This window comes from Geodermatophilus sp. SYSU D00867, assembly GCF_054050315.1.
In genome coordinates this window covers 1-53,923 of sequence record NZ_JBJGZC010000019.1, presented here as the reverse complement: position 1 = coordinate 53,923, position 53,923 = coordinate 1, and the positions used below count along the sequence as shown (strand labels likewise).

The window sequence follows — 53,923 nt, the reverse complement described above, 5'->3', positions numbered from 1 at the left end:
TCAACGCGGGGCACATGGGCCTGGTCGTGGGCCGGACGGCGGCGAAGACGACCGTGCCGGAGATCATCGGCTTCCTGAGGAAGCGCAGCGACGAGGTCGGGGAGGACTGACCGTGGAGGTCGTCGAGCTGGAGTCGGCGCACTGCGACGCGCTGCTGCGCTTCTTCGCGGGCCTGCCCGAGGGGGACCTGACCTTCATCGAGGAGGAGGTCACCGACCCCGACGTCGTCCGGTCCTGGGCGTCGGGCGGCGCGGGCGGACGGCGGTTCGTGGCGCTGGACGGGGACGAGGTCGCCGGCTACGTCGCGGTGCGCCCGCTGCCCGGCTGGTCCTCGCACGTCGGGGAGGTGCGGCTGGTCGTCTCCCCCACCCGGCGCGGCGCGGGCCTGGGCCGCCAGCTCGCCCGGCAGGCGCTGGTGACGGCGGTCGGCGACGGGCTGGCGAAGCTGGTCGTCGAGGTGGTCGCCGAGCAGGGCGCGGCGCTGGCGCTGTTCACCGACCTGGGCTTCACCGGGGAGGCGCTGCTGCGCGACCACATCCGGGACCGCGAGGGCAACCTGCGCGACCTCATGGTCCTGGCCCACCACGTCGACGAGACGTGGGCCGGCATGGCCACCGTCGGCCTGGACGAGGCGCTGGGCCAGGACCTCAGCTAGCAGCCGGCGCGCAGCACCTGCCGCTGTTCCGGCCTCCCTGCAGGGCCCCGCCACGAGCCTGCGAGTGGTGGGGGGCAGGGAGGTCCTTCATTCCCTGACCCGGCCGCCGTCGACGGTGATCCGCCGGGTGGTGGCCACCGCCTCGAGCATCCGGCGGTCGTGGGTGACCAGCAGCAGCGTGCCCGGGTAGGCCGCCAGCGCCGACTCCAGCTGCTCGATCGCCGGCAGGTCGAGGTGGTTGGTCGGCTCGTCGAGGACGAGCACGTTCACCCCGCGGGCCTGCAGCAGCGCCAGCGCCGCGCGGGTGCGCTCCCCCGGCGAGAGGGTCGCCGCGGTCCGCAGCACGTGCTCGGCGGTGAGGCCGAACTTGGCCAGCAGGGTGCGCACCTCGGCGGTCGGCCAGTCCGGCACCTCGGCGGCGAAGGCGTCGAGCAGCCGCCGGTCGCCGGTGAACAGCCCGCGGGCCTGGTCGACCTCGCCGAGCCGCACCGCCGGGCCGAGCGACGCGGCGCCGGAGTCCAGCGGCACCCGGCCCAGCAGCGCGCCGAGCAGCGTCGTCTTGCCCGCGCCGTTGGGCCCGGTGATCGCCAGCCGGTCGCCCCAGTCGACCTGCAGGCTCACCGGCCCGAGGGTGAAGTCCCCGCGGCGCACCACGGCGTCGCGCAGGGTGGCGACGACGGCCCCGGCCCGCGGGGCGGCGGCGATGGTCATCCGCAGCTCCCACTCCTTGCGGGGCTCCTCGACCACCTCCAGCCGCTCGAGCCGGCGCTCGGTCTGCTTGGCCTTGGCCCCCTGCTTCTCCGCCGTCGCCCGGTTGTGCGCCTTGATGTGCTTGTCGGGGTCCTTCGACTTCTTGACCGCGTCGCGGACCCCCTTGGCCAGCCAGTTGCGCTGCATGCGCGCCCGGGCCTCCAGCTCGGCCCGGGTCTCCGCGTACTCCTCGTACTCCTCGCGCGCGTGCCGGCGGGCCACCTCCCGCTCGGCCAGGTAGGCCTCGTAGCCGCCGTCGACCACCCGGACCAGCTGCTGGGCGAGGTCGAGCTCGACCACGCGGGTCACCGTGCGGGCGAGGAACTCCCGGTCGTGGCTGACCACGACGACGCCGGCGCGGTTGCCGGCGACGAAGCGCTCGAGCCGGTCGAGGCCGGCCAGGTCGAGGTCGTTGGTCGGCTCGTCGAGCAGCAGCACGTCGTAGCGGGACAGCAGCAGCGCGGCCAGCCCCACCCGCGCCGCCTGGCCCCCGGACAGCGCGGGCACCGCGGCGTCCGGGCCGACGCCGGGGGCGACCTCGGCGAGGACCTGCTCGAGCCGCTCGTCGAGGTCGGCGCCGCCCAGGGCCAGCCAGCGCTCCAGCGCCTCGGCGTAGGCGTCGTCGGCGCCGGGGCGGCCCTCGGCGAGGTCGGCGGTGGCGGCGTCGAGGGCGGCCTGCGCGGCGGCGACGCCGGTGCGGCGGGCCAGCGCGGCGGCGACGGTCTCGCCCTCGCGGCGGTCGCGCTCCTGCGGCAGGTGCCCGACGGTCGCCGTCGGCGGGCTCAGCGTGATCGAGCCGGAGCCGGCGGGCAGCTCGCCGGCCAGCGTGCGCAGCAGCGTGGACTTGCCGGCGCCGTTGACGCCGACCAGGCCGACGACGTCACCGGGCGCGACGACGAGGTCGAGGCCGGAGAAGAGGACGCGCGCGCCGTGGCCGGCGGCCAGGCCGCGCGCGACGAGGGTGGCGCTCATGGGGGTGCTCCCGGGAGGACGGATCGGTCGGGTCGACGTCGTTCCGGGGCTCACAGCACGCGCCCACGGTAGCGCGCGGGCCGGTCAGGCGTCGCGCGCGTTCCCGTCGCCCGCCTCGTCGTCGCGGTCCCCGTCGAGGTCCCCGTCGAGGTCCCCGTCGAGGTCCCCGTCGAGGTCCCCGTCGAGGTCCCCGTCGAGGTCCCCGTCGAGGTCCTCGTCGTGGTCCCTGCCGAGCACCTCGTCGGCCATCTCGTCGAGCATCGCCTCGAGCACGTTGTCCTCCTCCCCCGCCGGGCGGCGGCGGACGAGCCAGGGCCGGAGGTGGTCGTAGCCGCGCACCGACACCCGGCGCAGCGGCCGCACCCGGTAGCGGGGGTGCCCCCGCAGGCGGCGGGCGAGCTCGCGGTCGACCAGCACCGTCCCGGCGCGGGCCACCGAGGTCAGCCGGCTGGCCAGGTTGACCACCGGCGAGTAGACGTCGCCGAGCCGGGTGAGCACCGTGCCGTAGGCGGCGCCGACCCGCAGCGGCGGCCGGTCGGGGGCGTCCCACGCCTCGGGCAGGGTCAGCCCGATCTCGACGGCGTCGTCGGCGGAGGCGGCGGTGTAGAGGACGCCGTCGCCGACGGTCTTCACCACCCGGCCGTGCGAGCGGGCGATGACCTCGGTCGCGGTCGCCTCGAACGCCTCGACCATCGCGCCGAGCTCGCGGGCGGCCATGCCGCGGGAGCGGGAGGTGTAGCCGACCAGGTCGGCGAACCCGACGGCGAGCTCGCGGCGGTCGCCGGGCTCGCCGGTCGCCAGCACCCGGTCGATGTTGGCCGCGAGGTGCCGGCGCCACACGTAGTCCTGGGTGCGGGCCAGCAGCGGGAGCAGCACGTCGGCCGCGGCGACCGGGTCGACGGCCTCGGGGCCGAGCTCGCGGGCCTGCCGGGTGAGGACGTCGGCGAGCAGGTCGGTCTGCCAGTCGGCCAGCCGCGACAGCGCCTGTCCGGTGGCCCGGGCGATCGAGGCCTCGGTGTCGAGGTCGACGAAGCCGGAGTCGATGAGCGCCGACAGGGTCCCCAGCGCCCCGACGTCGGCGAGGGTGAAGGCCGGGTCGTCGTCGGCGACGTCGGGGAAGCCCAGCGCGCGCCACAGCCGCTGGGTCCGCTCGGGCGGCATGCCCGCGGCCGCGGCCACCTCCAGCCGGGTCAGCCGGCGCGGGCCGCCGAGCAGCAGCCGCTCCAGGGCCTCCCGGACGGCGTCGCGGTCCGGGCCGGACAGGGGGTCCACGTCCGCCCCGGGTCAGCCCGTCGTGTGGACGACGAGCACGTCGCAGGCCGAGCGGCGCGTGGCGTCGGCCGGCACCGAGCCCAGCAGCCGGCCCCGGATGCCGTTGAGCCCGCGGTTGCCGACCACCAGCAGGTCGGCGTCCTCGCGCCGGACGACGTCGAGCAGCGCCTCCACCGGCGACCCGAGGACGGCGACGGTGCGCACGTCGCCGGCGCCCGCCTCCGACGCCACCTCACCGGCGTGACGCACGGTCTCCTCGGCGGGGGTCGAGCCGACCACCTGGTAGGCCTCGTCCCCCAGCACGTCCCGGGCCCGGGACAGCTCCCGGTCGTCCTCCTCGGTGGGCAGGTGGGCGCAGGCCACGACGAGGGTCGCCCCGCAGGCGCCGGCGAGGGCACCGGCCCGCGCGACCGCGCGCAGCGAGGACTCCGAGCCGTCCGTCCCGACCACGACCGTCCGATACGCGCTCACGGCGCGCACTGTAGTGATCGCGCCGCGCCGCTGTGCCGCCGGTCACGGCCGGGCACCCGATCGGGCTGCCGGGAAACGGCTGGTGGACGGAGGGTTGCCGGGCCGTGACCGGCGGCGCGCCGCTCCCCCCGGGACCTCGGCGGCGTCCCCGGCGTGGGCCAGGATGGCGACCGCACGGGGACCCGACGGCCGAGGAGGACCATGACCAGCGCGACCCCCGGACGCCCGGGACCGGTGCGGGTCGAGGTGGCCGGCCTGAGCAAGACCTTCGGCACGGTGCGGGCCGTCTCCGACCTCGGCTTCACCGTGGAGCCGGGCTCGGTGACCGGCTTCCTCGGCCCCAACGGCGCGGGCAAGACGACGACGCTGCGGATGGTCCTCGAGCTGGTCACACCCGACGCCGGCACCGCGACCTTCGACGGCGTCCCCTACGCGGCCCTGCGCGAGCCGGTGCGCACCGTCGGCGCCGTCCTCGAGACCGCGTTCCACCCCGCCCGCTCCGGCCGCGACCACCTGCGCGTGTACTGCCGCGCCGCCGGACTGCCCGTCTCCCGCGCCGACGAGGTGCTCGAGCGGGTCGGGCTCACCACCGCCGGGCGCCGCCGTGCCGGCGGCTACTCCCTGGGCATGCGGCAGCGGCTGGCGCTGGCCACCGCCCTGCTGGGCGACCCGCCGGTGCTCGTGCTCGACGAGCCGGCCAACGGCCTGGACCCCGAGGGCATCCTCTGGCTGCGCGGGTTCCTGCGGCACCTCGCCCACGACGAGGGCCGCACGATCCTCGTGTCCAGCCACCTGCTGGCCGAGGTCGAGCAGACCGCCGACCGCGTGGTCATCGTCGGCGCCGGCCGGCTGGTGCGGCAGGGCTCGATCGCCGAGCTGCGCGCCGGGACGTCCGGGGGCAGCGTGCTCGCCCGCAGCCCCGAGGCCGACCGGCTGGCCGCCGTCCTCGCGGGGGCGGGCATCCCCGCCACCCGCGGCGACGACGGCCTGGTCACCGTCACCGGGACGACGACGGCCGACGTCGGCGCCCGCGCCTTCGCCGCCGGGGTCGAGCTGCACGAGCTGCGCGCCGAGACCACCGGCCTCGAGGACCTCTACTTCCGGCTCACCGCCGGCCAGGAGCAGTTCGCCGCCGGCCCGGCCGCCGCGACCACCGAGGGAGCCGCCCGATGACCGCGCTGGTGCGCGCCGAGTGGACCAAGCTGTTCACCACCCGCGTGTGGATCGGCCTGCTGGCCGGCGCCTGCCTCATGGCCGGCGGCTTCGCCGCGCTGTTCACCGGCCTGGCCGGCGCCGAGCAGGACGGCCAGCCGGGGCTGCCCGCGGTGGGGACGCCGGAGTACGAGGAGGTCGTCTTCTCCGTCGCGGCCAACGCCAGCGTCTTCTTCCTGATCCTCGGCATCATCGGGATGACCGCCGAGTACCGGCACCGCACCGCGACGCCGACCTTCCTCACCACCCCGCGCCGCGGGCGGGTGGTCACCGGCAAGCTGCTCGCCTACGCCGCCGCGGCCGTCCCGTTCGCGCTGCTCGTGCTGGTCGTCGACGCCGTCGTCGTGCTGGTCTACGCCGGTGCCCGCGGGGCGGCGCCGTCGCTGGACGCGGACAACCTGCGGACGCTGGGCGCGGCCGGGCTGGTGCTCGTCGTCTTCGCCGTCATCGGCGTGGGCGTCGGCGCGCTGCTGCGCAACCAGGTCGGCGCGATCGTCGGCGCGCTGGTCTACCTGTACGTGGCGGAGCCGATCATCTCCTCGATCGGCGCGATCCAGGGCGCCTACAAGTGGCTGCCCGGCGGTGCGGTGCAGGCGATCACCTCCGACTTCCAGGCCCCGGACCTGCTGGAGCCGTGGCAGGGCGGCCTGCTGCTGCTCGGCTACGGTCTGCTGGCGGCCCTGCTCGGCACCTTCCTCGCCGTCCGCCGCGACGTCGGCTAGCCGTCGCCGGCCTCCCCGAACCCGCACCGAGAGGTCCTCCCGCATGACCACCCGCATGACCGTGCAGCGCCTGGGCCGGTTGGTGGCCGACGGCGACGCCGAGGCCGTCCGCAGCGCCGTCGCCGAGACGCCGCGGCTGCTGACCGGCGCGGTCGACCACGACGGCGACGGCGGCTGGACCCCGCTGCACCTGGCCGTCGCGCAGGGCCGCGAGGACGTGGTCGAGGTGCTGGTCGAGGCCGGTGCCGACCTCGCCGCGCGCACCGAGTCCGGCCGCACGCCGCTGCACGTCGCCGTCGAGCACGCCCCGCAGCTGGTGCCCGTCCTCACCGGGCTGGGCGCGGCCGTCGACGCCGCGGCCGCCGCCTACCTCGACGACACCGGCCGGCTCGCCGCCGAGCTCGACGCCGGGGCGCCGCTGACCGACGCCGCGGGCGGCTGGGACCTGCTGACGCTCGCCGCCGCCGGCGGGGCGGCGGGCGCGCTCCGCCTGCTGCTCGACCGCGGCGCCGACCCCGACGGCGGCGCGCTGGCCGCGGCGGCCGCCGCCGGCCGCCCGGACCTGGTCCGCGTGCTGCTCGACGCCGGCGCCACCGTCGGCCGCCGGGACCCCGACACCGGCCGCACGGCGCTGCACGAGGCGGTCGCGGCCGGCCCGGGCGACGACGCGCCCGAGGTCGTGCGGCTGCTGCTGGCCGCCGGGGCCGACGTCAACGCCACCACCAGCGACGGCGCCAGCGCCCTGGACATCGGCCGGGTCGCGGCGGCCCGCCACCGGCGCGACGCTGGTCAGGCGGGCGCCCGGGACGCGCTCGTCGACCTGCTCGTCGCGTCCGGCGCGACCGACTGACCGGCCCCCGACCAGCGGCGTCCGGAACGCGGACGGCCTGCTCCGTCCGGTTCCGGAGAACCGGACGGGCGTAGACTCCAACCCCGGTCCAGCGACGTCCACCGACGACGAAGAAGGCACTCGCCCCGTGTCACGCGACAACTCATCCCGGCCGTCCACCACCTCGTCCTCCTCCGCGGTGGCGGGCTTCGGCACCAACGAGTGGCTGGTCGAGGAGATGTACCAGCAGTACCTCGCCGACCCGTCCAGCGTGGACCAGGCCTGGCACGACTTCTTCGCCGACTACCGGCCGGGCAGCCCGGTCGCCGCGAGCGACGACCGTGAGCAGGCCCCCGCCGGCAACGGCGCCGCCGCGCAGCCGGCCCCCGCGGCCGCCCCCGAGCGCCCCGCGGCCGCCGACGCCGCCGCCTCGGCTCCGCCGGCCACCGCCCCCGCGGCGCCGTCCCCGGCCCCGGCGCGCGCCACCCCGGTCCCCGAGCGCACGGAGGCCACCGTGGTCGACCAGGCCGCCGACCGCGCCGACCAGAAGGCGAAGGCCGCGCCCGCCCCGGCGAAGCCCGCCCCGGCCGCCAAGCCCGCCCCGGCCGCCGCCGACGGCCCGAAGCGGATCCCGCTGCGGGGTGCGGCGGCCAGCGTCGTCAAGAACATGAACGCCTCGCTCACCGTGCCGACGGCGACGAGCGTGCGGGCGGTGCCGGCCAAGCTGCTGGCCGACAACCGCATCGTCATCAACAACCACCTGAAGCGCTCGCGCGGCGGGAAGGTCTCGTTCACCCACCTGATCGGCTACGCGCTGGTCCGGGCGCTGGACGACTTCCCGAACATGAACGCGGCCTTCGCCGAGGTCGACGGCAAGCCGACCCTGGTGCAGCCCGAGCACGTCAACTTCGGCCTCGCCATCGACCTGCCCAAGGCCGACGGCTCCCGCTCGCTCGTCGTCGCCTCGATCAAGGCCGCCGAGCAGATGGACTTCGCCCAGTTCTGGGGCGCCTACGAGGACGTCATCCGCCGCGCCCGCGCCGGCAAGCTGACCCTCGAGGACTTCTCCGGCACCACGATCAGCCTGACCAACCCCGGCACGATCGGCACCGTCCACTCGGTGCCGCGGCTGACCGCCGGCCAGGGCGCGATCATCGGCGTCGGCGCGATGGAGTACCCGGCCGAGTTCCAGGGGATGAGCCCCGAGGCGCTGACCGAGCTCGGCGTCTCGAAGATCATCACGCTGACCTCGACCTACGACCACCGGATCATCCAGGGCGCCGAGTCCGGCGACTTCCTGCGCCGGCTGCACCAGCTGCTGCTCGGCGAGGACGGCTTCTACGACGAGGTCTTCCGGTCGCTGCGCCTCCCCTACGAGCCGGTGCGCTGGATGCCGGACGTGCGGGTGAGCCGCGAGGGGCAGATCGACAAGGAAGCCCGGGTCATCGAGGTCATCGAGTCCTACCGGCGCAACGGCCACCTCATGGCCGACACCGACCCGCTCGAGTTCAAGGTCCGCAGTCACCCCGACCTGGACATCCTCCAGCACGGCCTCACGCTGTGGGACCTCGACCGGCCCTTCCCCGTCGGCGGGTTCGTCGGCGAGAAGGTCATGCCGCTGCGCGACATCCTCGGCGTGCTGCGCAACTCCTACTGCCGGACCGTCGGCGTGGAGTACATGCACATCACCGACCCCGAGGAGCGCGAGTGGCTGCAGAAGCGCATCGAGCTCAAGGCCGAGCAGCCCGACCGGGAGAAGCAGAAGCACATCCTCGGCCGGCTCAACGCCGCTGAGGCGTTCGAGACCTTCCTGCAGACCAAGTACGTCGGCCAGAAGCGGTTCAGCCTCGAGGGCGGCGAGTCGGTCATCCCGATCCTCGACGAGGTCCTCATCGCCGGCACCGACCACGGCCTCGACGAGGTCGCGATCGGCATGGCCCACCGCGGCCGGCTCAACGTGCTCGCCAACGTCCTCGGCAAGAGCTACTCGAAGATCTTCGGCGAGTTCGAGGGCAACATCGACCCCGGCACGGTCCAGGGCTCGGGCGACGTCAAGTACCACCTCGGCGCCGAGGGCACCTTCGAGAACCCGTTCAAGCCGGGTGCCCAGATCGCCGTCTCGCTGGCCAGCAACCCCTCGCACCTGGAGACGGTCAACCCCGTCCTCGAGGGCATCACCCGCGCCAAGCAGGACATGATCGACAAGGGCGAGCAGGGCTTCACCGTCCTGCCGGTCCTGCTGCACGGCGACTCCGCCTTCGCCGGCCAGGGCGTCGTCCAGGAGACGCTGAACCTGTCCCAGCTGCGCGGCTACCGCACCGGCGGCACCGTGCACGTGGTCATCAACAACCAGGTCGGCTTCACCACCAGCCCGGCCGCGGCCCGCTCGAGCCTGTACTCGACCGACGTCGCGCGGATGGTCAACGCGCCGGTCTTCCATGTCAACGGCGACGACCCCGAGGCGTGCGTGCGCGTGGCCCGGCTGGCGGTCGAGTACCGGCAGGCGTTCAAGAAGGACGTCGTCATCGACCTGGTCTGCTACCGCCGCCGCGGGCACAACGAGGGCGACGACCCGTCGATGACCCAGCCGCTGATGTACGACATCATCGACCGCAAGCGCTCGGTCCGGAAGCTGTACACCGAGGCGCTGGTCGGCCGCGGCGACATCACGCTGGCCGAGGCCGAGGAGGCCCTGAAGGACTACCGCGACCAGCTGGAGCGGGCCTTCGCCGAGACCCACGACGCGACCGAGACCCCGAAGCCGCAGCCGGTCATGGACCAGCCGGCCCAGCAGGTCTCGGCCGTCGCCACCGCCATCACCCCCGAGGTGATGAAGGCGATCGGCGACGCGCACGTCTCGCTGCCGCCGGACTTCACCCCGCACCCCAAGCTCAAGCGGCTGCTCGAGCGGCGCGCGGCGATGGTCAGCGAGGGCGGCATCGACTGGGCGATGGGCGAGCTGCTGGCCTTCGGGTCGCTGCTCATGCAGGGCGTGCCGGTGCGGCTGGCCGGTCAGGACTCCCGCCGCGGCACGTTCGTGCAGCGCCACTCGGTGCTCATCGACCGGGAGACCGCCGCCGAGTACACGCCGCTGGCGCACCTGGCCGAGGACCAGGCGAAGTTCTTCGTCTACGACTCGCTGCTGTCCGAGTACGCGGCGCTGGGCTTCGAGTACGGCTACTCGGTGGCCAACCCCAAGGCGCTGGTCCTCTGGGAGGCCCAGTTCGGTGACTTCGTCGACGGCGCGCAGATGGTCATCGACGAGTTCATCTCCTCCGGCGAGGCCAAGTGGGGCCAGCGCTCCGGCGTGACCATGCTGCTGCCGCACGGCCTCGAGGGGCAGGGCCCGGACCACTCCAGCGGCCGCATCGAGCGGTTCCTGCAGCTGTGCGCCGAGAACAACATGACCGTCGCCAACTGCTCGACGCCGGGCAACTACTTCCACCTGCTGCGCCGGCAGGCGCTCTCCGACGTGCACCGGCCGCTGGTCGTGTTCACGCCGAAGTCGCTGCTGCGGGCCAAGGCGGCGGTCAGCCCGGTCGCGGACTTCACCGACGAGGGCTTCCGCCCGGTGCTCGGCGACCCGGGTGTCGGCGGCGAGCCGCTCGACGACGCCGCGGTGCGCCGGGTGCTGCTGTGCAGCGGCAAGGTCGCCTACGACCTGTTCGCGCAGCGGGAGAGCGAGGGCCGCGCGGACACCGCGATCCTGCGGGTCGAGCAGCTCTACCCGCTGCCGGCCGAGCAGATCGCCGAGGCGGTCGGCCGCTACCCGAACGCGCAGGACCTGGTCTGGGTGCAGGAGGAGCCGGCGAACATGGGCGCCTGGTCGTTCATGGCGCTCAACCTCCCCGAGCACCTCGGCGGCCGGACGCTGCGGCGGGTCAGCCGGAAGGCCTCGGCCAGCCCGGCGGTCGGCTCGGCGAAGGTCCACGAGGTGGAGCAGAAGGAGCTCATCGCGAGCGCCTTCGCGGACTGAGCCCGGCGTGTACTTCACCGACCGCGGGCTGGAGGAGCTGGCCGACCGGCGCGGCGAGGAGCAGGTGACCCTCGCCTGGCTGGCCGACCAGCTGCGGGCCTTCGTCGACCAGCACCCCGACTTCGAGGTGCCGGTCGAGCGGCTGGCCACGTGGCTGGCGCGCGGCGGCACCGACGACGTCGACGACCTCGACTAGACGAAGGACCCTCACGAGATCGGCGGTCCCGCCCGCTCCGGCCACCCGGAGGCGGCGGGACCGCCGATCTCGTCGTCTCCGGAGCGCGCCTGCGCCGGCCGGGCCGCGGACGACGGCACGCTGTGTCCGTGCTCGGTCACTCGCACGCCCTGTCCGGACTCGCGGCCGGGGCGGCGACCCTGCCCTGGGCGCCCGTCGAGGGCACCGTCGCCCAGGTCGCGTGGGTCGCCGCCGTCGGCGGGTTCGCCATGCTGCCCGACCTCGACCACACCGGCTCCACGGTCTCGGACATGTGGGGGCCGGTGACCGACGTGCCCTCCGGCGCGATCGGCCGGCTGGCCGGCGGGCACCGCTGGGGCACCCACGACGCCGTCCTGGCGCCGCTGGCCTTCGGCGCGCTCGCGCTGGCCGCGGCGAACCTGTTCTGGGCCAGCCTCGTGGTCATGGCGCTCGGGATCGGGCTGGCGCTGCGGGCGCTGCACTTCGTCATCCCCGGCCGGGCGGAGAACACCGTCGTCGGCAACCTGCTGCTCTCCTTCGGCGGCGCCTGGCTGCTGCTGGCGCACAGCCCGCAACCGACGTGGCTGCCCTACGCGGTGGGGCTCGGCGTCCTGACCCACATCGCGGGCGACCTGATCACCAGGCAGGGCGTGCCGCTGCCGGTGCTGTGGCTGGCCAAGCGGCGGCGGCTCGCACTCACCCCGATGCGCACCGGGACGACGCTGGAGAAGGCGGTGCTGGCGCCGCTGTTCCTCGGCGTCGCGGTGTGGTTCGTATACGCCAACACCGGCGTCCGCGAGACCGTGGACCCCTACCTGACCGACCTGCTCAGCCTCGGCTGAGCTCGGCAGCAGGGTGTGATCCTCTGTGCGTGAGCGCGGCTACCCCGATGTGAGCGGTGTGGTGCGCGTTGGCGCTCTCGCGCCCGGCGGCTACAGGCGCGCTCGCACGTCTGCCACGCCCGCACCGGCGAGCTCGGGCAGGGCGGCGGTTCGGCCGGAGAGGGTGGTGAGGAGCGCGGTGGCCGGTCCGGAGACCTGGGCGCCCTCGCCGTAGTGCCAGTCGGTGTCGGTGGCCGAGAACGCCAGCCCGTCGAGGATGCCCGGCGGCAGCGAGCGACGGGCGCGGGGGCTGGTCAGCTGCTCGAGGGCGACCCGGGCGTTCTCCGGGTCGGTCGGGGATGGCACCCCGAGCGGCCGGTAGACGTCCTGGGCGTGGATGACCAGGTGACTCAGCGGCGCCTCGACGGGTGCGCCGGGCACGGAGAAGCTGCGGTGCTCGGTCTTCCGCAGGCCGGCGACCACCTCGGCCGGTGTCCGTGTGTCCGTGGTCGCCCAGCGGTCGGCGGCGCGGTCGAAGTCGAACCTGGCGCGCAGCATCATCAGCAGGAACCGGGGTGCCGAGAGCTCGTACGGCATGAGCAGGTGCACGGCGAGGTCTCGCACCGCCCAGCCGGCGCACAGGCTGGGGGTGTCCCACTGCTCCTCGTCGAGCCCGTCGAGCACGTGGAGCAGTCGGGTGCGCTCGGTCTGGACGCGCGCGTCCACGTCCTGCTTGATCTCGGTCACCTGGATCCCTCTCGTTGCCCTTGCCGGCCCGCCGACGCCGGGGCCTCGCCGTCCAGGGGAAGGACGGCCGTCGGTGCCAGGAGTCATCGCTGGCGCGAGTCTCACCCGTACAGGGGATCCGTACCGGCCGCGCCACGCACGGACTCACGCACATCTGGCACACCTTGCTGCCGAACTCGGCCTCGGCTGACTCCCGGCTGCCGTCGCGGGGTCCTGGCATCCGGCGGCGATGGCCGACGTCCGCACCGCACCCCGCTGGTGGCAGCCGCTGCTCGCCCGCGCGCTGCGGGCGGTCGCCGCGGCGCTGTGGACGGGCGTCGACACGGGCCGGCTCCCATGGCGGCCCCGGCGACGGCGGTGGGACCGGGCGCTGCTGTTGGTCGTCGCGTCCCACGGCTGCGTCGCCTGGCTCGCCGCCTCCGGTGCCCGGTGCTGCTGGCTGCCGCGTGGGCCCCGGCCCGCCGCGCCGCGGTCGGCGTGGGTGACCAGCCCGTGGCCGGTGGACCCCGTGTGGGCGCCGATCGCGGCGGTCGGCGTGCTCGCGCCCCCGGTGGGGCGAGCCTCGGTGCCCGGTGGGACGCCCAGCGCGCGCCGGCGGCCGGGCAGGCGCGGACGGCGGAGGCGCAGGCCGCCCGGGGCGCGCTGGCTCCGCGGGTGGCCGGACGGCGCTGACGTCCGACCGTGGCCCGGCCGCCCGCGACCTCCCCGGAGCAGCCCGGGGCCCGCGCGGGGGCCGTGCCGGGCCGAGGTCAGCCGGCGCGCGTCATCGTGGACTCGTAGCCGCCGCCGGGCCAGCGCCAGGCGCCCTCGTTGACCGTGCCGTCGGGGCTCCAGCGCCCCTCGTAGCGGGCCGGGGAGTCGGTGCCGCCGAACCAGATCCGGAGGACGTCGTACCCGACCCGGTAGGTGTACTCGAGCAGCTCCCCGCCGGCTCCGAAGTAGTGCGAGCGCAGCTCGCCGGCGGCCTCGTCCCAGCCGATGTACTCCACCCCGCGGGTGGGGTCGTCGCCGCGCAGGTCCACGTGCTGGACCAGCCAGTTGCCGCCGTCCATCCACTCGTAGCGGACCTCCCCGCGCGGGCCGCCGGGGCCCGAGACGGTCCAGGTGCCGACGAGCCGGTCGAGGCTGCGCAGCGCCGCCGTGCGGGCCTCGGGGGCGGTGGGGGTGCTCGGGTCGGGGTCCATGGTCGCCTCCTGGGTGGGCGGGGCCGGGCGCCGTCGCCGGGCCACACGGGGAGGACCGCCCGGCGGCCCGTCCCTCATCGGTGGAACCCGGGGAGGGTTCCGAGACCGTGCCGCGCCGGCGGCGGCTACGGTCCCCCGCTGTGACCGCCGTCGCACCGCGCCTGTCCCGGGGCACCCACCTCGGCTACGCCTTGGGCTCGATCGGGACGGCGGCCTTCGGCACGGTGCCCGGCCTGCTGCTGCTCCACTACCTGACCGACGAGCTGGGCGTCGCCGCCGGGCTGGCCGGGCTGGTGGTGTTCGCCCCCAAGGCCTGGGACGTGCTGCTCAACCCGTGGGTCGGCAGCCGCTCGGACCGGACGGCGGGCCGCTGGGGGCCGCGCCGGCCGTGGATGCTGGCCGGCGGGCTCGCCCTGCCGCCGCTGTTCGTCCTCGTGTTCGCCGGCCCCGGCGCCCCGCCCGCGGCGGCCGCGGCGTGGGTGGCGGTCACCTTCCTGCTCGCCGCGACCGCCTACGGCTGCTTCCAGGTGCCCTACGTGGCCCAGCCGGCCGAGATCACCGACGACCCCGGCGAGCGGTCGACGCTCATGTCCTGGCGGGTGGCCGCGCTGGCGCTGGGCATCCTGCTCGCCGGCGCCGGCGCGCCCGCGGTGGTCGACCTGGCCGGCGGCGGGCGAGCCGGGCACCTGGCCATGGCGGTCTTCGTGGCGGTGCTGCTGGCCGCCGGGATGCTCGGCGCCGTGGCCGGCACGCGGCGGGCGCCCACCCTCACCCGCGTCGAGAGCGAGGGGCGCCTGGGCGCCACGCTCGTCGTCGCCTGGCGGTCCCGGCCGTTCCGGGTGCTGCTCACCGGCTTCGTCGTCCAGGCGCTGGGGATCGGGGTGATGCTCGCCGGCGTCCCCTACTACTCCGAGCACGTGCTCGGCGACGCCGCGGCCGGCTCGGTGCTGTTCGCCGCGCTGGTGGGCCCGGCGATCCTCGTCATGCCGCTGTGGCTGCGGGTGAGCCGGCGGCTGGGCAAGCGCACCGGGCTGCTGGCGTCCTCGGCGCTGTTCGCGGCCGGGGCCGGGGCGCTCGCGCTGGTCGGCACCGGCGGCACCGGGCCGGCCGTCGCGCTGGTCGTGCTGGTCGGGGTCGGCTACGCGGGCATGCAGATGTTCCCGCTGGCGATGCTCCCCGACGTCGTCGCCGCCGACGAGGCCGCCTCCGGCCGCCGGCGGGCCGGCGTCTTCACCGGCGTGTGGACGGCGACCGAGACGCTCGGCCTCGCCGTCGGGCCGGGCCTGCTCGGGCTGCTGCTCGCCGCGGCCGGCTACGTCTCCTCCACCGGCGGCGACGCCGTCCAGTCCGGCGGCGCGGTGCTCGCCGTCCGGCTGGGCTTCACCGTCGTCCCGGCGCTGTTCGTGCTGGCCAGCCTCCCGGTGCTGGCCCGCTACCGGCTCCACCCCGTCCCCGCCCGGCCCCAGGAGGTCCCCGCGTGACGCCGCAGGAGGTGCTGGCCGAGCTCACCGCGCTGCAGGCCGGCGACGTGCCCACCCACGGGGGCTCGACGATGGCCTACGTCTACGACTCCGGGCTGGCCGGCGTCGAGGACCTCGCCGCCGCCGCGCAGGCCGCGTTCCAGTGGACCAACGCGCTCGACCCGACCGCCTTCCCCAGCGTCGCCCGCATCGAGGACGACCTGGTGGGCGCGGCGGCCGACCTGCTCGGCGGCGGGCCGGCGACGGTCGGCACGGTCACCAGCGGCGGCACCGAGAGCTGCCTGCTGGCGGTGCTGGCCGCCCGCGAGCGGTGGCGGGCGCGCGGCGGCACCGGGCGGCCGCGGCTGGTCCTGCCGGTCACCGCGCACGCCGCGTTCCGCAAGGCCGCGCACCTGTTCGACCTCGAGGTGGCCGACGTCGCCGTCGACCCCGTCACCTGCCGGGCGCTCCCCTCCGCGGTGGCGGACGCTCTCGACGCCCGCACCGCGCTGGTCGTCGTCAGCGCGCCGTCCTACCCGCACGGCGTGCTCGACCCCGTCGGCGAGGTGGCCGCCCTGGCCGCCGCCGCGGGCGTCCCCTGCCACGTCGACGCCTGCATCGGCGGCTGGGTGCTGCCCTTCCTCGACGACGTCCCGGAGCCCTTCGACCTGTCGGTGCCCGGCGTGACCTCGCTGTCGGTGGACCTGCACAAGTACGGCTACGCGCCCAAGGGCGTCTCGGTGCTGCTCACCGCCGAGCCCGAACTGCGGCAGGGGCACTGGTTCAGCACCGCCGGCTGGCCCGGCTACCCGGTGGTCAACCCGACGCTGGCCGGCACCCGCCCGGCCGGGCCGATGGCCGCCGCGTGGGCGGTGCACCGGTGGCTGGGCCGCGACGGCTACGCCGACCTGGCGCGGGCCACCCGGGCGGCCACGGTGGCGCTCGCCGAGGGCGCGGCGGCGATCCCCGGCCTGCGGGTGGTCGGGACGCCGGTGGCCACGCTGGTCGCGCTGGCGCAGGACGGCCCGGACGGCGTCGACGTGCTCAACCTCGCCGACGAGGCCACCGCCCGCGGCTGGCTGCTGCAGCCGCAGCCGCCGTACGCCCAGCCCGGCGGCGCGGACCTGCCGGCCACGCTGCACCTCACCGTCACCGGCGCCACGGCCGGCCGGGTGGACACCCTGCTCGCCGACCTCGCCGACGCCGCCCGGGCGGCCGCGGCGCTGCCCCCGCCGGTGGCCGACCCGGACCTGGTGGCGGCGGCCGCCACCATCGACCCCGCGGCGCTCACCGTCGCCGAGGTCGACGCGCTGCTGGAGGTCGCCGGTGTCGGAGGCGGCCGGCTGCCCGAGCGGATGGCGCCGGTGCACGCCCTGGTGGCCGCCCTCCCCCGCCCGGTGGCCGAGCGGCTGCTCGCCGGCGTCCTCGACCTGGTCTACCGGCCCCGCCGGGCGGCGCTCAGCGGGTGACGCCCTGCTCCCGGGCGCAGGCGGCCACGGCCTCGGCGACCGCGGTGGCCACCCGCCGGTCCAGCGGGCTGGGCACCACGTGGCCGGGCGCGAGGTCGTCGCCGACGACGCCGGCGATCGCCTCGGCGGCGGCCAGCTTCATCTCCTCGGTGATGGCCGTCGCGCCGGCGTCGATGGCGCCGCGGAACACCCCGGGGAAGGCCAGCACGTTGTTGATCTGGTTGGGCAGGTCGCTGCGCCCGGTGGCGACGACGGCGGCGTGGCGCGCGGCCATCTCCGGGTCGACCTCCGGCGTCGGGTTGGCCAGGGAGAACACGATGCAGCCGGGCGCCATCGAGGCGATAGCGGCCTCGGGCACCGAGCCGCCGGACAGGCCGAGGTAGACGTCGGCACCCTCGAGCGCGCCGGTCATCGTGCCCGCGTACCCCGAGCGGTTGGTGTTCTCGGCGACCCAGCGCTTCACCGGCGTCAGGTCCTCGCGGCCGGTGTGCAGCACGCCGCGGGAGTCGGCGACGCAGATGTCACCGACCCCGGCGCCGAGCAGGATCTTCGTGCAGGCGATGCCCGCCGCGCCGGCGCCGGCCACGACCACCCGCAGGTCGGCCAGGGTGCGGCCGGTGACCCGGGCGGCGTTGCGCAGCGCGGCGAGCACGACGATCGCCGTCCCGTGCTGGTCGTCGTGCATGACCGGCAGGTCGAGCCGCTCGCGCAGCCGGTCCTCGACCTCGAAGCAGCGCGGGGCGCTGATGTCCTCGAGGTTGATCCCGCCGAACGACGGCGCGATCGCGGCGACGGTCTCGACGATCTCGTCGACGTCGGTGGTCGACAGCACGATCGGCACCGCCGACAGCCCGGCGAACTCGCTGAACAGGCAGGCCTTGCCCTCCATCACCGGCAGCGCCGCGGCCGGGCCGATGTCGCCCAGGCCCAGGACGGCGGTGCCGTCGGAGACCACCGCGACCACCCGCGGGGCCCAGGTGAACCGGCGGGCCAGCGCGGGCTCCGCGGCGATCGCGCTCGAGACGCGGGCGACGCCCGGGGTGTAGGTGAGCGCGAGGTCCTCGCGGGTCTCGATCGGCCGGGTCGGGCGCACCGCGAGCTTGCCGCCCTCGTGCACGGCGAACGCCGCGTCCCCGCTGAAGCGGTCGGCACTGTCCCCGGCGGAGCCCGTCGCTGCGCTCATGGCCTCGACAGGGTAGTGCTGTGACCTCCGTCGCCCGGCCGCCGACCCGCGCGCGGGGCAGGGGGCTCGCTACCGTGCGCCCGTGGAGATCCGAGAACTCGCCGTCCCGGACAGCTACGTCCTCGACCTGGTGCCGCACGGGGACGACCGGGGGCGGTTCACCGAGTGGTACCGCGCGGACGTGCTCGCCGCCGCCACCGGGTGGGCGCTGCCGCTGGCCCAGGCCAACCACAGCGTCTCGGCGCGCGGCGTGCTGCGCGGCGTGCACTTCGCGCTCGTGCCGCCGGGGCAGGCCAAGTACGTGTACTGCCCGGCGGGACGGGTGCTCGACGTCGTCGTCGACGTCCGGGTCGGCTCGCCCACCTTCGGCGTCTCCGACGCCGTCCTGCTCGAGGCGGAGCAGCCGCGCGCGGTCTTCCTCGCCGAGGGCCTCGGCCACGCCTTCCTCTCCCTCGAGGACGGCTCGTCGGTCACCTACCTGGTCTCCTCGGGCTACTCCCCGGGCCGCGAGTTCGGCGTCTCGCCGACGGACCCCGAGCTCGGCCTGCCGTGGCCGGACGACGTCGAGGTCCGGCTCTCCGACAAGGACCGGGCCGCGCCCACCCTGGCGCAGGCCCGCGAGCAGGGCATCCTGCCGACGATGGAGGAGTGCCGCGCCTGGTACGCGCAGCGGCGCGCCGGGGCCTAGCCGGCGGGGGCCGCGGCCAGCCGGCCGGGGCGCGGGTGCAGCCGGAGGACGACCCGGCCCACGGCGACCGCGGGCCCGTAGGCCCGGCTGTCGTCGGTCACCAGCGGGTTGTCCCCGCGGACGTCGACGGCGCCGCCGTCGAGCAGCCGGTGCACCCGCTTGACCACCAGCAGGTCCGGGCGGGCCGGGAAACGGGCCAGCACGACGTCGCCCACCCGGGCCCGGCCGCGCCGCAGCCGGCGGACCAGCAGCCGGTCACCGTGCCGGACCGTCGGCGTCATCGAGGGGCCGGTGACCCGCGCGAGGACCCACACCGCGGGCAGCGGCGGGACGGGACGCTCGCCCGTGTGAGGGGTGATCACCGCGAGTAGGGTCGCAGACGACCAGATCCCGCGACATCGGAGGTAGGCACATGCTGCTCAGCCGCGTGTTCGCCGCCATGGAGGCCACCGCGCACTGCGACCTCCCGTGCGGCGTGTACGACCCGGCCCAGGCCCGCATCGAGGCGGAGTCCGTCAAGGCCATCCAGGAGAAGTACCAGGCCAGCGACGACGAGGTCTTCAAGCAGCGCTGCGTGCTCATCAAGGAGCAGCGCTCGGACCTGGTGAAGCACCACCTGTGGGTCCTGTGGACCGACTACTTCAAGCCGCCGCACTTCGAGAAGTACCCGCAGCTGCACGAGCTGTTCAACAAGGCCACCAAGCAGGCCGGCGCCGCGGGCGGCAAGGGCAGCATGGACCCGGCCGAGGGCCAGAAGCTCCTCGACTACATCGCCGAGATCGACCGGATCTTCTGGGAGACCAAGGCCGCGGCCTGAGTCGCGCAGCACGACCCGACGGCCGGTGGGCACCCCGCCCACCGGCCGTCGCCGTCCCCGGGACGCGACGGGTCCCGTCGCGCCCGCCGGTCCGCACGCCGCCACCCCCGGACCGGACGAGGGGCCGGTCCCGACGGCCGGTCGACGTCGCCACTCCCGCGAGCCGACGCCGCGACCCGCCCACCGGCCTCCCCGGCGGGTGGACGGGCCGCCCGGCCGCCCCCGGTACCGTCGGACCTCGATGCGCATCGACCGGGCCGGGTGGCCCTTCATCACCGGACCCCTGGCCCCGGCCGCGCTGCTGGCCGCTGCCGGCGCGGCCCGCGGGCGCCGCTCGGCGCGGCTCGCCGCGTGGCCGTTCCTCGCCCTGTCGGCCTACATGGTCCTGTTCTTCCGCGACCCCGAGCGCGCCTGCGACCGCGAGGAGCCGCCGGCCGACGTCGTCCTCTCCCCCGCCGACGGCGTGGTGATGGTCGCCGGCGAGCCGCAGGAGGGGGTCGCGCCCCAGCCCGAGCCCGAGGGCGGGTGGCAGCAGGTCAGCGTCTTCCTCTCGGTGGTCGACGTGCACGTCAACCGCTCGCCCTACCGCGGCGAGGTCGTCGAGAGCTCCTACCGCAAGGGCAGCTTCCTGGCCGCCTACCGCGCCGAGTCGGCGCACCGCAACGAGCGCAGCGAGCTGTGGCTGCGCGAGGACCACCCGGAGGGCGAGCGCACCGTCGTCTTCCGGCAGCTGGTCGGCGTGCTGGCCCGCCGCATCGTCACGCGCACCGGCGTCGGCCGGCGGCTGGCCACCGGCGAGCGCTTCGGCCTGATGAAGTTCGGCTCGCGGATGGACGTCTTCGTCCCGGCCGGCTGCACGCTCACCGTGCGGAAGGGGCAGCGGGTGCGCGGCGGGGAGACCGTCATCGCCCGCTGGCCCGCCGCGCGCTGAGGGGCCCGCGGTGCCCAGTACCGCCTCGGGAGAGGGGCGGCCGACCCCCACGCGGCGCACGGCCACGGTCGAGTTCGTCCGCGGGTCGGTGCGCGGCAGCCGCCGACGCGCGCTGGCGACCCTGCCCAGCCTGTTCACCCTGGGCAACATGATGTGCGGCTTCGCCGCCATCCTCGTGTCCATCCGCGGCCAGTACACGCTCGCCGCGGTGCTCATCGGCCTGTCGGTGCTGTTCGACATCACCGACGGCGCCGTCGCCCGGCTGGTCGGCGCGGTGAGCGCCTTCGGCCTGCAGTTCGACTCGCTGGCCGACCTGGTGTCCTTCGGCCTGGCCCCCGCGCTGCTGGCGTTCACGCTGTTCTCCGAGGGCCGCGACGAGTGGGATCCGCTGGGCTGGGTCGTGTGCTTCCTCTGGGTGGCGTGCGCCGCGATCCGGCTGGCCCGCTTCAACACCACCATCGACCCGACGGCGGACAAGCGGTACTTCACCGGCATGCCCAGCCCCGGCGCGGCCGGCGTCGTGCTGGCCTCGGTGTTCGCCTTCGGCGACCAGATGCAGGGCCGCGACCGGCTGTGGGTGCTGCTCATCGTGGCCGTCCCGGCGCTGCTCATGGTCAGCACCGTCCGGTTCCGCTCGTTCCGCTCGCTGGTCAGCCCGAAGAGCGGCCGGCCCTACGGCCTGGTCGCCGCGGCGGTCGCGCTGGTGATCGGCTTCGCCACCGTCCCCGTCGTCACCGGCTGCGTGCTCGCCTACGGCTACCTGCTGGCGCCGGTCCTGGTCCCCCTGCTGTCCCCCCTCGCCCGGCTGGTGCCGGCCCGCCTCCGTGAGGTGCTGACGTGACGGTCCGCCCGATCCGTCCCGACGACGTCCCCGCCGTGGTCGGCCTGGTGCGCGAGCTCGCCGAGTACGAGAAGGCGGCGCACGAGGTGCGGCTCACCGAGGAGCAGCTGCACACCGCGCTGTTCGGCGACTCCCCCGCGCTGTTCGGGCACGTCGCCGAGCGCGACGGCGCCGTCGTCGGGACCGCGCTGTGGTTCCTCAACTTCTCCACCTGGCGCGGCACGCACGGGATCTACCTCGAGGACCTCTACGTGCAGCCGCGGCACCGCGGCAGCGGCCTCGGCCGGGAGCTGCTGCGCACCCTGGCCGCCACCTGCGTCGAGCGCGGCTACGACCGGCTGGAGTGGTCGGTGCTCGACTGGAACGAGCCCTCGATCACGTTCTACCGGGCCGCCGGCGCGGTCCCCATGGACGAGTGGACGGTGTTCCGGCTCACCGACCGGGCACTGGCCGGTTTCGCGGCCGACCGGCGCGATGCGGCAGGCTGACGCGGTGACCATCGAGCGCGGCCCCGCGGAGTGCTGGCTGACCGACATGGACGGCGTCCTCGTGCACGAGGGCCAGGCCCTCCCGGGCGCCGCCGAGTTCCTCGCCCGGCTGGTGGACCAGGACCGCCGCTTCCTCGTCCTGACCAACAACTCGATCTTCACCCCGCGCGACCTGTCCGCCCGGCTGTCGCGCTCGGGCCTGCAGGTGCCCGAGACCTCCATCTGGACCTCGGCCCTGGCGACGGCGGACTTCCTGTCCACCCAGCTGCCCGGCGGCTCGGCCTACGTCATCGGCGAGGCGGGGCTGACCACCGCCCTGTACGAGGCCGGCTACACCCTCACCGACACCGACCCGGACTTCGTCGTCCTCGGCGAGACCCGCACCTACTCGTTCGAGGCGATCACCCGGGCGATCCGGCTGATCGGCACCGGCGCGCGGTTCATCGCCACCAACCCCGACGTCACCGGGCCCTCGCCGGAGGGGCCGCTGCCGGCCACCGGGTCGGTCGCCGCGATGATCACCGAGGCGACCGGCGCCAAGCCCTACTTCGTCGGCAAGCCCAACCCGATGATGTTCCGCAGCGCGATGAACCGGATCGACGCGCACTCGGAGAGCACGGTGATGATCGGCGACCGGATGGACACCGACGTCGTCGCCGGCATCGAGGCGGGCCTGGAGACGATCCTCGTGCTCACCGGCTCGACCACCGCCGCCGACGTCGGCCGCTTCCCGTTCCGGCCCAGCCGGGTCCTCGACTCGATCGCCGACGTCGTCGACCTCGTGGTCTAGCGCCCGGTCGTCTAGCGGTCCAGGAAGGCCAGCCGCGCCTCGGGCGTGAACAGCAGGTACAGCTCGGCGACCGCCAGCACGATCAGCGGGATGCCCAGCAGCGGCTGGCCGCCGGGGAACGCGGTGCTGTAGCCGAACAGACCGAGCAGGATCTGCAGGACGACGACCGGTCCCCGCGCCCACCCCGACAGCCGCCGCAGGCCCACGGCGGCCGCGGCCAGGACGGCGCCGAAGATGCCGACGTAGACCACCTCGGCCAGCGCGCGGGCCACGCTGTCGGGGTCGCTGGTGAGGGTCAGCCACAGGATGACCAGCGCCCCGCCGATCAGCAGGGCCGCCTCGATCGCGGCCACCAGCGCCGCCCGGACGACCGCGGGCGGGGCCTCCGGCCGACCCGGCCGCGGCGGTCGGGCGGAGGGCTGCGCGGCGCCGCCGAGGAGCCGCTCGGCCCGGCTGGGGCGGCGGCTCGCGTCCTCGTCCGTCACAGGAGCGAGGCTACGCGTCACCGGTCACGCGAGGCCCCGTCCGTGCCCGTCGGGCGGCCGGGTGCTGGCTAGCCTGACCCCATGCGTGCGCTCGTGGTGGCCAACCCCGCGGCGACGACGACCACCGGGCGGGTCCGGGACGTGCTGGTCGGCGCGCTGGCCAGCGAGCTCAAGGTGGACCTCGCCGAGACGACCCACCGCGGGCACGCCCGGGAGCTGGGCCGGCAGGCGCTGGCCGACGGGATCGACGTCGTCGTCGCGCTCGGCGGGGACGGCACCGTCAACGAGGTGGTCAACGGCCTGCTGGCCGACGGGCCGGGTGAGCACGTGCCGACGCTGGCCGTCGTCCCCGGCGGCTCGACCAACGTCTTCTCCCGGGCCCTGGGCCGCTCCCGCGACCCGGTCGAGGCCACCGGCGAGATCCTCGACTCGCTGCGCGCCGGGCGCACCCGCCGCGTCTCCCTCGGCACCGCCAGCGCCACCGGCACCAGCACCGCGCCCGCGCGCGGGGTCGACCCGGGCGTCGCGACCGCCGTCGCCGAGGTCGACGCCGCGGCCGACCCCGGCTGGACCGACCCGCGCTGGTTCGTCTTCGCCGCCGGCCTGGGCTTCGACGCCGACGTCATCGCCCGGGTGGAGGCGCAGCGGGCGCGCGGCCGCCGCTCCACCGGGGCGCTCTACGTCCGGGAGGCCACCCGCGCGTTCGTCCTCGGCCGCGAGCGCCGCCGTCCCGCCGTGACGCTGTGCGTCCCGGGCTCGCCCGACCTCGACGGGCTGTTCCTCTGCCTGGTGTCGAACGTCAGCCCGTGGACCTACCTGGGCTCCCGGCCGGTCAACCCGAGCCCCGAGGCCTCCTTCGAGGCGGGCCTCGACGTGTTCGCCCTGGGCCGGATGGGCGTGCTGCGGATGCTGCACACCACCCGGCAGGTGCTGGCCCGCCGCCCCGACGCGCGCGGCCGCGGCGTGCACCGCCTGCACGACCTGGCCGGCTTCGAGCTGCGGGCGTCGCGCCCGCAGGGCTGGCAGCTCGACGGCGACCACCTCGGGACGGCGACCGGGCTGCGCGTGCGGTCGGTGCCGTCGGCGCTCTCCGTCATCGCCTAGCGCGCGGAACCCCCACGGCGCCCGGAGGACACGCCTCGGGACCTGTGTCGTGCACCACCGCGCCACCGAGTGGCGCCCCTAGCACGCCCGTGGTGAGCTTGCTCACGAGGGGTCGACCCAGGGCCCCGGTGCGCTTGACACGAGTTCCTCAGGTGAAAACATCGCGAGAGGAACGCAACCTGCCGGTAACAAGCGGTGGGCGGTCGCTGGAACGAGGCGCTGGGCAACCGGTGTCGCGCCCGCGCATGCGGCCCGATGTCAGCGATCTGCGAGCAATGTAGTCGACACCGAGGAGTGCACAGACATGGACTGGCGCCACCGCGCGCTCTGCCGGGACGAGGACCCGGAGCTGTTCTTCCCCATCGGGACGACCGGCCCCGCCCTCGTGCAGATCGAGCAGGCGAAGGCGGTCTGCCGTCGCTGCTCGGTCGTCGAGTCCTGCCTCGACTGGGCTCTGCGCTCGGGTCAGGACTCCGGCGTGTGGGGCGGGCTGTCCGAGGACGAGCGGCGTGCTCTCAAGCGCCGTCAGTCCCGCACCCGCGTCCGCGCCTGACACAGCAGTTGCCGGCACCCGCCGGCCGAGCAACGGCGCGAGGCCGGTCCCCCGGGCGGGGACCGGCCTCGCGCCGTTCCGGCGACGACGTCTGCCTGCCGGCCGACACCGCGACGGGCACTCCCTGACGGCGGGGTGCCCCGCCTAACGGCGGGGGTGCCCCGCCCCGGGCAGCTCGAGGACCACCTCGGTGCCCGGCCGGCCGGGACCCGGCGGCTCCTCCGGCGTCCGCATGAGCAGCGACCCGCCGAGCTCGCTGCTCACCAGCGTCCGCACGATCTGCAGGCCCAGGCCGTCGCTCCCCGCCGGGTCGAACCCCTCCGGCAGCCCCTGGCCGTCGTCGCGGACGCGCACCACCAGGTCGTCGCCGTCGCGCTCGGCCACCAGCTCGATCGAGCCGGGCTGACCGTCGGCCGGGAAGGCGTGCTCGGCGGCGTTGTGCAGCAGCTCGGTGACCGCCATGACCAGCGGCGTCGCGGTGGCCGCGGGCAGCTCGCCGAAGGCGCCCACCCGCCGGGTGCGCGCCGCCGGGCCGATCGAGGTGAGGTCGCCGAGCATCGGCAGCACCTGGTCGAGCACGTCGTCGACGTCGACCACGTCCTCCCGGCTGCCCGCGAGCGTCTCGTGGACGACGGCGATCGAGGCCACCCGCCGCACCGACTCCTCCAGCGCCGCCCGCGCGGCCGGCTCGGTCATCCGCCGGGCCTGCAGCCGCAGCAGCGCGGCGACCGTCTGCAGGTTGTTCTTCACGCGGTGGTGGATCTCGCGGATCGTCGCGTCCTTGGTCAGCAGCGCCCGGTCGCGGTCGCGCAGGTCGGTGACGTCCCGGACCAGCACCAGCGCGCCCTCCTCGGCGCCCGGCGCCTGCAGCGGCAGCGCGCGCACCAGCAGCGTCGCCGACCGCCCCACGACGTCGGTCGGGTCGGGGAACCGCCCGGCCACGGCGGCGGCGATGGTGGCCGCCACCGCCTCCCCCGCCACCCGGTCCGACGACGCCGCCCGCGTCACCTTCGCCAGGTCCGTGCCGAACAGGTCGCCGGTCACCCCGAGCCGCCGGTAGGCCGACAGGGCGTTGGGGCTGGCGTAGACGGCGCGGCCGGCCGCGTCCAGGCGGACCAGCCCGTCCCCCACCCGCGGGCTCATCTCGGCGTCGAGCAGCTTCTCCGGCGGGAAGGTGCCGGCCGAGACCATGAGGCAGAGGTCGGCGGCGATGTCGAGGTAGGTCAGCTCCAGCGTCGACGGCGACCGGGTCACCGCGAGGTTGGTGTCCTTGGCCAGCACCGCGACGACGACGCCGTCGTGCCGCACCGGGATGACCTCGCGCCGCCGCGGGCTGGCGCCGGACCAGTCCGGCTCCCCCTCGGTCACCGGCCGGCCCTCGCGGTGCGCCAGCCGGAACGGGTCGGCGTCGGGGCCGTCGGCCTCGCTGCCGACCAGGTCCTCGGGCTGGCTGGTCGGCGCGGTGAGCGGGCGCACCTGGGCCACGCACCACCACGCGCCGGTGCGCAGCGGCACCCACAGGGTGAGGTCGGCGAAGGCCAGGTCGGCCAGCAGCTGCCAGTCGGCCACCAGGCGGCGGGCGTGGTCGACCTGCGACGGGGCGGTCGCCGCGCCGCGGTGCAGGCGCTCGGAGAGGGTGCTCATCGGTCCCGAGGGTAGGTCGGGCGCCCGCCTAGGCTGGGCACCCGTGGCCGCACCGTCCCTCGTCCCCCCGCCCGTGACCGTCGACGACGCCGTCCCCGCCGACTGGCCGGCCATCGCGGCGCTGACCGTCGGCGTCTACCGGGACGAGCGGCTGGCCTCCGACGAGTACCTGCCGCAGCTGGCCGACGTCGCGGGCCGCGCCTCCCGGTCGCAGCTGGTGGTCGCCCGTGACGGGGACCGGGTCGTCGGCGCGGTGGCGCTGGTCCTCGACGGCGACTTCGGGGAGATCACCGAGTCGCCGCAGGAGGCGGCGTTCCGGATGCTCGTCGTCGCCCCGGAGGCGCGCGGCCGCGGCGTCGGGGAGCTGCTGGTCACCGAGTGCCTGCGCCGGGCCCGCGCGGCCGGCAAGCGGCGGATGCTGCTCTCGACCGACCCGGTGATGGCCGCCGCGCACCGGCTCTACGCCCGGCTCGGCTTCACCCGGCTGCCCGAGCGGGACTGGGCGCCGCGACCCGGCATCGACCTGCTGGTCTACGCCCGCGACCTCTGACCGGCTTCAGCGCCGGGCGCGGGCCGGGCCGCTGCGGGACCGGGCGGGACGGCGCGGTGCGGGCGCGGCCGCCTCCGGCGCGGGCACCTGCACGCCGGCCGCGGCGGCGAGGGCGTCCAGGTCGTCGAGGATGTCGCGGAGCAGCACGTCGACGTCCGGGAGCAGCTCGGCGCACGACACCAGGCCCCAGTCCAGGCGGTCGAGGTAGCTCTGCACCGTGATGTTGAGGCCCTGCCCCTCGACGATCGTCGAGACCGGGAAGTAGTGCTCCAGCCGCGCGCCCGCGGCGTAGAGCGGCGTGCGCGGACCCGGCACGTTGGAGATGACGAGGTTGCCCGGGCTCAGGCGGGAGCCCAGCCGCAGCCGGGCGCTGAGCCGCATCGCCCGCGCGAAGACCGCCGGCGGCGGGAACTCGGCGAAGTCGGTGAGCCGCTCGGCGGGCAGCGCGGAGAAGATCTCCTTGCTGCTGCTCATCGCCTCGTGCACGCGCCGGACCCGGCGGACGGGGTCGGGCTCGTCGGTCGGCAGGACGGCCGAGAGCATCGACACCCGGTTGGTCCAGCGGTCGGTCTCCTCCCCCGTCCGCACGGAGACGGGCACCAGCGCCACCAGCGGGTCCGACGGCAGCGCCCCGCGCCGGTCCAGCCAGGTGCGCAGGCCACCGGCGCAGGCGGCCATGACGACGTCGTTGACGGTGGCGCCCAGCGCGGTCTTGACCTGCTTGACGACGTCGAGCGACGTCGACCGGATGGCGAGCTTCCGGTGCGGGGTGATGGGCCCGTTGAACGGCGTGCGCGGCGGCCGGACGCTGGGCACCGGCGGCGGCTGGTCGGGTTCCTCGGGGCGGTGCCGGCCGAGGTTGAGCACGGTGCCCAGCGGCCCGCGCAGGCTGCGGCGGACGTCGTTCGCCGCGCGGACCAGCACCGGGTTGCGCGTGGCCCGGCCGATCTCGCGGGCGCTCCACGCGGCGAGCAGCACCCCGCGCGCCGGCTTGCGGGCGAGGCCGAGCGCCCCGCGCGCGAGCATCTCGAGGTCCCCGGGCGGCCGCTCCGGCGTCCACGGTCCGGCCTCGGGCGGCGTCCGGCTGCCCTCGGGGGTGTCGTCGAGCATCAGCGTCATCAGCTCCACGCCCGAGGCCCCGTCGATGGTGGCGTGGTGGACGATCGTCAGGACGGCGAAGCGGCGGTCGGCCAGGCCCTCGATGACGTAGGACAGCCACAGCGGCTTGCGCCGGTCCAGGGGCCGGGAGACCAGGCGCGCGGCCAGCGCGGCGAGCTGGTCGTCGCTGCCGGGCGGCGGGACGGCCGTGTGCCGGACGTGGAAGTCCAGGTCGAAGGCCGGGTCGGCGATCCAGTACGGGTGGTCCAGGCCCAGGGGCACCTCGACCAGGCGCCGGCGCAGCGGCTCGAGCAGGTGCAGCCGCTGCTCCAACTGCGCCCGCCACGCGTCGTAGGGCCGGTAGTCGGGGTCGTCCGGGCGGGAGTAGATGGACAGGCTCGAGACGTGCCCGAACTGCGCGGACGTCTCGAGGTGCAGGAACGTCGCGTCCAGGCCCGACAGCTGCTTCACGTCCGCTGGCCTCCTCGGGGGGACGGCGGGGTGCCGCGCCCCGGCCGTGTGGATCAGTGTGTCAGGGGTCACACTCTCCTGCACCGGACCGTCGAGGAGCGAGGACCCGACATGCAGACGACGGCGCACCCCTCCCGGACACCGGACCGGGAGGCTCCCCCGTGGATCGGGGCGTCCCCGGTGGCGGCGCTGCTCGCCGCGCAGCGGCCGTGGCGCGAGGCGGCGGCACTGGCCCGCTCCCCGGTGTGGCGGGGGCACGGCGTCCCGCCCGGCGGCGGCCTGCCGGTCCTGCTGGTGCCCGGCTTCCTCGCCGGGGACCCGTCGCTGTCGGTGCTGGAGCGCTGGCTGCGCGCCCGGGGCTACCGGACGTGCACCTCGCAGATCCGGGTCAACGTGGACTGCACCCGCCTGGCGGTGGAGCGCCTGGAGCGCCGCCTGGTCGAGTTCACCGACCGGACGGGCCGGCCGGCGGCGGTCGTCGGCCAGAGCCGGGGCGGGCTGTTCGCCAAGCTCGTGGCGATGCGCCGGCCCGACCGGGTCGCCGGGATCGCCACGCTCGGCAGCCCGAACGTCGACCACATGGCGATCAACCCGTTGGTGGCCGCGCAGGTGCGGCTGGTCGCCGCGCTGGGCAGCGCGGGGATGCCCGGGCTCTTCCGCGACGACTGCCTGGACGGCGGGTGCGCCGGGGAGCTGGCCGAGGACCTGGCCCGCCCCTTCCCCGCCGGGGTGCCGTACCTCTCGGTCTACTCGCGCAGCGACTGGGTCGTCGACTGGCACGCCTGCCTGGACCCCGACGCCGAGAACGTCGAGGTCGACTCCAGCCACGTCGGCATGAGCGTGCACCCGGGGGTGTACCGGCTGCTCGGGGACCGCCTGGGCGAGCTGGCCCACCGGGCGACCTGAGCCCGCCGGACGGCGGTCAGGCGTCGGCGACGGTGGCGATGAGGTCGCCCTCCTGCAGCACCTCGCCCTCGACGACGTGCAGCTCCTGCACGACGCCGGCGCGCTCGGTGAGCACGGGGATCTCCATCTTCATCGACTCGAGGATCACCAGGGTGTCCCCCGCGGAGACCTCGCTGCCCGGGCTCACCAGCACCTTCCAGACGCTGGAGACCATCTCGGCGTGGATCTCCTCGACTGCCACGCGGCACCTCCTCGCTGAGCGGAGCCCCCATCCAAGCACGGGCCCCCGGGACCCGGCCGTCGCTCACGAGCCGGGCGCGAGGTCCCCCTCGGCCAGCCGGTGCAGCACCGCGCAGACCTCCTCGCCGTCGTGCGGGACGCCGGTCTCGGGCAGCCCGGACAGCGCGGCGGCGGCCGCCCGCGCGGCGGTGGCGGTGTCGGGCGCCCCGGCGCTCACGGTGGCCAGCAGAGCGTCGTACCAGCCGTCGAGCCGGTCGCCCGGGTCGTAGCCGCTGACCGCGACCACCTCCGTCCGCCCGGCCGTGCCACGCAGCCGGCCCGCCGAGGGCAGGGTGCCGGTCACCCGGCCGGCCCGACCCGGCGGCAGCGTCGAGCGCAGCTGGACGGCGACCGCGGCCCGCGGTGGGTGCTCGTCGGGGCTGCGGCGGCGCGGCGCGCGGCGGCCCACCGCCGCGGCCAGCGCGAGGTCGACCGCGTCCACCCGGTGCGCCCGCTCGAGCACGGCCATGTCGAGCGAGAAGCCGGCCGCGACCTCCCCCAGCTCGCCGTCCTCGGCGACGCCGACGGTGACCAGCCCGCGCCAGCCGACCTCGGCCAGCCGCTTGGCGCCGGGCGGCACGTCGCCGGTGGGGTCGGGCGTCCAGGACACCCGGGCGATGCCCGCCGCCCGGTCGCGGGCGACCGCCGTCGGGAAGCGCAGCCCGTCCTCGGTGACGACGGCGAGCAGGCCGTGCTCGCTGGCCGGCTCCACGCCGTCGCCGCCGAGCCGCTCGAGCACCTCGGCGGGCGGGCCGACCCAGGTGAGCCCCGCGGCGGCGACCTCCCCGGCCAGCGCGGCGTTGCCGGCCAGCGCCGGCGGCACGGGCAGCACGGCGCGGGCGCCGCTGCGGCGGGCGGCCTCCACGATCCGGTCGACGGCGAGGTAGGACTCCGCCGCGGGCGCCGGGCCGAGCAGCACCGCGTCGTCGGCCAGGCGCACGTGCCGGGCCGAGCGCTCGGCCTCGGAGTAGACGGCCACCGACTTCACGTCGAGCCGGGAGCAGGCCGCGATGACCGCGCACGCCGCGGGTCCCCGCCCCGCCACGAGCACGCTCTCGATCCCGTGCTGGGCCACGCTCTCCGGCCTCCCGTCCCCGCGCCGGGCCGTCCGCCCGGTCTCCCTGCCATCGTGCCCCGCACCGCCGACACCCACGCCACCGGGCGGGGGCCTCCTCACCCGCTGTGGGACCCTGGGTACGACCTCGGACACTCCGGACCACGACGACGAGAGGAGGGCAGCGATGTCCAAGCGTGGACGCAAGCGGCGCTCCCGCAAGGGGAACAAGGCCAACCACGGCAAGCGCCCCAACGCCTGAGGACGGCCCTGACGGGCCGGACACGACGACGCCCCGCACCCGGAGGACCGGGGCGGGGCGTCGTCGTCGGTACGGGGTCGTCGGTACGGGGTCGTCGGTACGGGGTCGTCGGTACGGGGTCGTCGGTACGGGTGTCAGTCCTGCTCGGACCAGTCGGTCCGGACGACCTCGGTGCGGACCCTCTCCACGCTGATCTGCGTGCCGCCCTCCTCGAAGGAGACGGTGGTCAGCTGCATCTTGATCCGATCACGCAGGCCCGACGGCGTCGGGTCACCGCCGCAGCGGCGGCGGACCAGCGCCTTGAACTCCTGCTCGATGCCGAACTGCCGCAGACACGGGGAGCAGTCCTCGAGGTGCTCGGCGATGACGGCGCGGCGGGCGTCGTCGGTCTCGCGGTCGAGGAACTCGAAGACGTGCGACAGGACGTCGTCGCACGAGGTGATCTCGGCCGGACGCTCCTGCTCGGTGCTCACGACCGCCCCTCCTCACCGGCTCCGGCGCGGACGAACCCGCGCTCACGGGCGTAGTCGGCCAGCAGCTTCTGCAGGCCCCGCCGGCCACGGTGCAGCCGGGACATCACCGTGCCGATGGGCGTGCCCATGATCTCGGCGATCTCCTTGTAGGCGAAGCCCTCGACGTCGGCGAGGTACACCGCCAGCCGGAAGTCCTCGGGCAGCTGCTGCAGGGCCTCCTTGATGTCGGAGTCCGGCAGGTGGTCCAGCGCCTCGATCTCGGCCGAGCGCAGCCCGCTGGAGCTGTGCTCCTCGGCCGCGTACAGCTGCCAGTCCTGCACCTGGTCGGTGGGGTACTGCTGCGGCTGCCGCTGCTTCTTGCGGTAGCTGTTGATGTAGGTGTTGGTCAGGATCCGGTACAGCCAGGCCTTGAGGTTCGTGCCCTCGGCGAACTGGTGGAACGCGGAGTAGGCCTTGACGAACGTCTCCTGGACCAGGTCCTCGGCGTCGGCGGGGTTGCGGGTCATCCGCAGCGCCGCCGGGTAGAGCTGGTCGAGGTAGGGCAGCGCGTCCCGCTCGAAGCGGGCGTCGCGCTCCGCGCGGGTCTCGGCGACCTCGGTGCGGCTGCCCCCCTCGCGGGCCTCGGGCACCTCCACCGGAGCCCCGACCACCTGCTCGCGCGGGGTCTCGACCGGCTCGACGGCGGGGTTCCCGCCCGGGGTCTCCTCAGGCACCGACCGTCCTCTCTGCGGCGCCCGGAGGCGGGCTGCCACGTCGGTCGATCCTAGTCGCGCGGCGTCGGGCCGGCCCGGGGGCCGCCGGCGCGGGGCCCGCGTGCGGGCGCTGGAGACGGTGCTGCTCACGATCCCTGCAACGGCGCCCGCCGGGAGGCTCATTCCCCGGCCGCGGGAAGTCGGCGGCGGTCCGCGCGACCGCTGGATACAGTCCCCCGCCGTGGCGGCGACCCCCGCGGTGCGGGCCCTGGAGAAGGCCGGGGTGGCGCACACCCTGCACCCCTACGACCCCGAGCACCCCGGCGACCAGGGCCACGGCGAGGCCGCGGTGGCCGCCCTCGGCGCCGACCCGCGCCAGGTGTTCAAGACGCTGGTCACCCGCGTCGACGGCACGCTCACCGTCGCCGTCGTCCCGGTGAGCGGCACCCTCGACCTCAAGGCACTGGCCGCCGCGGCGGGCGGGCGCAAGGCGGCGATGGCCGACCCGGCCGACGCCGAGCGCACCACCGGCTACGTCCTCGGCGGGATCAGCCCGCTCGGCCAGCGCAAGGCGCTGCCCACCGTGGTCGACGACTCGGCGCTGGGCTTCGCGACGGTGATGGTCAGCGCCGGCCGGCGCGGGCTGCAGGTGGAGCTGCCGCCGGCCGACCTGGTCCGCCTGACCCGCGCCCGCACCGCCCCGATCGGCCGCTGAGGTCCCGCGATCACGGCGCCGTGACCACGATCCGGCCCCGCGGAGTGGTCGCGGCGCCGTGATCGCGGAGAACTCACCGACTACGAGCCGGGGGCGCCGTAGGGGGTGAGCAGCTGGTCGACCGGCGCGGCGTCGTCGGTGAGCACCTGCGCGTCGCCCGCGAGGGCGGCCACCTCCCCGTCCGAGGCGACCTGCCAGGCGGAGTCCTGCGCCAGCAGCGCCCCCGCCAGCGCGGCCTCGTCCAGCGGCCGGTGCGAGGCGACCGCGACGACGTTGCCGCCGTCCTCTCCGGCCAGCACCGGGGCGCGGGCGAGCAGCAGCACGTGCGGCCACACCGCGCGCATCGTGGCCAGCTCCGCGCGGACGAAGCCCAGCGGCGGGTGGTCGATGAGGTTGGCGACGTACACGCCGTCGTCGGTGAGCGCCCGCTCGACCAGCTCCAGCGCCTCCACGGTGGTCAGCTGCCACGGCACCGACAGGCCGCCGAAGGCGTCGCCGACGACGAGGTCGCGGGTGCCGGCGGGCTCGGCGGCCAGCCCCACGCGGGCGTCGCCGACCCGCACCCGCAGCTGCTGCGAGGTCTCCAGGCCCAGCTGCTCACGGTCGATCGCGACGACGCCGGGGTCGACCTCGAGCACCAGGCTCTCGGTGCCGGGACGCACCTCGGCGAGGTAGCGCGGCACCGTCGCGCCGCCGCCGCCGAGGTGCAGCGCCGACAGCGGCTGCCCCGCGGGGGCCAGGACGTCGGTGACCGCGGCGATCGCCCGGACGTACTGGAACTCCAGGTACGTCGGGTCGGCGAGGTCGACGTAGCTGTGCCGCAGCGTGTCCAGCACCAGCACCCGGCCGGTCTCCCGCTCGGGGTCGGCCACCACGCGGGCGCAGTGGTAGGAGGTCTCCTCCTCGCACGGCGTCGGCGCGACCGCCGCCAGCAGCGACCCGGCGACGGCGAGCAGCAGCAGCGCCGTCGGCACGCGCCCCGCCCCACCCGGCGACCGGCGCCGGAGCAGCAAGAACACGGCGACGCCGGCGACGACGGTCACGAGCCCGGTGCCGACGAGGATGCCGCTGCTGGGGAAGACCGCGACGAGCACGAAGCCGGTGGCGAAGGTGGCCGCGATCCCGCCGAGCGTGCCGATGCCCGACAGCTTCCCGACCACCGACCCGGTCTCGGCCAGGCTGGCCAGCTGCAGCTTCACCACCATCGGCGGCACCGCCGACAACAGCGTCGCGGGCACCACGATGGCGACGGCGGCCAGCAGCAGCACGGCCCCGGCGTCGGGACCGGTGAGGAACGACCCGGTGAAGCGCACCAGCGGCAGGACGGCGATCACCAGCGCCCCGCCGGCGACCAGCAGCGGCGCGATCAGCCCGCGCGGGTCGCGGCGGTCGGCGGTGGCGCCCCCGGCCCAGGCGCCGACCGCGATCGCGGCCAGCGCGAAGCCGATGACCGCGGTGTTGGTCTGCAGCGTGATGCCCACGTAGGGGGCGATCAGCCGCAGCCCGACGATCTCCAGCACCAGCACCGCGCCGGAGGCGAGGAAGGTGACCCCGGCGGCCACCCAGCCGGGCAGCACGGGCCCGGTGGGCGTCTCGGCGGGCGGGTCGGACGGGACGACGGCGGACGCGCGCTCGCTCAGGGGACGGCTCCTCAGAAGAGCGCGGGCTGGTCGGCCGGGGCGCTGGTGCCCTCGACGCGGGCGACCAGTTCGGCGCCGTTGTTGCGGACGTTGTTCACCGCGGGGCTCACCGGGCGCAGCTCCAGCCCCTCGACCAGCGACGGCGGGGTCGGCTCCACCAGCGCCTCGACGTCGTCGCGGGCCGGGTCGAGCCAGTCGGCCCAGCGCTCGCGCGGCAGCACCAGCGGCATCCGGTCGTGGATCTCGGCGAGCGCGCCGACGGCGGGCGCGGTGACCACCGTGCAGGTGTAGAGCCGGTCCTCGCCCTTGCCCCACACCTCGTAGAGCCCGGCCATGGCCAGCACCGACCCGTCGGCGGGGGTGATGAAGAACGGCTGCTTGCCGGGCGAGTCGAGCTTCCTCTGCCACTCGTACCAGCCGTCGGCCGGGACCAGGCACCGGCGGGAGCGGGCGGCCGAGCGGAAGGCCGGCTTCTCGGTGAGCGACTCGACGCGGGCGTTGAGCAGCCGGTTGCCGACCGAGACGTCCTTGGCCCAGGAGGGCACCAGGCCCCAGCGGACGGAGCGCAGCTCGCGGTGCCCGGCGCCGGTGGGGCTGCCCTCCGGGTCGCGCTCGCGCTTGGTGCGGACCACGTAGACGTCCTTGGTCGGCGCGACGTTGTAGTCGGCCCGCAGCGGCTCCTGCCCCTCCGCGGGGACTGCCTCGAACTCGACGACGAGGTCCTCGGGACGGCGGGTGGCGGCGTAGCGACCGCACATGGCTGGTCCTCCCCGGCTGTCGGGCCGGCCCGGGACGGGCCCGCGGGACCGACTCTAGGCGGGACCGGGGACAGCGGGAGTGCCCCGCCGGACCCCGGGTAGGCCCGGGGTGCAGACCCCGGCGAGCAGAGACGAGGATCACGCGCGTGACCGCGACCCAGAACCCCCCGCAGCAGCAGCCGAAGACCGCGAGCGAGTCCGCCGAGCGGCGCTACGCGACGGTCGACCCCTTCACCGGGGAGACCGAGAAGGAGTTCGACTTCACGCCCACCGAGGCCATCGACGGGATCATCGGGACCGCGCACGCCGCCTACCAGGAGTGGCGGCAGCGCACGGTCGAGGAGCGCGCCGGTGTCGTCCGCCGCGCGGCGGAGCTGATGGACGAGCGCCGCGACGAGCTGGCCGCGCTCGCCACGAAGGAGATGGGCAAGCGCCGCGAGGAGGCCGCCGGCGAGCTGTTCCTGTGCTCGATGATCCTCAACTACTACGCCGACAACGGCCCGGCCTTCCTGCAGCCCACCCCGATCCAGCCGCTGCTGGGCAAGGGCGAGGCCGTCGTCGAGACGCAGCCGGTGGGCGCGCTGCTGGCCATCGAGCCGTGGAACTACCCCTACTACCAGGTCGTCCGCGTGGCCGGCCCGAACCTCGTGCTCGGGAACACCGTGATCCTCAAGCACGCCGAGATCGTCCCGCAGTGCGCGCAGGCCATCGAGCAGCTGTTCACCGACGCCGGCGCCCCCGAGGGCGTCTTCACCAACACCTTCCTGCGCATCGCCGACGTCGAGCAGGTCATCGCCGACCCGCGCATCGCGGGCGTGACCCTGACCGGCAGCGAGCGCGCCGGCAGCGCGGTGGGCGCCCTGGCCGGCAAGCACCTGAAGAAGTCGGTGCTCGAGCTCGGCGGGAGCGACCCGTTCATCGTCCTGGACGCCGAGAACGTCGGCGCCACGGTCAAGGCCGCGACCACCGGCCGGATGCAGAACACCGGCCAGGCGTGCATCGCCGCCAAGCGGCTGATCGTCACCGAGGACGCCTACGAGCCGTTCGTCGCCGGCCTGCGGCAGGCGTTCTCCACCTTCTCCCCCGGCGACCCGGCGGACCCGGACACGACGCTGGCGCCGCTGTCGTCGGAGCAGGCCGCGAAGGACCTGCACGCCCAGATCCAGGACGCCGTCGACAAGGGCGCCACCGTGCTCGCCGGTGGTGGCCGCCCCGACCTGCCGGGCGCGTTCGTCGAGCCGACCCTGCTGACCGACGTGACGCCCGAGATGCGCGCGTACCACGAGGAGCTCTTCGGGCCAGCCGCCGTCGTCTACAGGGTCAAGGACGCCGACGAGGCCGTCGCCCTCGCCAACGACAGCGTCTACGGGCTCGGCGCGACCGTGATGAGCAGCGACCTCGACCGCGCGCGGGCGGTGGCCGAGCGGATCGAGGCCGGGATGGTCTGGATCAACCAGCCCACCGGCTCCTCCCCCGAGCTGCCCTTCGGCGGGATCAAGCGGTCGGGCTACGGCCGCGAGCTCTCCGAGCTGGCGATGTTCGAGTTCGCCAACCGGCGGCTCCTGCGCACCGTGCCGGCCAAGAAGGCCGAGAAGCCGCAGGCCGGCTAGGGCGGGCCGAGCGTGAGCGGCGTCGTCCGGACCGGGCAGGATGGTCCCCCGTGAGCCAGGTCTGGACGACGCCGCACCGCCCGACCCCCGTGGACGCGGTCGTCCCGCTGCCCGGGTCCAAGTCGATCACCGCGCGGGCGCTGGTCCTCGCGGCGCTCGCCGACGGCCCGAGCCGCGTCGTGCGCCCGCTGCGGGCCCGCGACACCGACCTCATGGCCGCCGGCCTGCGCGCGCTCGGCGTCGGGATCGCCGAGGACGGCGCCGACTGGCTGGTCACCCCCGCGCGGCTGCGCGGCCCGACGGAGGTCGACGCCGGGCTGGCCGGCACCGTGCTGCGCTTCCTGCCGCCGGTGGCCGCCCTCGCCGACGGCCCGGTCCGGCTCGACGGCGACCCGCGGCTGCGCGAGCGCCCGAACGCCGGGCTGATCGCCGCGCTCCGCGACCTCGGCGTCGAGGTCGACGACGGCGGCCGCGGCCGGGCGCCGTTCACCGTGCACGGCACCGGCGCGGTCCGCGGCGGGGCGGTGACCGTCGACGCGAGCGAGTCCTCGCAGATCGTCTCGGGGCTGCTGCTGGCCGCCGCCCGGTTCACCGACGGGATCGACCTCGCCCTGGCCGGCGGGGTGCCGTCGATGCCGCACGTGGAGATGACCGTCGCCGCGCTGCGCGAGCACGGCGCCGACGTCGTCGCCACCGACCGGGGCTGGCGGGTCGCCCCCGGCCCGCTCGCGGCGCTGGACCGCGTCGTCGAGCCCGACCTGTCCAACGCCGCGCCCTTCCTCGCCGCGGCGCTGGTCACCGGCGGGCGGGTCACCGTGCCCGACTGGCCGGCGGCCACCACCCAGCCCGGCGCGCAGCTGGACGCGCTGCTGGGCGCGATGGGCGCCGAGGTCGAGCGGACGCCGGACGGCCTGCGGGTCACCGGCACCGGCCGCATCGCCCCGCTGGTCGCCGACCTGGGCGACGTCGGCGAGCTGACCCCGGTGCTCGCCGCGCTGTGCGCGCTGGCCGACGGGCCCTCCCGCCTGACCGGCATCGCCCACCTGCGCGGCCACGAGACCGACCGCATCCAGGCCCTCGACGAGGTGCTCACCGCCGTCGGCGCCCGCGTGCGCCAGCTGCCCGACGGCCTGGAGGTCGAGCCGGGCCCGCTCCGGGCGGCGCTGCTGGACTCCTACGCCGACCACCGCATGGTGCACGCCGCCGCCGTCCTCGGCCTGGCCGTCGACGGCGTGCGGGTCTCCGGGCCCGAGGCGGTCACCAAGACGCTGCCGGACTTCCGCGAGCGCTGGACGGGCATGCTCGCCGCGACCGCGGGGGTGGCCTCCTGAGCCGCCGCCACGACAGCCGCTCGGACGAGGACGACGTCCGGGTCCGGCCCAACCGGCGCGGCTCCCGCCCGCGCACCCGCACCCGGCCGGCGCACGCCGACGCCGTCCCCGGCCTGGTGATCGCGGTCGACCGCGGCCGGATGACCGTCCGGATCCCCGGTCCCGACGGCGCCCCGCTCGAGGTGACCGCGATGCGCGCCCGGGAGCTGGGGCGGCACGGCGTCGTCGTCGGGGACCGGGTGCGGCTGGTCGGCGACACCAGCGGCCGGCCCGACGCCCTCGCCCGGATCGTCGTCATCGAGGAGCGGACGACGTCGCTGCGGCGCACCGCCGACGACACCGACCCCACCGAGCGGGTCGTGGTGGCCAACGCCGAGCAGCTCGTCGTCGTCACGTCGGTGACCGACCCCGACCCGGCGCTGGGGTTCCTCGACCGCTGCCTGGTGGCCGCCTACGCCGGCGGGCTGGAGCCGCTGTTCTGCCTGACCAAGACCGACCTGGCCAGCCCGCAGGCGCTGCTGGACCGGTACGCCGGGCTGGACGTCGGCGCGGTGGCGGTGTCCCGGGAGACGCCGCTGGACCCGCTGCTCGAGCGGCTGGAGGGGCGCACCAGCGTGTTCGTGGGCCAGTCGGGCGTGGGCAAGTCGACCCTGGTGAACCGGCTGGTGCCCGAGGCCGGCCGGGCCACCGGCGAGGTGACGAAGATCGGCAAGGGGCGGCACACGTCGTCGTCGGCGGTGCTGTTCGACCTGCCCGGCGGCGGCACGATCGTCGACACCCCCGGCATCCGCTCCCTGGGCCTGGCGCACGTCACCGCCGACGACGTCGTCGCGGCCTTCGACGACCTCGCCGAGGCCGCCGTCGACTGCCCGCCCGGGTGCGGGCACTCCGCCGACGACCCCGACTGCGCGCTGGACGCCTGGGCGGCCGACGGCCCGCCCGGCCGCGCCGAGCGGCTGGCCAGCGTGCGGCGGCTGCTGGACGCCGTGGGCCAGCTCGGCCCCGGTCACTGAGGAGAGGAGCCTCCGTGGAGCAGCAGGTCCACTTCCTCACGCTGGCCACCGCCGACCTCGACGCCGCGCGACGGTTCTACGTCGAGGGACTCGGCTGGACGCCGCTGCTCGACGTGCCCGGCGAGATCGTCTTCTTCCAGGTCGCGCCGGGCACGGTGCTGGCCTTCTTCGAGACGGCGCAGTTCGCCCGGGACCTCGGCACCGGGCCCGCCCGGCCGGAGGTGTCCGGGCTGACACTGGCGCACAACGTCGGCGACCGCGACGCCGTCGCCGCGCTGTGCGAGCGGATGGCCGCCGCGGGCGGCACCGTGCTCACCCCGCCCGAGGAGGGTGCCTTCGGCGGCGTCTTCCACGCGCTGGTGCGCGACCCCAACGGTGTCGTCTGGGAGATCGGGCACAACCCCGGCTGGTCGGTCGACGCCGACGGGACCGTCCGGCTCGGCTAGCCCCGTCCGGGACGCGCGAACAGCCCGTCGGGCACCGGCTCGTCGACCGCCTCGATGCGCAGGTCGTGCGTCTCGCCCGCGTGGGTGCCGTCCAGCGCCTCCGCCCACACGCACACGCCGGTCCGCAGGTCGAGCCGGACGAGGTGCGCGCTCGGGTACTCCACGCCCTCCGGGACGCTCCCCCACTCGAGCTCGTCGACCCGGCGGCTGCGCAGCAGCGGGCAGCAGCCGCAGCGCGGCTCGTACCGGTCGGTGGGCACGACCAGCGCCTCCCAGGCCGGGCGGCCGGCGTGCTCGACCTCGCGCAGGCCGTCGACGGTCAGCGCCGGGCCGGCGGGCGCCCCGGTGTCCGGGTCGACGCCGTCGGCGAGCTCCCGCGGCCGCAGCTCGGCCACCCAGCGGTAGTCCTGCCACATCGGGTCCTCGCCCGCGCCGGCCTCCCGGACGACGCCGAGCAGCCGGCCGGCGGCGTCCTCGACCCGGAGCCGGTCCGGCCGGCGCAGCCAGGCGCGGACCGGCTCGGACCACGTCCACCCGCGGCGCCGGCGCTCGGTGAACCGCAGCGTCGTCCACCGGTCCGGGGAGGACCGGGCGAGCGCGCGGAAGGCGTCGGCGTCGGGCACGCGCGGCAGTGTGGTCCCCGGCCGGGGCACCTGTCCCGCGGACGGTCGTGCTCTGCCCACAGGGGTGTGCAGAGCACGAGCGTCGGCAGGAGGACTAGACGTCGACCCAGCCGCCGGTCCGCCAGTAGAGGCCGGCCTCTCGGGAGAGCAGCCCCTCGTCGACCAGGTAGCGGCGCAGCGCGGCGGTGTCGGGGTGCCAGACCGCCAGCAGCGCGTTGACCTCGCGCTCGGGATAGCGGACGCCGACGTCGAACACCCGCACCACGTGCTGGAGCACCAGGCGCCGCTTGCTCTGCTGCGCCGGGATGGTGGTCAGCCGGCCGTCGCGGATGAACGCGGCGAGCACCGCGGACTCGGCCGGGTCGTCCGACAGCGGCTCCGGCGCCGGTGCCGCCTCCGCCGCGGCGCGGGCGGCGGCGCCGAACCGGTCGGTCAGCAGCTCGAGGACGTGCCCGTCGCGGCGGACCAGCCCGGCCCGGGCGAGCCGGCGGGCGGCGAGCGCGACGTCCTTGAGCGACAGCCCCGAGGCCGCGGCGACGTCCTCGATCGTCCCGGCGCCCAGCGCCAGGGCCGCCACCACCTTCAGCCGCGTGGGGTCGGCCAGGAGCCCCACGATCGTCGCCGCGTCCATCCCCTCGACGGTATCCGTGCATCGCAGCACGTGGGCGGGGGTAGCGGCACCGGCATGGTGAGCCCCATCGACCTCCAGAAGGCCCTCAAGGGCCTGGACTACCCCGCCAGCAAGGAGCAGATCCTCGAGCACGCCAAGGGCGCCGACGCGGAGGTCCTGGACGCGCTGCAGAAGATCGCGGACCGGGAGTACGAGGGGCCCAGCGGCGTCAGTGCCGCGGTCTTCGACTGACCGCCCGCTAGGTTCGGTGCCCATGACACCGGGCCGGGACTTCACGGGGGACATGCACCTGGCGCACGTGCTGGCCGACCAGGCGGACTCCATCAGCATGGAGCGGTTCCGGGCCCTCGACCTCGCCGTCGAGACCAAGCCGGACCTGACGCCGGTCACCGACGCCGACCGCGCCGTCGAGGAGCAGCTGCGCATCACCCTCGCCCGGGCCCGCACCCGCGACGCCGTGCTCGGCGAGGAGTTCGGCGTCACCGGCCACGGCCCGCGGCGCTGGGTGCTCGACCCGATCGACGGGACGAAGAACTTCGTCCGCGGCGTGCCGGTGTGGGCGACCCTCATCGCGCTGTTCGACGGCGACGAGGCGGTCGTCGGCCTGGTCTCGGCGCCGGCGCTCAACCGCCGCTGGTGGGCGGCCAAGGACGTCGGGGCCTGGACCGGGCGGCGGCTGGAGTCGGCCACCCGGTGCCACGTCTCCGGCATCACCGACCTCGGCGACGCGAGCCTGTCCTACTCCAGCCTGTCCGGCTGGGAGGAGCGCGGCCTGCTCGACGGCTTCCTCGACCTCACGCGGTCGGTGTGGCGCACCCGCGCCTACGGCGACTTCTGGAGCTACGTGCTGCTGGCCGAGGGCGCGGTCGACGTCGCCTGCGAGCCCGAGGTGTCGCTGTGGGACCTCGCCGCGCTCGACGTCATCGTGCGCGAGGCCGGCGGGCGGTTCACCGACCTCACCGGCGCCGACGGGCCGGCCGGCGGCAGCGCCCTCGCCACCAACGGCGCGCTGCACGACGCCGCGCTGGCGCACCTGCGCCTGCCCGACCCCGCCGCCCGGTGACGACGGAGGCCCCTCCCCGATCCCGGGGAGGGGCCTCCGTGTCCGGGGCTACGCCGTGGGGCGCGGGCCGCCGCCGGTGCCGCGGCCACCGGTGAACCGGCGACGGGCGTCGTCGATCCGCGCCTTGGTCTTGGGGTCCTTCGCCAGCTGCTGGGCCTTGGCCGACACCTGCTTGAGGGTCTGCTGACCCTTCGGGCTGCGGGCGAACTGGGCCACCTTGTCGAACACCGACGCCATCTCGCGTGCCTCCTCTCGCCGGGGCCCGTCCTGGGCCCTCCGTCCCGGTCAACGGTGCCCGGGCCGGCACCGTTCCATGCGGCCGGTCAGCCCCGCCGCGGCTCGACCGGCAGGCCGGTGCCGCGCCCGGCCAGCAGCGCCGCCCCGACCGCCGACGCGCTGCGCAGCGGCAGGTACCTCACCGGCCGGCCCAGCAGGCCGGCGAGGGTCTCCCGCACCAGCGGCGCGCGCCCCCCGCCCCCGGTCAGGACGACGGGGCCCCCGGGCACCTCCCCGAGCAGCGCGGCCGCCGCGGCGACGGCCGACAGCACCCCCTCGACGGCGGCCCGGGCGAGGTCTGCGCGGGTGGTGCCGGCGCCCAGGCCCGACCAGCCGGCACGGTCCTCCGGCCCGGCCACCCCGCCGCGCTCGCCGGTGAGGAACGGCCGGAACACCGCTCCCCCGGCCCCCGGGGGCGACGTCGCGGCCAGGTCGAACAGGTCGGCGGGCGGGACGCCGAGCACGCCGGCCACCCAGGTCCACGCCGAGCCGCCGTTCTGCAGCGCGGCCATCGCGTACCAGCCGCCCTCGGCGTCGGCGTAGCCGTGCACCGGCGGGTCGTCGGCCGGTGCGGGCGTCCAGCCGGGCCGCAGCACCTGCGCGCCGGTGCCGAGGTTGACCTGCAGCCCGGCGGTCGTGCCGGCCGCGAGCAGCGCCAGCGGCGTGTCCCCGCCGCCGACGACGACCGGGACCTCCGCCCCGCCGAGCACCGCCGTCCCGGCCACCTCCGCCGAGGGCCGCACCGCCGGGAGCAAGCCCGGCGGCACCCCGGCCGCGGCCCGCGCGGCGGCGGACCAGCCGTCGGCGACGACGTCCCACAGCAGCGTGGCCGAGGCGTCGCTGCGGTCGGTGACCCGCGGGTCGGTGCCGGGCAGCAGGGTGGCGCGGAGGGCGTCCTTGGGCAGCAGGACGGCCGCGGCGCGGTCGACCAGGTCGGGCCGGTGCGCCGCCAGCCAGGCCAGCACCGGGCCGGTCATGCCCGGCACCAGCGGGTTGGCCAGCGCGGCGCGGTCGGGAGCCGGCAGCGCCCGCCACCGGCGGACCTCCGCGGCGGCCCGCCGGTCCGGCCACAGCACCGCGGGCGCGAGCGCGGCGCCGGCGTCGTCGACGAGCACCGTGCCGTGCATCTGGCCGGACAGGCCCAGCCCGGCCACCGGCCGGCCGCCCAGCGCGGGCAGCAGCCGGGCGAGCGCGTCGTCGAACGCCGCCCGCCAGGTGCCGACGGCGCACTCGGCCCAACCCTCCCGCGGGCTGTCCACGGGGTAGCCGGCCTCGGTCTCGGCGACGGTGCCGCCGTCCTCGCCGAGCGCGACGAGCTTGAGCCCGCTGGTGCCGAGGTCGGCGCCGAGCAGGACGGCGCTCACCGCGGGCCGTGCGCGAACCCGCCGGAGCGGCCGGTGCGGTCGGCCAGCAGCCCGGCCAGCGTGCTCAGCGCGATCTCCGCCGGCGCGCGGGAGCCGATGTCCAGCCCGATCGGCCGGTGCACCCGGGCCACCTCCTCCGGCGGGACGCCGAGCGCGGCCAGCGCCGCCACGTGCGGGCCCTGGTGCCGCGGGTTGCCCATGACGCCGACCCAGCGGACCCGGCGGGCCAGCGCGTCGCGCAGCACCTCACCGAGCTCGGGGCGGTGGTGGTCGGTGACGACGACGTCGGCCCGGTCGAGGTCGAGGGCGTCCTCGAGGTCGGCCAGCGAGCGGGTGCCGTCCCCGCCGGCCGGGTCGACCAGCGCGGTGCGGAAGCCGAGCTCGGCGCCCCAGCGCAGCAGCACCTCGGCCACCGGGGAGGCGAACACAGCCACCAGCACCCGGTCGGTCGCGGGGGCGGCCGGTGCCCCGTGCGCGACACCGCACGCCGGGTCGCTCACGCGGCGCGCTCCGGGCTGTCGCCGTAGGCGTACCCGGCGTCGGCGTACCGGCCGCCGACGGCGACCCCGGGCGGGGCGATCTCGCCGAGCCGGGCGAGGTCGTCGGCCGACAGCTCCACGGCGAGCGCGCCGGCGTTCTCCTCCAGGTAGGACCGCCGCTTGGTGCCGGGGATCGGGACGACGTCGGGGCCCTGCGCGAGCACCCAGGCCAGCGCCAGCTGCCCGGGCGTGCAGCCCTTCTCCCCGGCCATCGCGCGGACGGCGTCGACCAGGCGCAGGTTCGCCGCGAACGCCTCCCCGGTGAACCGCGGGTGGGTGCGCCGCCAGTCGTCGTCGGCGAAGTCGTCGGGGCTGGTGATCGCGCCGGTGAGGAACCCGCGGCCGAGCGGGCTGAACGGCACGATGCCGATGCCCGCCGCGCGGGCGACGCCCAGGACCTCGGTCTCGAGGTCCCGGGTCCACAGCGACCACTCGCTCTGCAGCGCCGCGATCGGGTGCACGGCCACCGCCCGGCGGACCGACGCGGCCGACGCCTCCGACAGGCCGAGGTACCGGACCTCGCCCCGCTGCACGAGCTCGGCCATCGCCCCGACGGTGTCCTCGATCGGCACGCGGGGGTCCACCCGGTGCTGGTAGTACAGGTCGATCACCTCGACGCCGAGCCGGCGCAGGCTGGCCTCGGCGCAGGCGCGCACGTTCTCCGGCCGGCCGTCGATGTCCATGCCCCCGCGGTCGTTGCGCCGCAGCGAGAACTTCGTCGCCAGCTGCACCTCGTCGCGCCGACCGCGGATCGCCTCGCCGACCAGCTCCTCGTTGTGCCCGTCGCCGTAGACGTCGGAGGTGTCCAGGAAGGTGATGCCGAGGTCGAGCGCGCGGTGGACCGTCGCGATCGACTCGTCGCGGTCGGCGGCGCCGTACATCTGGCTCATGCCCATGCAGCCCAGGCCGAGGGCGGAGACGACCAGGCCGTTCCGGCCGAGCGTGCGGGTACCGGCGGGAGCAGTCATGCCCCGCATCCTCGTCCCGCCGCGAGCGGCCCCGCCACCGGCCGTTTCCGCGCCGGGCGCCCGGGTAGCCGCCCGGGCGACCGACCCCGGGAGGACCCCATGAGCGCGCGCCCCGCCCGCCGCACGGCCCGGCTGCTCGGCCTGGCCAGCCTCGGTCTCGGCACCTCGATGCTGGCCTCGCCCACGGCCGTCGCCCGCTTCGCCGGCGTCGACGACTCCCCCGTGGCGCTGCCGGTGGTCACCGCCGTCGGCGCCCGGGAGCTCGCGCACGCCGCCGGCCTGCTCGCCGGCCGACCCGGCTGGGCGTGGACCCGCGTCGCCGGCGACGCCGTCGACCTGGCCGTCATGGGCGTCGCCCTGCAGAACCGGCGCGGCGAGCGGGAGCGCCGGCTGCGCAACGTGCTCGTCGGCGCCTCGGTGCTGGCGGCGCTGGACCTGCTCACCGCCCTGCGCTCCCGGCGGCGGACGTCGGCCCCCACCCTGACCCCGGTGACCCGGCCGACGACGGGGCTGGTGGCCCCGCTGATCGACGTCCGGCCGGCACTGGCCGGCGAGCCCCGGCGCCCGGTCGCCACGGCCCCGGACGCCGGAGCCGTGGACGCCGGAGCCGTGGACGCCGGGTAGCTCTCAGCCGCGCGCCAGGCCGTCGACGCGGGCGACCTCCTCGGCCGACAGCGCGAAACCGCCGATCTCCAGGTTGGCCCGGATCCGCTCCGGGGTGGCCGACTTCGGGATCACCACCACCCCGTGCTCGACGTGCCAGCGCAGCACGACCTGCGCCGGGGTGACGCCGTGCGCGTCGGCGACCTCCCGCAGCACCGGGTCGCCGAGGTCGGTGTTCTTGAACGGGCTGTACCCCTCGAGGACGACGCCGCGCTCCCGGTGCCCGTCCTCCACCGCCGGGTCGTACAGCGCCGGTGCCCAGCTGACCTGGTTCACCTGCGGTGCCACGCCGGTCGCCCGGGCGAGCCGGTCCACCGCGTCCAGCGAGTAGTTGCTGACCCCGACCGCCCGGGCCCGCCCGTCCTCGCGGGCGGCGACGAACCGCTCCCACAGGCCCTCGTCGGAGCCGCCGGGCGGCCAGTGCACCAGCCACAGGTCGACCGCGTCGAGGCCGAGGGCGTCCAGCGACGCCGACAGCGTGCGGTCGGCCCGGCCCGCCTCGCGCGGCGGCAGCTTGGTGGTCACGAAGACCTCGTCCCGGTCGACGCCGGAGTCGCGCAGCGCCCGGCCGACCTCGGCCTCGTTGCGGTACATCGTCGCGGTGTCCAGGTGCCGGTAGCCGGCGTCCAGGGCGGTGCGGACGGCGTCGTAGCAGGTGCTGCCGGTCATCTGCCAGGTGCCGAAGCCGAGCAGCGGCATGCTGCCGCCGCCGGTCAGCGGCGCGGACGGGAGGGGCGCGGTCATGCCGCAGCCCTGCCCGGGCCGGCCGGCGGCGACACGCGCCTCGGCGGACGGACGCGGGCGGGAACCCGCCGACGACGGCCGCCGGCCCGGGGCGCGGAGGGGACGGCGGCGCAGCCGGGAAGCCGTCGGGGTGGTGGGATGGGACACACGGCGCCCACCCGGAGCGCCGACGAGGAGGTCCGCGTGCAGTACGCCGAGTCCGTGGTCGACCTGATCGGCGGCACCCCGCTGGTCCGGCTGTCGAGGGTCACCGCCGACCTCGGCCCGGACGCGCCGCTGGTGCTGGCCAAGGTCGAGTACCTCAACCCCGGCGGGTCGGTGAAGGACCGGATCGCCGTGCGGATGGTCGACGCCGCCGAGGCCAGCGGGGAGCTGAGGCCCGGGGGGACGATCGTCGAGCCGACCAGCGGCAACACCGGCATCGGGCTGGCGCTGGTCGCCCAGCAACGCGGCTACGAGTGCGTCTTCGTGTGCCCGGACAAGGTCAGCCAGGACAAGATCAACGTGCTGCGGGCCTACGGCGCCGAGGTCGTCGTCTGCCCCACCGCCGTCGACCCGTCGGACCCGCGGTCGTACTACTCCGTCTCCGACCGGCTGGCCCGCGAGACCCCCGGCGGCTGGAAGCCCGACCAGTACGCCAACCCGGCCAACCCGCGCTCGCACTACGAGACCACCGGCCCGGAGATCTGGGAGCAGACCGAGGGGAAGGTGACCTGCTTCGTCACCGGGGTCGGCACCGGCGGCACGATCAGCGGCATCGGTCGCTACCTCAAGGAGGTCAGCGACGGCCGCGTCCGCGTGGTCGGCGTCGACCCCGAGGGGTCGGTGTACTCCGGCGGCACCGGACGGCCCTACCTGGTCGAGGGCGTCGGCGAGGACTTCTGGCCCGAGGCCTACGACCGCTCGGTCGCGGACCGGATCGTCCCGGTCTCCGACGCCGACTCCTTCCGCATGACCCGCCGGCTGGCCCGCGAGGAGGGGCTGCTGGTCGGTGGCTCCTGCGGGATGGCCGTCGCCGGCGCGCTGCGCGCCGCGGAGGAGCTGGGGCCCGACGACGTCGTGGTGGTGCTGCTCCCCGACGGCGGCCGCGGCTACCTCAACAAGATCTTCAACGACCGGTGGATGGCCGACTACGGCTTCCTCGACGTCGCCACCGGCGAGACGGTGGGCGAGCTGCTCGCCGCCAAGGACGGCGCGACGCCGGTGCTGGTGCACACCCACCCGAACGAGACGGTGCGCGACGCCATCGACATCCTGCGCGAGTACGGCGTCAGCCAGATGCCGGTCGTGCGGGCCGAGCCGCCGGTGACCGCCGGCGAGGTCGTCGGCTCGGTGGACGAGAAGGTGCTGCTCGACGCCCTGTTCGCCGGCCGCGCCTCGCTGGCGGACCGGGTGGAGAGGCACATGTCCGCGCCGCTGCCGATCATCGGCTCCGGCGAGCCGGTCAGCGCCGCGGTGGCGGAGTTCGGCGAGGCCGACGCGCTGGTGGTGCACGTCGACGGCAAGCCCGCGGGTGTGGTCACCCGGCAGGACGTGCTCGGCCACCTGGCGGGGGTGACCCGGTGACCGGGTTCTCCGGCTTCGACACCCGCGCGATCCACGCCGGGCAGGACCCCGACCCCGCCACCGGCGCCGTCGTCGTCCCGCTGCACCTGGCCACCACCTTCAAGCAGGACGGCGTGGGCGGGCTGCGCAACGGCTACGAGTACGCCCGCAGCGCCAACCCCACGCGCGACGCCCTGCAGCAGCTGCTGGCCTCCCTCGAGGAGGGCACCGCCGGCCTGGCGTTCGCCTCCGGCCTGGCCGCCGAGGACACCCTGCTGCGCACCGTGTGCGAGCCCGGCAGCCACGTCGTCCTCGGCGGCGACGCCTACGGCGGCACGTTCCGGCTGATCTCGAGGGTCGTCTCGCGCTGGGGCGTCGAGCACACCCCCGTCGACCTCAACGACCCCGACGCCCTGCGCGCCGCGATCCGGCCCGGCGCCACCCGCGTGATCTGGTGCGAGACGCCGACCAACCCGCTGCTCAACGTCGCCGACATCGCGCTCACCGCCGAGGTGGCGCACGAGGCCGGCGCGCTGCTCGTCGTCGACAACACCTTCGCCAGCCCCTACCTGCAGCGGCCGCTCACCCTGGGCGCCGACGTCGTCGTGCACTCAACGACGAAGTACCTCGGCGGGCACTCCGACGTCGTCGGCGGCGCGCTCGTCGTCCGCGACGCCGACCTCGCCGAGCAGCTGGCCTACCACCAGAACGCCATGGGCGCGGTGTCCGGCCCGCTGTCGGACTGGCTGGTGCTGCGCGGGATCAAGACCCTCGGCGTGCGGATGGAGCGGCACCAGGCCAACGCCGCCCGGATCGCCGAGTACCTCACCGGGCACCCGGCGGTGTCCCGCGTGCTCTACCCCGGCCTGCCCGACCACCCCGGCCACGACATCGCGGTCAAGCAGATGTCCGGCTCCGGCGGGATGCTGTCGTTCCGGGTGGCCGGCGGCGAGGAGGCGGCGCTGCGGGTCTGCGAGCGGGCGCGGCTGTTCACGCTGGCCGAGTCGCTGGGCGGGGTGGAGTCGCTGATCGAGCACCCGCACCGGATGACGCACGCCAGCGCCGCCGGCTCGCCGCTTGAGGTGCCGGGCGACCTGGTGCGCCTGTCGGTGGGCATCGAGGACGTCGACGACCTGCTCGCCGACCTGGAGCAGGCGCTGGCCTGACGGCCTCAGCGCGGGGCGGGTCAGCGCGGAAGGGTCAAGATCCTCGGGCCGTCCTCGGTGACCGCGACCGTGTGCTCGACGTGCGCGGCCCGGCTCCCGTCGGCGCTGCGCAGCGTCCAACCGTCGGCGTCCACCCGGTAGTCGTCGCTGCCGCCGGCGAGGAACCACGGCTCGATCGCGATCACCAGCCCGGCGCGCAGCGGCACGCCGCGGCCGGCGCGGCCCTCGTTGGGCACGTGCGGCGCCTCGTGCATGGTGCGGCCGACGCCGTGCCCGCCCTGGTCGGTGTTGATGCCGCAGCCACCCGCCCGCCCGACCGCCCCGAGCGCCGCCGAGACGTCGCCCACCCGGTTGCCGACCACCGCCGCCGCGATCCCCGCCGCCAGCGCCCGCTCGGCGGTCGCCACGAGCGCGAGGTCCTCGGGCCGCGCGGTGCCGACGGGGAAGGTGATCGCCGAGTCGCCGACCCAGCCGTCCAGGGTGGCGCCGGCGTCCACGCTCAGCAGGTCGCCTTCCTCGAGCTCCCGGGTGGTCGGGATGCCGTGCAGGGCGACGTCGTTGACCGACAGGCAGACCACGCCCGGGAACGGCGGGGTGGTCGCGTGCGGGGCGTAGCCGAGGAACGGCGAGCCGGCGCCGGCGTCGGCCAGGACGTCGCGGGCCACCCCGTCCAGCTGGGTCAGCCGGACACCGGGGGCGGCCGCGGCGCGGACGGCGGCGAGCACGTCGGCGACGACCGCCCCGGCGGCCCGCATGGCCTCCAGCTCGCCCGGCGTGCGCAGCTCGATCATCTGGGTCCTCCCGGGATCGGTGTCCCGGCAGCACCGGGATTCATATCCCGGTATTACTATCACGCCATGGTGCGACCGCCGCTGAGCCCCGAGGAGCGCGAGCGCGGCCGCCGGCTGGGCGCGTTGCTGCGGGCCGCGCGGGGCGACCGCTCCCCCGCCGAGGTCTCCGCCGCCTCCGGGGTGAGCCTCGAGGCGCTGCGGAAGATCGAGTCCGGGCGGGTGCCCACCCCGGCGTTCTTCACCGTCGCCGCCCTGGCCCGGACGCTCGACGTCCCGCTCGACCGGCTGGCCGCGGACCTCACCGCGCCGGGCGCCGGGACCGCGCTCTCCGCCTGAGGGCGTTCAGCCGGCGATCGACAGCGCCCCGGTCGGGCACTGCTGCACGGCGTCCCGCGCGGCGTCCCCGTCGTCCGGCGTCTCCTGCAGCACCCGCACCGCGCCGTCGTCGTCGACCTCGAAGACGTCCGGGGCGAGCAGCTCGCACTGCCCCGAGCCCACGCACAGCTCGCGGTCGGCGGTGACCCGCATCAGCGGGTCCCGCCGAGGCGGGCCGGCAGCCGCTTGAGGCCGTTGACGAACGAGGACGCCAGCCGGTCGGGCGGGCCGGTGACCTCGAGGTCGGGCAGCTGGTCGAACAGCGCCCGGAAGGTCACCTGCAGCTCGCGGCGGGCCAGGTGCGCGCCGAGGCAGAAGTGGGGGCCCTTCGAGCCGAACCCGACGTGCGGGTTGGGGTCGCGGCCGATGTTGAAGCGCTGCGGATCGGCGAAGACCTCGGGGTCGCGGTTGGCCGCCGCGTAGAACAGCAGGAACTTCTCCCCGGCGGTGAACCGGTGGCCGCCGATCTCGCCGTCCCGGGTGGCGGTGCGGCGCATCCAGGTGACCGGGCTGACCCAGCGCACGACCTCCTCGACGGCGGTGCGGTCCAGCGACGGGTCGGCGGCCCACCGCGCCCGCTCCTCGGGCCACTCCGACAGCGCCAGCAGGCCCTGGGAGATGGCGTTGCGGGTGGTCTCGTTGCCGGCCACCAGCAGCAGGATGAAGAACGAGGCGATCTCCTGGTGGGACAGCCTCTCGCCGTCCACCTCGGTGGTGACCAGCGCGGTGGTGAGGTCGTCCCGGGGCTCGGCGACGCGCTCGGCGGCCAGCCGCTCCATCAGCGCGGCCATCTCCGCGCCGGCGGTGAGGAAGGCGGTCAGCGGGTCGTCGTTCTCGATGAGCTCGGGGTCGCCGCCGGAGAGGATGACGTTCGAGTTGGCCAGCACGGCCGCCCGGTCGGCCTCGGGGACGCCCATCATGTCGCAGATGACCCGCAGCGGGATCGGGGCGGCGATGTCGGCGACGACGTCGATGACGCCGTCGTGGGCCGCAGCCGTCACCCGGGCCCGCGCCAGGACGTCGTCGACGACGGCGCGCACCGAGTCCAGGGTCCGCTCGAGCATCCGCGGCGTGAACGTCTTCGAGACGATCCGGCGGATCTTGGCGTGCCGCGGGTCGTCCATGCTGATCAGCGAGCCGTAGAACTCGTGCAGCTCGGCCGGGACGTCCTGCATCGACACCGCGCCCTGCCCCGAGCAGAACACCGCCGGCTGGGAGCTGATCGCCTCGAGGTCGGCGTAGCGGGTGACGGCGTGGTAACCCGGGCCGGCCGGGATGCCGGGCAGGTCGGGCTCGGCGAAGAACGCGAAGGGCCGCTCCCGGCGGAGCCGGTCCAGGGCCGCGTGCCGCTCGGCCGGCGGGCGGGTCCACCAGTCCCGGTCGGACAGGTCGACGTCGCCGAGGTCGACGTCGGTGGGGTCGACGTCGGTGGGGTCGACGTCGGTGGGGTCGGCGACCTCCGCACCGGACTCTGTCTGGGGGATCGGGGCCTCGACGCTCACGGGCGACCTCCTCGTCGAGCGGTCAGCAGTGACCGTCAACCTAGAGAGGACGCCGTGTGACGGGCAACACACCCGTGTACGGGCCGGCGCCCGACCCTCCGCGGGTCAGGCGTCGCCGCGGTCGACCAGGTCTCCGTACTCGGGGTGGCGCTCGATCCAGCCGCGGACGAACGAGCAGCGCGGCACCACCGTCTCCCCGCGCGACCGGACGTCGTCCAGGGCCGCCCGGACGAGCCTGCCGCCCAGCCCGGACCCCTCGGCGTCGGGGTCGATCTCGGTGTGGGTGAAGACCACCCGCGCACCCCGCCGGGAGTACGCGGCCAGCCCCAGGAGGCGGTCGCCGTCGCGGATCTCGTAACGCTCGGACTCGGGGGCGTCCTGCACGGTCGGCTCCATGCCGTTCCGCAACCGGGCCGGCGCCCGCCCTGTTCCCGTCGACCACCCCGGGATGCGACGAGGGCCCCGGAGCGTCTGCTCCGGGGCCCTCGTGCCGTGGTAGCGGGGACAGGATTCGAACCTGTGACCTCTGGGTTATGAGCCCAGCGAGCTACCGAGCTGCTCCACCCCGCGTCGGTAGGACCCACTGTACACGCCTCCCCGGGGCCGGTGCGGGGGGTGTGGGCAGCGCCACCCGGGTAGGACCGCGGTGCCGGGTGAGCAGCCGCCCGGCACCGTTCCGGCCCGGAGGCAGCCCGATGACCGCGAGTACGAGCAACCAGGACGTCGTCGAGATCCTGACCACCGACCACCACGAGGTCCTCGACCTCGTCGGCCGCATCCCGGCCGCCGATCCCGCCGAGCGGCGGGACATGGCCGACACCGTGATCGCCGAGCTGATGCGGCACTCGGTCGCCGAGGAGATGTTCGTCTACCCGGCCATGCGCGAGCACCTGCCGGACGGCGAGGCGGCGGTGCAGGACGACATCCAGGAGCACCAGCAGTTGGTGGAGGTGATGAAGGAGCTCGAGGACGTCGACTCCGCCGACCCCCGGTTCCTCGAGACCCTCGGCCGCCTCGAGCAGGTGCTGCGCCACCACGTCACCGACGAGGAGACCGAGCAGTTCCCCCAGCTGCGCGCCCGGTTGAGCCCGGACCAGCTCGTGGAGATCGGCCGGAAGGTGGAGTCGGCGAAGAAGGCCGCGCCCACCCGGCCGCACCCGTCGTCGCCGCACAGCGCGCTGTTCCACAAGACCGTGGGACCGGGCGTCGGGATGGTGGACCGGCTCCGCGACGCGCTGACCGGCCGGTCGGACAACACCTGAGGCACCGGGACCCGGTCCTCCGGCGGAGGACCGGGTCCCGCGCGGCGCCGGGGACCTTGTCCGGCGCCGGGCGCGGGAGGACGCTCGACCGCGCGGCGATGCCGCAGGGGCACCGCCGCCGGTCCGAGAGGGGGGCGGCATGTACGCCCGATCCACCACCATCCGCGCCAACCCCGGTTCGCTCGACGACGCGATCGCGTACGTGCGCGACGAGGTGTGGCCGGCCCTGCAGGACATGGACGGCTGCGTCGGCCTGTCGATGATGTGCGACCGGGAGTCCGGCCGGTGCATCGCGACGTCGGCGTGGGAGGACCGGGAGGCGATGCGAGCCAGCGCCCAGCGCGTGCACCCGCTGCGCGAGCACCTGGTGGAGCGCTTCGGGACGGGTGAGGACCCCGAGGTGCAGGAGTGGGAGATCGCCGTCCTGCACCGGGAGCACACCGCCGCGGACGGCGCCTGCGCGCGGCTCACCTGGAGCCGCGGCGACCCGGCCCGGGTCGACCAGATCCTCGAGATGTACCGCTCCACCCTGATGCCGCGCCTCCAGGAGCTGCCCGGCTTCTGCAGCATGAGCCTGCTCGTCGACCGGGACAGCGCCCGCGCCGTCGGCACGGTCGTCTTCGAGGACCGCGCGCACCTCGAGGGGACGCGGGACCAGGCGCGCATGCTCCGGGAACGGGCCGTCGACACCATGGGCATCGACATCCTCGACGTCGCCGAGATGGACCTCGTCCTCGCCCATCTCCGGGTACCCGAGACCGTCTGACCCCGGGCACCCCGGGGGGACGGAACGGCACCGGGCCCCCCCCCCGGGGGGGGGGGGGGGGGGGCGGCGGGGGTTTGGGGGGGTGCG

At 75.9% G+C, this 53,923-nt stretch carries 61 protein-coding genes and 1 tRNA gene (1 of these 62 cut by a window edge); 34 read left to right on the top strand and 28 right to left on the bottom strand.

What is annotated here, in order from left to right:
* Both ACI8AK_RS17865 and ACI8AK_RS17860 read left to right on the top strand, forming a co-directional pair.
* Positions 1-110: the 3' end of an alpha/beta fold hydrolase gene (locus ACI8AK_RS17865; RefSeq protein ID WP_387990130.1), read on the top strand. 979 nt of this gene lie to the left of the window's left edge; the window shows 110 of its 1,089 coding nt (coding positions 980-1,089); its start codon lies off the left edge, out of view; it ends in the stop codon at positions 108-110.
* A 2-nt stretch (positions 111-112) separates the two neighbouring features.
* Complete coding sequence (locus ACI8AK_RS17860) at positions 113-655, top strand: GNAT family N-acetyltransferase (RefSeq protein WP_387990133.1); 543 nt, start codon at positions 113-115, stop codon at positions 653-655.
* An 87-nt stretch (positions 656-742) separates the two neighbouring features.
* Here the strand turns inward: ACI8AK_RS17860 and ACI8AK_RS17855 are convergent, their stop codons facing one another.
* The 3 genes from ACI8AK_RS17855 to ACI8AK_RS17845 form a co-directional block, all read right to left on the bottom strand.
* Positions 743-2,377 carry an ABC-F family ATP-binding cassette domain-containing protein gene (locus tag ACI8AK_RS17855; RefSeq protein WP_456957339.1) on the bottom strand — a complete coding sequence of 545 codons (1,635 nt, stop codon included), beginning with the start codon at positions 2,375-2,377 and terminating at the stop codon, positions 743-745.
* Between the two features lie 84 nt (positions 2,378-2,461).
* Positions 2,462-3,649 carry an adenylate/guanylate cyclase domain-containing protein gene (locus ACI8AK_RS17850; RefSeq protein WP_456957337.1) on the bottom strand — a complete coding sequence of 396 codons (1,188 nt, stop codon included), beginning with the start codon at positions 3,647-3,649 and terminating at the stop codon, positions 2,462-2,464.
* Positions 3,650-3,661: 12 nt separating this feature from the next.
* Positions 3,662-4,120 (bottom strand): universal stress protein, encoded by a 459-nt coding sequence (locus ACI8AK_RS17845; protein ID WP_387990141.1) that lies wholly within the window; start codon positions 4,118-4,120, stop codon positions 3,662-3,664.
* 201 nt (positions 4,121-4,321) lie between these two features.
* Here ACI8AK_RS17845 and ACI8AK_RS17840 point away from each other — a divergent pair, with 201 nt between their 5' ends.
* From ACI8AK_RS17840 to ACI8AK_RS17815, 6 genes are all read left to right on the top strand, one after another.
* Positions 4,322-5,293, top strand: coding sequence for an ABC transporter ATP-binding protein (locus tag ACI8AK_RS17840; RefSeq protein WP_456957335.1), 972 nt, complete (start codon positions 4,322-4,324; stop codon positions 5,291-5,293).
* The gene (locus ACI8AK_RS17835; protein ID WP_456903363.1) at positions 5,290-6,054 is read left to right on the top strand and encodes an ABC transporter permease; all 765 of its coding nucleotides are present in this window, start codon (positions 5,290-5,292) and stop codon (positions 6,052-6,054) included. The genes ACI8AK_RS17840 and ACI8AK_RS17835 overlap by 4 nt, the downstream gene beginning before the upstream one ends.
* Positions 6,055-6,097: 43 nt before the next feature.
* Positions 6,098-6,904, top strand: a complete 807-nt coding sequence (locus ACI8AK_RS17830) for an ankyrin repeat domain-containing protein (protein WP_456903362.1) — start codon at positions 6,098-6,100, stop codon at positions 6,902-6,904.
* Positions 6,905-7,031: 127 nt separating this feature from the next.
* Positions 7,032-10,859, top strand: a complete 3,828-nt coding sequence (locus tag ACI8AK_RS17825) for a multifunctional oxoglutarate decarboxylase/oxoglutarate dehydrogenase thiamine pyrophosphate-binding subunit/dihydrolipoyllysine-residue succinyltransferase subunit (protein WP_456957333.1) — start codon at positions 7,032-7,034, stop codon at positions 10,857-10,859.
* Between the two features lie 7 nt (positions 10,860-10,866).
* Positions 10,867-11,055, top strand: a complete 189-nt coding sequence (locus ACI8AK_RS17820) for a DUF6104 family protein (RefSeq protein WP_387990157.1) — start codon at positions 10,867-10,869, stop codon at positions 11,053-11,055.
* 128 nt (positions 11,056-11,183) lie between these two features.
* Positions 11,184-11,897 (top strand): metal-dependent hydrolase, encoded by a 714-nt coding sequence (locus ACI8AK_RS17815; RefSeq protein WP_387990160.1) that lies wholly within the window; start codon positions 11,184-11,186, stop codon positions 11,895-11,897.
* A 90-nt stretch (positions 11,898-11,987) separates the two neighbouring features.
* Here the strand turns inward: ACI8AK_RS17815 and ACI8AK_RS17810 are convergent, their stop codons facing one another.
* A complete protein-coding gene (locus ACI8AK_RS17810) occupies positions 11,988-12,623 on the bottom strand; it encodes a maleylpyruvate isomerase family mycothiol-dependent enzyme (protein ID WP_456957331.1) in 636 nt (211 codons plus the stop codon).
* A 749-nt stretch (positions 12,624-13,372) separates the two neighbouring features.
* Positions 13,373-13,807: a hypothetical protein gene (locus tag ACI8AK_RS17805; protein WP_456957329.1), complete on the bottom strand. Its 435-nt coding sequence runs from the start codon at positions 13,805-13,807 to the stop codon at positions 13,373-13,375.
* A 140-nt stretch (positions 13,808-13,947) separates the two neighbouring features.
* Between ACI8AK_RS17805 and ACI8AK_RS17800 the strand changes: the two genes are divergently transcribed.
* Both ACI8AK_RS17800 and ACI8AK_RS17795 read left to right on the top strand, forming a co-directional pair.
* The gene (locus tag ACI8AK_RS17800) at positions 13,948-15,288 is read left to right on the top strand and encodes an MFS transporter (RefSeq protein WP_456957327.1); all 1,341 of its coding nucleotides are present in this window, start codon (positions 13,948-13,950) and stop codon (positions 15,286-15,288) included.
* Positions 15,285-16,736 (top strand): pyridoxal phosphate-dependent decarboxylase family protein, encoded by a 1,452-nt coding sequence (locus tag ACI8AK_RS17795; protein WP_456957325.1) that lies wholly within the window; start codon positions 15,285-15,287, stop codon positions 16,734-16,736. The genes ACI8AK_RS17800 and ACI8AK_RS17795 overlap by 4 nt, the downstream gene beginning before the upstream one ends.
* On the opposite strand, the gene ACI8AK_RS17790 is transcribed toward ACI8AK_RS17795, so the two are convergent.
* Positions 16,726-17,919, bottom strand: coding sequence for an NAD(P)-dependent malic enzyme (locus ACI8AK_RS17790; protein ID WP_456957324.1), 1,194 nt, complete (start codon positions 17,917-17,919; stop codon positions 16,726-16,728). The two genes, ACI8AK_RS17795 and ACI8AK_RS17790, sit on opposite strands and share 11 nt — an antisense overlap.
* Positions 17,920-18,001: 82 nt before the next feature.
* Here ACI8AK_RS17790 and ACI8AK_RS17785 point away from each other — a divergent pair, with 82 nt between their 5' ends.
* A complete protein-coding gene (locus ACI8AK_RS17785; RefSeq protein WP_387990178.1) occupies positions 18,002-18,607 on the top strand; it encodes a dTDP-4-dehydrorhamnose 3,5-epimerase family protein in 606 nt (201 codons plus the stop codon).
* On the opposite strand, the gene ACI8AK_RS17780 is transcribed toward ACI8AK_RS17785, so the two are convergent.
* Positions 18,604-18,969 (bottom strand): S24 family peptidase, encoded by a 366-nt coding sequence (locus tag ACI8AK_RS17780; protein ID WP_456903354.1) that lies wholly within the window; start codon positions 18,967-18,969, stop codon positions 18,604-18,606. The genes ACI8AK_RS17785 and ACI8AK_RS17780 overlap by 4 nt on opposite strands.
* A 50-nt stretch (positions 18,970-19,019) precedes the next feature.
* Here ACI8AK_RS17780 and sodN point away from each other — a divergent pair, with 50 nt between their 5' ends.
* The 5 genes from sodN (at position 19,020) to ACI8AK_RS17755 (ending at position 22,474) form a co-directional block, all read left to right on the top strand.
* Complete coding sequence (gene sodN / locus ACI8AK_RS17775) at positions 19,020-19,424, top strand: superoxide dismutase, Ni (RefSeq protein ID WP_456903353.1); 405 nt, start codon at positions 19,020-19,022, stop codon at positions 19,422-19,424.
* Between the two features lie 241 nt (positions 19,425-19,665).
* A complete protein-coding gene (locus ACI8AK_RS17770; protein WP_456957322.1) occupies positions 19,666-20,355 on the top strand; it encodes a phosphatidylserine decarboxylase in 690 nt (229 codons plus the stop codon).
* Between the two features lie 10 nt (positions 20,356-20,365).
* On the top strand, positions 20,366-21,196 hold the full coding sequence (gene pssA, locus ACI8AK_RS17765; protein ID WP_456903352.1) for a CDP-diacylglycerol--serine O-phosphatidyltransferase: 831 nt from the start codon (positions 20,366-20,368) through the stop codon (positions 21,194-21,196).
* On the top strand, positions 21,193-21,684 hold the full coding sequence (locus ACI8AK_RS17760) for an N-acetyltransferase family protein (protein WP_456957320.1): 492 nt from the start codon (positions 21,193-21,195) through the stop codon (positions 21,682-21,684). The genes pssA and ACI8AK_RS17760 overlap by 4 nt, the downstream gene beginning before the upstream one ends.
* A 4-nt stretch (positions 21,685-21,688) precedes the next feature.
* The gene (locus ACI8AK_RS17755) at positions 21,689-22,474 is read left to right on the top strand and encodes an HAD-IIA family hydrolase (RefSeq protein WP_387990193.1); all 786 of its coding nucleotides are present in this window, start codon (positions 21,689-21,691) and stop codon (positions 22,472-22,474) included.
* Between the two features lie 11 nt (positions 22,475-22,485).
* Here ACI8AK_RS17755 and ACI8AK_RS17750 read toward each other — a convergent pair whose 3' ends face one another.
* Positions 22,486-22,959 (bottom strand): hypothetical protein, encoded by a 474-nt coding sequence (locus ACI8AK_RS17750; protein WP_456957318.1) that lies wholly within the window; start codon positions 22,957-22,959, stop codon positions 22,486-22,488.
* 81 nt (positions 22,960-23,040) lie between these two features.
* On the opposite strand from ACI8AK_RS17750, the gene ACI8AK_RS17745 reads away from it, so the two are divergent.
* Positions 23,041-24,063 (top strand): diacylglycerol/lipid kinase family protein, encoded by a 1,023-nt coding sequence (locus tag ACI8AK_RS17745; RefSeq protein ID WP_387990198.1) that lies wholly within the window; start codon positions 23,041-23,043, stop codon positions 24,061-24,063.
* Between the two features lie 304 nt (positions 24,064-24,367).
* Positions 24,368-24,616: a WhiB family transcriptional regulator gene (locus ACI8AK_RS17740; protein WP_387990201.1), complete on the top strand. Its 249-nt coding sequence runs from the start codon at positions 24,368-24,370 to the stop codon at positions 24,614-24,616.
* 144 nt (positions 24,617-24,760) lie between these two features.
* On the opposite strand, the gene ACI8AK_RS17735 is transcribed toward ACI8AK_RS17740, so the two are convergent.
* Positions 24,761-26,260, bottom strand: coding sequence for a sensor histidine kinase (locus tag ACI8AK_RS17735; protein WP_387990204.1), 1,500 nt, complete (start codon positions 26,258-26,260; stop codon positions 24,761-24,763).
* 43 nt (positions 26,261-26,303) lie between these two features.
* Between ACI8AK_RS17735 and ACI8AK_RS17730 the strand changes: the two genes are divergently transcribed.
* Positions 26,304-26,810 carry a GNAT family N-acetyltransferase gene (locus ACI8AK_RS17730; RefSeq protein WP_387990206.1) on the top strand — a complete coding sequence of 169 codons (507 nt, stop codon included), beginning with the start codon at positions 26,304-26,306 and terminating at the stop codon, positions 26,808-26,810.
* A gap of 6 nt (positions 26,811-26,816) precedes the next feature.
* On the opposite strand, the gene ACI8AK_RS17725 is transcribed toward ACI8AK_RS17730, so the two are convergent.
* Complete coding sequence (locus tag ACI8AK_RS17725; protein ID WP_387990209.1) at positions 26,817-28,379, bottom strand: WS/DGAT/MGAT family O-acyltransferase; 1,563 nt, start codon at positions 28,377-28,379, stop codon at positions 26,817-26,819.
* Between the two features lie 111 nt (positions 28,380-28,490).
* Between ACI8AK_RS17725 and ACI8AK_RS17720 the strand changes: the two genes are divergently transcribed.
* Positions 28,491-29,285, top strand: coding sequence for an esterase/lipase family protein (locus ACI8AK_RS17720; protein ID WP_456903422.1), 795 nt, complete (start codon positions 28,491-28,493; stop codon positions 29,283-29,285).
* Positions 29,286-29,301: 16 nt separating this feature from the next.
* Here the strand turns inward: ACI8AK_RS17720 and ACI8AK_RS17715 are convergent, their stop codons facing one another.
* Both ACI8AK_RS17715 and ACI8AK_RS17710 read right to left on the bottom strand, forming a co-directional pair.
* Complete coding sequence (locus ACI8AK_RS17715; protein WP_387990214.1) at positions 29,302-29,526, bottom strand: biotin/lipoyl-binding carrier protein; 225 nt, start codon at positions 29,524-29,526, stop codon at positions 29,302-29,304.
* A gap of 63 nt (positions 29,527-29,589) precedes the next feature.
* Positions 29,590-30,639 (bottom strand): biotin carboxylase N-terminal domain-containing protein, encoded by a 1,050-nt coding sequence (locus ACI8AK_RS17710; protein ID WP_387990217.1) that lies wholly within the window; start codon positions 30,637-30,639, stop codon positions 29,590-29,592.
* A gap of 166 nt (positions 30,640-30,805) precedes the next feature.
* Between ACI8AK_RS17710 and ACI8AK_RS17705 the strand changes: the two genes are divergently transcribed.
* On the top strand, positions 30,806-30,880 hold the full coding sequence (locus ACI8AK_RS17705; protein WP_014377707.1) for a 50S ribosomal protein bL37: 75 nt from the start codon (positions 30,806-30,808) through the stop codon (positions 30,878-30,880).
* A gap of 134 nt (positions 30,881-31,014) precedes the next feature.
* Here the strand turns inward: ACI8AK_RS17705 and rsrA are convergent, their stop codons facing one another.
* Together rsrA and ACI8AK_RS17695 are read right to left on the bottom strand one after the other, a co-directional pair.
* Entirely contained in the window at positions 31,015-31,353 is a 339-nt protein-coding gene (gene rsrA / locus ACI8AK_RS17700) for a mycothiol system anti-sigma-R factor (RefSeq protein WP_456957317.1), read from the bottom strand.
* Positions 31,350-32,066 carry a sigma-70 family RNA polymerase sigma factor gene (locus ACI8AK_RS17695; RefSeq protein WP_387990223.1) on the bottom strand — a complete coding sequence of 239 codons (717 nt, stop codon included), beginning with the start codon at positions 32,064-32,066 and terminating at the stop codon, positions 31,350-31,352. Before ACI8AK_RS17695 ends, rsrA begins: the two co-directional genes overlap by 4 nt.
* 220 nt (positions 32,067-32,286) lie before the next feature.
* On the opposite strand from ACI8AK_RS17695, the gene ybaK reads away from it, so the two are divergent.
* Entirely contained in the window at positions 32,287-32,760 is a 474-nt protein-coding gene (gene ybaK, locus ACI8AK_RS17690; RefSeq protein WP_387990226.1) for a Cys-tRNA(Pro) deacylase, read from the top strand.
* An 80-nt stretch (positions 32,761-32,840) separates the two neighbouring features.
* On the opposite strand, the gene ACI8AK_RS17685 is transcribed toward ybaK, so the two are convergent.
* Together ACI8AK_RS17685 and ACI8AK_RS17680 are read right to left on the bottom strand one after the other, a co-directional pair.
* Positions 32,841-34,337 (bottom strand): fused MFS/spermidine synthase, encoded by a 1,497-nt coding sequence (locus ACI8AK_RS17685; protein ID WP_387990229.1) that lies wholly within the window; start codon positions 34,335-34,337, stop codon positions 32,841-32,843.
* Between the two features lie 74 nt (positions 34,338-34,411).
* Positions 34,412-35,158, bottom strand: coding sequence for an SOS response-associated peptidase (locus ACI8AK_RS17680; RefSeq protein ID WP_456903420.1), 747 nt, complete (start codon positions 35,156-35,158; stop codon positions 34,412-34,414).
* A 146-nt stretch (positions 35,159-35,304) separates the two neighbouring features.
* On the opposite strand from ACI8AK_RS17680, the gene ACI8AK_RS17675 reads away from it, so the two are divergent.
* The 4 genes from ACI8AK_RS17675 (at position 35,305) to ACI8AK_RS17660 (ending at position 39,558) form a co-directional block, all read left to right on the top strand.
* A complete protein-coding gene (locus ACI8AK_RS17675) occupies positions 35,305-36,768 on the top strand; it encodes an NAD-dependent succinate-semialdehyde dehydrogenase (protein ID WP_387990235.1) in 1,464 nt (487 codons plus the stop codon).
* Between the two features lie 50 nt (positions 36,769-36,818).
* The gene (aroA, locus tag ACI8AK_RS17670; protein WP_456957315.1) at positions 36,819-38,099 is read left to right on the top strand and encodes a 3-phosphoshikimate 1-carboxyvinyltransferase; all 1,281 of its coding nucleotides are present in this window, start codon (positions 36,819-36,821) and stop codon (positions 38,097-38,099) included.
* 140 nt (positions 38,100-38,239) lie between these two features.
* Positions 38,240-39,112 carry a ribosome small subunit-dependent GTPase A gene (gene rsgA, locus ACI8AK_RS17665; RefSeq protein WP_456957313.1) on the top strand — a complete coding sequence of 291 codons (873 nt, stop codon included), beginning with the start codon at positions 38,240-38,242 and terminating at the stop codon, positions 39,110-39,112.
* Between the two features lie 14 nt (positions 39,113-39,126).
* On the top strand, positions 39,127-39,558 hold the full coding sequence (locus ACI8AK_RS17660) for a VOC family protein (protein WP_456957311.1): 432 nt from the start codon (positions 39,127-39,129) through the stop codon (positions 39,556-39,558).
* Here ACI8AK_RS17660 and ACI8AK_RS17655 read toward each other — a convergent pair.
* Entirely contained in the window at positions 39,555-40,181 is a 627-nt protein-coding gene (locus tag ACI8AK_RS17655; RefSeq protein ID WP_456957309.1) for a hypothetical protein, read from the bottom strand. The genes ACI8AK_RS17660 and ACI8AK_RS17655 overlap by 4 nt on opposite strands.
* Before the next feature lie 94 nt (positions 40,182-40,275).
* Positions 40,276-40,812, bottom strand: a complete 537-nt coding sequence (locus ACI8AK_RS17650) for a DUF2087 domain-containing protein (RefSeq protein ID WP_387990250.1) — start codon at positions 40,810-40,812, stop codon at positions 40,276-40,278.
* Positions 40,813-40,866: 54 nt separating this feature from the next.
* Between ACI8AK_RS17650 and ACI8AK_RS17645 the strand changes: the two genes are divergently transcribed.
* Both ACI8AK_RS17645 and hisN read left to right on the top strand, forming a co-directional pair.
* The gene (locus ACI8AK_RS17645; RefSeq protein ID WP_387990253.1) at positions 40,867-41,043 is read left to right on the top strand and encodes a DUF2795 domain-containing protein; all 177 of its coding nucleotides are present in this window, start codon (positions 40,867-40,869) and stop codon (positions 41,041-41,043) included.
* Between the two features lie 22 nt (positions 41,044-41,065).
* On the top strand, positions 41,066-41,875 hold the full coding sequence (gene hisN / locus ACI8AK_RS17640; RefSeq protein ID WP_456951518.1) for a histidinol-phosphatase: 810 nt from the start codon (positions 41,066-41,068) through the stop codon (positions 41,873-41,875).
* 48 nt (positions 41,876-41,923) lie between these two features.
* Here hisN and ACI8AK_RS17635 read toward each other — a convergent pair whose 3' ends face one another.
* The 4 genes from ACI8AK_RS17635 to ACI8AK_RS17620 form a co-directional block, all read right to left on the bottom strand.
* Positions 41,924-42,112 carry a hypothetical protein gene (locus ACI8AK_RS17635; RefSeq protein WP_387990259.1) on the bottom strand — a complete coding sequence of 63 codons (189 nt, stop codon included), beginning with the start codon at positions 42,110-42,112 and terminating at the stop codon, positions 41,924-41,926.
* 86 nt (positions 42,113-42,198) lie between these two features.
* The gene (locus ACI8AK_RS17630; RefSeq protein ID WP_456957308.1) at positions 42,199-43,515 is read right to left on the bottom strand and encodes an FGGY family carbohydrate kinase; all 1,317 of its coding nucleotides are present in this window, start codon (positions 43,513-43,515) and stop codon (positions 42,199-42,201) included.
* On the bottom strand, positions 43,512-44,015 hold the full coding sequence (locus ACI8AK_RS17625) for an XdhC family protein (RefSeq protein WP_387990264.1): 504 nt from the start codon (positions 44,013-44,015) through the stop codon (positions 43,512-43,514). The genes ACI8AK_RS17630 and ACI8AK_RS17625 overlap by 4 nt, the downstream gene beginning before the upstream one ends.
* Complete coding sequence (locus ACI8AK_RS17620) at positions 44,012-45,022, bottom strand: aldo/keto reductase (protein WP_387990267.1); 1,011 nt, start codon at positions 45,020-45,022, stop codon at positions 44,012-44,014. The genes ACI8AK_RS17625 and ACI8AK_RS17620 overlap by 4 nt, the downstream gene beginning before the upstream one ends.
* A 99-nt stretch (positions 45,023-45,121) precedes the next feature.
* On the opposite strand from ACI8AK_RS17620, the gene ACI8AK_RS17615 reads away from it, so the two are divergent.
* Entirely contained in the window at positions 45,122-45,646 is a 525-nt protein-coding gene (locus ACI8AK_RS17615) for a hypothetical protein (protein ID WP_387990270.1), read from the top strand.
* A 3-nt stretch (positions 45,647-45,649) separates the two neighbouring features.
* Here the strand turns inward: ACI8AK_RS17615 and ACI8AK_RS17610 are convergent, their stop codons facing one another.
* A complete protein-coding gene (locus ACI8AK_RS17610) occupies positions 45,650-46,429 on the bottom strand; it encodes an aldo/keto reductase (protein ID WP_387990272.1) in 780 nt (259 codons plus the stop codon).
* Positions 46,430-46,612: 183 nt separating this feature from the next.
* On the opposite strand from ACI8AK_RS17610, the gene ACI8AK_RS17605 reads away from it, so the two are divergent.
* Together ACI8AK_RS17605 and ACI8AK_RS17600 are read left to right on the top strand one after the other, a co-directional pair.
* Positions 46,613-47,995: a cystathionine beta-synthase gene (locus ACI8AK_RS17605; RefSeq protein ID WP_387990274.1), complete on the top strand. Its 1,383-nt coding sequence runs from the start codon at positions 46,613-46,615 to the stop codon at positions 47,993-47,995.
* Complete coding sequence (locus ACI8AK_RS17600) at positions 47,992-49,140, top strand: cystathionine gamma-synthase (protein WP_387990277.1); 1,149 nt, start codon at positions 47,992-47,994, stop codon at positions 49,138-49,140. The genes ACI8AK_RS17605 and ACI8AK_RS17600 overlap by 4 nt, the downstream gene beginning before the upstream one ends.
* 20 nt (positions 49,141-49,160) lie before the next feature.
* Here the strand turns inward: ACI8AK_RS17600 and map are convergent, their stop codons facing one another.
* Positions 49,161-49,931 carry a type I methionyl aminopeptidase gene (gene map / locus ACI8AK_RS17595; protein WP_456957306.1) on the bottom strand — a complete coding sequence of 257 codons (771 nt, stop codon included), beginning with the start codon at positions 49,929-49,931 and terminating at the stop codon, positions 49,161-49,163.
* A gap of 66 nt (positions 49,932-49,997) precedes the next feature.
* Between map and ACI8AK_RS17590 the strand changes: the two genes are divergently transcribed.
* Entirely contained in the window at positions 49,998-50,267 is a 270-nt protein-coding gene (locus ACI8AK_RS17590; RefSeq protein WP_387990283.1) for a helix-turn-helix domain-containing protein, read from the top strand.
* Positions 50,268-50,273: 6 nt separating this feature from the next.
* Here ACI8AK_RS17590 and ACI8AK_RS17585 read toward each other — a convergent pair whose 3' ends face one another.
* The 4 genes from ACI8AK_RS17585 to ACI8AK_RS17570 all read right to left on the bottom strand — a co-directional run bounded on the left by ACI8AK_RS17585 (position 50,274) and on the right by ACI8AK_RS17570 (position 52,378).
* Positions 50,274-50,459: a ferredoxin gene (locus tag ACI8AK_RS17585; protein WP_387990286.1), complete on the bottom strand. Its 186-nt coding sequence runs from the start codon at positions 50,457-50,459 to the stop codon at positions 50,274-50,276.
* Positions 50,459-51,808, bottom strand: a complete 1,350-nt coding sequence (locus ACI8AK_RS17580) for a cytochrome P450 (protein WP_456957304.1) — start codon at positions 51,806-51,808, stop codon at positions 50,459-50,461. Before ACI8AK_RS17580 ends, ACI8AK_RS17585 begins: the two co-directional genes overlap by 1 nt.
* Positions 51,809-51,913: 105 nt before the next feature.
* Positions 51,914-52,204: a GNAT family N-acetyltransferase gene (locus ACI8AK_RS17575; protein WP_387990292.1), complete on the bottom strand. Its 291-nt coding sequence runs from the start codon at positions 52,202-52,204 to the stop codon at positions 51,914-51,916.
* Between the two features lie 97 nt (positions 52,205-52,301).
* Positions 52,302-52,378 (bottom strand) — tRNA-Met (locus tag ACI8AK_RS17570).
* Positions 52,379-52,503: 125 nt separating this feature from the next.
* On the opposite strand from ACI8AK_RS17570, the gene ACI8AK_RS17565 reads away from it, so the two are divergent.
* Entirely contained in the window at positions 52,504-53,070 is a 567-nt protein-coding gene (locus ACI8AK_RS17565; RefSeq protein ID WP_456957302.1) for a hemerythrin domain-containing protein, read from the top strand.
* Between the two features lie 139 nt (positions 53,071-53,209).
* On the top strand, positions 53,210-53,836 hold the full coding sequence (locus tag ACI8AK_RS17560; protein WP_387990298.1) for an antibiotic biosynthesis monooxygenase: 627 nt from the start codon (positions 53,210-53,212) through the stop codon (positions 53,834-53,836).
* The last annotated feature ends 87 nt before the right edge of the window (positions 53,837-53,923 follow it).

What these genes read in the sequence shown, in the direction of transcription:
- ACI8AK_RS17855 (WP_456957339.1), bottom strand. Translation starts at nt 2,377, where the DNA reads ATGAGCGCCACCCTCGTCGCGCGCGGCCTGGCCGCCGGCCACGGCGCG.
- ACI8AK_RS17840 (WP_456957335.1), top strand. Translation starts at nt 4,322, where the DNA reads ATGACCAGCGCGACCCCCGGACGCCCGGGACCGGTGCGGGTCGAGGTG.
- ACI8AK_RS17835 (WP_456903363.1), top strand. Translation starts at nt 5,290, where the DNA reads ATGACCGCGCTGGTGCGCGCCGAGTGGACCAAGCTGTTCACCACCCGC.
- ACI8AK_RS17830 (WP_456903362.1), top strand. Translation starts at nt 6,098, where the DNA reads ATGACCACCCGCATGACCGTGCAGCGCCTGGGCCGGTTGGTGGCCGAC.
- ACI8AK_RS17805 (WP_456957329.1), bottom strand. Translation starts at nt 13,807, where the DNA reads ATGGACCCCGACCCGAGCACCCCCACCGCCCCCGAGGCCCGCACGGCG.
- ACI8AK_RS17790 (WP_456957324.1), bottom strand. Translation starts at nt 17,919, where the DNA reads ATGAGCGCAGCGACGGGCTCCGCCGGGGACAGTGCCGACCGCTTCAGC.
- sodN (WP_456903353.1), top strand. Translation starts at nt 19,020, where the DNA reads ATGCTGCTCAGCCGCGTGTTCGCCGCCATGGAGGCCACCGCGCACTGC.
- ACI8AK_RS17770 (WP_456957322.1), top strand. Translation starts at nt 19,666, where the DNA reads ATGCGCATCGACCGGGCCGGGTGGCCCTTCATCACCGGACCCCTGGCC.
- ACI8AK_RS17745 (WP_387990198.1), top strand. Translation starts at nt 23,041, where the DNA reads ATGCGTGCGCTCGTGGTGGCCAACCCCGCGGCGACGACGACCACCGGG.
- ACI8AK_RS17740 (WP_387990201.1), top strand. Translation starts at nt 24,368, where the DNA reads ATGGACTGGCGCCACCGCGCGCTCTGCCGGGACGAGGACCCGGAGCTG.
- ACI8AK_RS17735 (WP_387990204.1), bottom strand. Translation starts at nt 26,260, where the DNA reads ATGAGCACCCTCTCCGAGCGCCTGCACCGCGGCGCGGCGACCGCCCCG.
- ACI8AK_RS17720 (WP_456903422.1), top strand. Translation starts at nt 28,491, where the DNA reads ATGCAGACGACGGCGCACCCCTCCCGGACACCGGACCGGGAGGCTCCC.
- ACI8AK_RS17680 (WP_456903420.1), bottom strand. Translation starts at nt 35,158, where the DNA reads ATGTGCGGTCGCTACGCCGCCACCCGCCGTCCCGAGGACCTCGTCGTC.
- rsgA (WP_456957313.1), top strand. Translation starts at nt 38,240, where the DNA reads ATGACCGTCCGGATCCCCGGTCCCGACGGCGCCCCGCTCGAGGTGACC.
- ACI8AK_RS17650 (WP_387990250.1), bottom strand. Translation starts at nt 40,812, where the DNA reads ATGGACGCGGCGACGATCGTGGGGCTCCTGGCCGACCCCACGCGGCTG.
- ACI8AK_RS17645 (WP_387990253.1), top strand. Translation starts at nt 40,867, where the DNA reads ATGGTGAGCCCCATCGACCTCCAGAAGGCCCTCAAGGGCCTGGACTAC.
- hisN (WP_456951518.1), top strand. Translation starts at nt 41,066, where the DNA reads ATGACACCGGGCCGGGACTTCACGGGGGACATGCACCTGGCGCACGTG.
- ACI8AK_RS17635 (WP_387990259.1), bottom strand. Translation starts at nt 42,112, where the DNA reads ATGGCGTCGGTGTTCGACAAGGTGGCCCAGTTCGCCCGCAGCCCGAAG.
- ACI8AK_RS17620 (WP_387990267.1), bottom strand. Translation starts at nt 45,022, where the DNA reads ATGACTGCTCCCGCCGGTACCCGCACGCTCGGCCGGAACGGCCTGGTC.
- ACI8AK_RS17615 (WP_387990270.1), top strand. Translation starts at nt 45,122, where the DNA reads ATGAGCGCGCGCCCCGCCCGCCGCACGGCCCGGCTGCTCGGCCTGGCC.
- ACI8AK_RS17610 (WP_387990272.1), bottom strand. Translation starts at nt 46,429, where the DNA reads ATGACCGCGCCCCTCCCGTCCGCGCCGCTGACCGGCGGCGGCAGCATG.
- map (WP_456957306.1), bottom strand. Translation starts at nt 49,931, where the DNA reads ATGATCGAGCTGCGCACGCCGGGCGAGCTGGAGGCCATGCGGGCCGCC.
- ACI8AK_RS17590 (WP_387990283.1), top strand. Translation starts at nt 49,998, where the DNA reads ATGGTGCGACCGCCGCTGAGCCCCGAGGAGCGCGAGCGCGGCCGCCGG.
- ACI8AK_RS17585 (WP_387990286.1), bottom strand. Translation starts at nt 50,459, where the DNA reads ATGCGGGTCACCGCCGACCGCGAGCTGTGCGTGGGCTCGGGGCAGTGC.
- ACI8AK_RS17575 (WP_387990292.1), bottom strand. Translation starts at nt 52,204, where the DNA reads ATGGAGCCGACCGTGCAGGACGCCCCCGAGTCCGAGCGTTACGAGATC.
- ACI8AK_RS17565 (WP_456957302.1), top strand. Translation starts at nt 52,504, where the DNA reads ATGACCGCGAGTACGAGCAACCAGGACGTCGTCGAGATCCTGACCACC.
- ACI8AK_RS17560 (WP_387990298.1), top strand. Translation starts at nt 53,210, where the DNA reads ATGTACGCCCGATCCACCACCATCCGCGCCAACCCCGGTTCGCTCGAC.